This is a genomic window from Ciceribacter sp. L1K23 (assembly GCF_018122705.1).
In the GTDB taxonomy this organism is placed as follows: domain Bacteria; phylum Pseudomonadota; class Alphaproteobacteria; order Rhizobiales; family Rhizobiaceae; genus Allorhizobium.
This window is the reverse complement of sequence record NZ_JAGRRC010000001.1, coordinates 1,945,373-2,002,148: the sequence shown is the minus strand read 5'-3', so window position 1 is coordinate 2,002,148 and position 56,776 is coordinate 1,945,373. Positions and strand designations below refer to the sequence as shown.

48 protein-coding genes and 1 tRNA gene (1 of these 49 only partly in view) are annotated in these 56,776 nt (G+C 63.1%); 26 read left to right on the top strand and 23 right to left on the bottom strand.

All coding sequences use genetic code 11. The features are described from left to right. On the bottom strand, positions 1-204 hold the start of the coding sequence (locus J5J10_RS09395) for a YciI family protein (RefSeq protein ID WP_211929705.1). It extends 228 nt beyond the left edge of the window; only the first 204 of its 432 coding nucleotides appear in the window; the start codon lies at positions 202-204; its stop codon lies beyond the left edge, outside the window. 206 nt (positions 205-410) lie between these two features. On the opposite strand from J5J10_RS09395, the gene J5J10_RS09390 reads away from it, so the two are divergent. After that, positions 411-2,111 carry an aconitase family protein gene (locus tag J5J10_RS09390; RefSeq protein WP_211929704.1) on the top strand — a complete coding sequence of 567 codons (1,701 nt, stop codon included), beginning with the start codon at positions 411-413 and terminating at the stop codon, positions 2,109-2,111. A gap of 74 nt (positions 2,112-2,185) precedes the next feature. Continuing rightward, positions 2,186-2,497 (top strand): hypothetical protein, encoded by a 312-nt coding sequence (locus tag J5J10_RS09385; protein ID WP_211929703.1) that lies wholly within the window; start codon positions 2,186-2,188, stop codon positions 2,495-2,497. 1 nt (position 2,498) lies between these two features. Here J5J10_RS09385 and msrQ read toward each other — a convergent pair whose 3' ends face one another. From msrQ to J5J10_RS09370, 3 genes are all read right to left on the bottom strand, one after another. Continuing rightward, positions 2,499-3,134: a protein-methionine-sulfoxide reductase heme-binding subunit MsrQ gene (gene msrQ, locus J5J10_RS09380; RefSeq protein WP_211929702.1), complete on the bottom strand. Its 636-nt coding sequence runs from the start codon at positions 3,132-3,134 to the stop codon at positions 2,499-2,501. Between the two features lies 1 nt (position 3,135). Continuing rightward, positions 3,136-4,071 carry a protein-methionine-sulfoxide reductase catalytic subunit MsrP gene (gene msrP, locus J5J10_RS09375; protein WP_211929701.1) on the bottom strand — a complete coding sequence of 312 codons (936 nt, stop codon included), beginning with the start codon at positions 4,069-4,071 and terminating at the stop codon, positions 3,136-3,138. Between the two features lie 141 nt (positions 4,072-4,212). Beyond that, positions 4,213-4,752 (bottom strand): thermonuclease family protein, encoded by a 540-nt coding sequence (locus tag J5J10_RS09370; RefSeq protein ID WP_211929700.1) that lies wholly within the window; start codon positions 4,750-4,752, stop codon positions 4,213-4,215. A gap of 264 nt (positions 4,753-5,016) precedes the next feature. On the opposite strand from J5J10_RS09370, the gene ilvD reads away from it, so the two are divergent. The 5 genes from ilvD to J5J10_RS09345 all read left to right on the top strand — a co-directional run bounded on the left by ilvD (position 5,017) and on the right by J5J10_RS09345 (position 11,458). Further along, entirely contained in the window at positions 5,017-6,852 is a 1,836-nt protein-coding gene (ilvD, locus tag J5J10_RS09365) for a dihydroxy-acid dehydratase (protein WP_211929699.1), read from the top strand. 223 nt (positions 6,853-7,075) lie between these two features. Next, positions 7,076-8,116: a LacI family DNA-binding transcriptional regulator gene (locus J5J10_RS09360; protein ID WP_211929698.1), complete on the top strand. Its 1,041-nt coding sequence runs from the start codon at positions 7,076-7,078 to the stop codon at positions 8,114-8,116. A gap of 39 nt (positions 8,117-8,155) precedes the next feature. After that, positions 8,156-9,427, top strand: a complete 1,272-nt coding sequence (locus J5J10_RS09355) for an extracellular solute-binding protein (RefSeq protein WP_211929697.1) — start codon at positions 8,156-8,158, stop codon at positions 9,425-9,427. Between the two features lie 61 nt (positions 9,428-9,488). Then, positions 9,489-10,577 carry a sugar ABC transporter permease gene (locus tag J5J10_RS09350; protein WP_211929696.1) on the top strand — a complete coding sequence of 363 codons (1,089 nt, stop codon included), beginning with the start codon at positions 9,489-9,491 and terminating at the stop codon, positions 10,575-10,577. Further along, positions 10,577-11,458, top strand: a complete 882-nt coding sequence (locus tag J5J10_RS09345) for a carbohydrate ABC transporter permease (protein ID WP_211929695.1) — start codon at positions 10,577-10,579, stop codon at positions 11,456-11,458. Before J5J10_RS09350 ends, J5J10_RS09345 begins: the two co-directional genes overlap by 1 nt. A gap of 41 nt (positions 11,459-11,499) precedes the next feature. On the opposite strand, the gene J5J10_RS09340 is transcribed toward J5J10_RS09345, so the two are convergent. After that, a complete protein-coding gene (locus tag J5J10_RS09340; protein WP_249116874.1) occupies positions 11,500-11,814 on the bottom strand; it encodes a hypothetical protein in 315 nt (104 codons plus the stop codon). Between the two features lie 179 nt (positions 11,815-11,993). Between J5J10_RS09340 and J5J10_RS09335 the strand changes: the two genes are divergently transcribed. From J5J10_RS09335 to J5J10_RS09325, 3 genes are all read left to right on the top strand, one after another. Further along, entirely contained in the window at positions 11,994-13,016 is a 1,023-nt protein-coding gene (locus J5J10_RS09335) for a serine hydrolase (protein ID WP_211929693.1), read from the top strand. 119 nt (positions 13,017-13,135) lie between these two features. Next, the gene (locus tag J5J10_RS09330) at positions 13,136-14,533 is read left to right on the top strand and encodes a DegQ family serine endoprotease (protein ID WP_211929692.1); all 1,398 of its coding nucleotides are present in this window, start codon (positions 13,136-13,138) and stop codon (positions 14,531-14,533) included. Next, complete coding sequence (locus tag J5J10_RS09325) at positions 14,530-15,843, top strand: replication-associated recombination protein A (RefSeq protein ID WP_211929691.1); 1,314 nt, start codon at positions 14,530-14,532, stop codon at positions 15,841-15,843. Before J5J10_RS09330 ends, J5J10_RS09325 begins: the two co-directional genes overlap by 4 nt. Before the next feature lie 9 nt (positions 15,844-15,852). Here the strand turns inward: J5J10_RS09325 and J5J10_RS09320 are convergent, their stop codons facing one another. Then, on the bottom strand, positions 15,853-16,158 hold the full coding sequence (locus J5J10_RS09320) for a DUF1883 domain-containing protein (RefSeq protein WP_211929690.1): 306 nt from the start codon (positions 16,156-16,158) through the stop codon (positions 15,853-15,855). A gap of 189 nt (positions 16,159-16,347) precedes the next feature. Here J5J10_RS09320 and J5J10_RS09315 point away from each other — a divergent pair, with 189 nt between their 5' ends. From J5J10_RS09315 to J5J10_RS09295, 5 genes are all read left to right on the top strand, one after another. After that, a complete protein-coding gene (locus tag J5J10_RS09315; RefSeq protein WP_211929689.1) occupies positions 16,348-16,605 on the top strand; it encodes a hypothetical protein in 258 nt (85 codons plus the stop codon). A 156-nt stretch (positions 16,606-16,761) separates the two neighbouring features. Next, positions 16,762-18,243, top strand: a complete 1,482-nt coding sequence (locus J5J10_RS09310) for a diguanylate cyclase (protein ID WP_211929688.1) — start codon at positions 16,762-16,764, stop codon at positions 18,241-18,243. A gap of 1,453 nt (positions 18,244-19,696) precedes the next feature. Next, a complete protein-coding gene (locus tag J5J10_RS09305) occupies positions 19,697-20,128 on the top strand; it encodes an OsmC family protein (protein ID WP_208549514.1) in 432 nt (143 codons plus the stop codon). A 219-nt stretch (positions 20,129-20,347) separates the two neighbouring features. After that, positions 20,348-20,977 (top strand): outer membrane beta-barrel protein, encoded by a 630-nt coding sequence (locus J5J10_RS09300; RefSeq protein WP_208549518.1) that lies wholly within the window; start codon positions 20,348-20,350, stop codon positions 20,975-20,977. A 168-nt stretch (positions 20,978-21,145) separates the two neighbouring features. After that, entirely contained in the window at positions 21,146-21,619 is a 474-nt protein-coding gene (locus J5J10_RS09295; protein ID WP_208549520.1) for a hypothetical protein, read from the top strand. 10 nt (positions 21,620-21,629) lie between these two features. Here the strand turns inward: J5J10_RS09295 and J5J10_RS09290 are convergent, their stop codons facing one another. The 4 genes from J5J10_RS09290 to J5J10_RS09275 all read right to left on the bottom strand — a co-directional run bounded on the left by J5J10_RS09290 (position 21,630) and on the right by J5J10_RS09275 (position 27,810). Beyond that, positions 21,630-22,457 (bottom strand): hypothetical protein, encoded by an 828-nt coding sequence (locus tag J5J10_RS09290; RefSeq protein WP_208549522.1) that lies wholly within the window; start codon positions 22,455-22,457, stop codon positions 21,630-21,632. An 81-nt stretch (positions 22,458-22,538) separates the two neighbouring features. Beyond that, positions 22,539-22,826: a transcriptional regulator gene (locus tag J5J10_RS09285; RefSeq protein WP_208553441.1), complete on the bottom strand. Its 288-nt coding sequence runs from the start codon at positions 22,824-22,826 to the stop codon at positions 22,539-22,541. 112 nt (positions 22,827-22,938) lie between these two features. Then, positions 22,939-23,901: a DUF4062 domain-containing protein gene (locus tag J5J10_RS09280; RefSeq protein WP_348646480.1), complete on the bottom strand. Its 963-nt coding sequence runs from the start codon at positions 23,899-23,901 to the stop codon at positions 22,939-22,941. A 102-nt stretch (positions 23,902-24,003) separates the two neighbouring features. Then, on the bottom strand, positions 24,004-27,810 hold the full coding sequence (locus tag J5J10_RS09275) for a vitamin B12-dependent ribonucleotide reductase (protein WP_208549529.1): 3,807 nt from the start codon (positions 27,808-27,810) through the stop codon (positions 24,004-24,006). Between the two features lie 737 nt (positions 27,811-28,547). Between J5J10_RS09275 and J5J10_RS09270 the strand changes: the two genes are divergently transcribed. Next, positions 28,548-30,452, top strand: a complete 1,905-nt coding sequence (locus tag J5J10_RS09270) for a methyl-accepting chemotaxis protein (RefSeq protein WP_211929687.1) — start codon at positions 28,548-28,550, stop codon at positions 30,450-30,452. A gap of 146 nt (positions 30,453-30,598) precedes the next feature. Here J5J10_RS09270 and J5J10_RS22625 read toward each other — a convergent pair whose 3' ends face one another. Then, positions 30,599-32,041, bottom strand: a complete 1,443-nt coding sequence (locus J5J10_RS22625) for a M10 family metallopeptidase (RefSeq protein ID WP_211929686.1) — start codon at positions 32,039-32,041, stop codon at positions 30,599-30,601. Positions 32,042-32,585: 544 nt separating this feature from the next. Between J5J10_RS22625 and J5J10_RS09260 the strand changes: the two genes are divergently transcribed. Beyond that, positions 32,586-32,813 carry a hypothetical protein gene (locus J5J10_RS09260; RefSeq protein WP_211929685.1) on the top strand — a complete coding sequence of 76 codons (228 nt, stop codon included), beginning with the start codon at positions 32,586-32,588 and terminating at the stop codon, positions 32,811-32,813. A 54-nt stretch (positions 32,814-32,867) separates the two neighbouring features. Beyond that, entirely contained in the window at positions 32,868-35,063 is a 2,196-nt protein-coding gene (locus J5J10_RS09255) for a S8 family serine peptidase (protein ID WP_211929684.1), read from the top strand. A gap of 35 nt (positions 35,064-35,098) precedes the next feature. On the opposite strand, the gene J5J10_RS09250 is transcribed toward J5J10_RS09255, so the two are convergent. The 6 genes from J5J10_RS09250 to J5J10_RS09225 form a co-directional block, all read right to left on the bottom strand. Next, entirely contained in the window at positions 35,099-35,758 is a 660-nt protein-coding gene (locus J5J10_RS09250) for a PDC sensor domain-containing protein (protein WP_211929683.1), read from the bottom strand. Between the two features lie 169 nt (positions 35,759-35,927). After that, positions 35,928-36,425, bottom strand: coding sequence for a xanthine phosphoribosyltransferase (gpt, locus tag J5J10_RS09245; RefSeq protein WP_208549533.1), 498 nt, complete (start codon positions 36,423-36,425; stop codon positions 35,928-35,930). A 287-nt stretch (positions 36,426-36,712) separates the two neighbouring features. Beyond that, complete coding sequence (locus J5J10_RS09240) at positions 36,713-37,291, bottom strand: hypothetical protein (RefSeq protein ID WP_211929682.1); 579 nt, start codon at positions 37,289-37,291, stop codon at positions 36,713-36,715. An 87-nt stretch (positions 37,292-37,378) separates the two neighbouring features. Continuing rightward, positions 37,379-39,157: a methyl-accepting chemotaxis protein gene (locus tag J5J10_RS09235; RefSeq protein WP_211929681.1), complete on the bottom strand. Its 1,779-nt coding sequence runs from the start codon at positions 39,155-39,157 to the stop codon at positions 37,379-37,381. 278 nt (positions 39,158-39,435) lie between these two features. Next, positions 39,436-40,281 carry a universal stress protein gene (locus J5J10_RS09230; protein WP_211929680.1) on the bottom strand — a complete coding sequence of 282 codons (846 nt, stop codon included), beginning with the start codon at positions 40,279-40,281 and terminating at the stop codon, positions 39,436-39,438. 132 nt (positions 40,282-40,413) lie between these two features. After that, on the bottom strand, positions 40,414-41,181 hold the full coding sequence (locus J5J10_RS09225) for a competence/damage-inducible protein A (protein WP_211929679.1): 768 nt from the start codon (positions 41,179-41,181) through the stop codon (positions 40,414-40,416). A gap of 205 nt (positions 41,182-41,386) precedes the next feature. On the opposite strand from J5J10_RS09225, the gene wrbA reads away from it, so the two are divergent. The 3 genes from wrbA (at position 41,387) to J5J10_RS09210 (ending at position 42,565) form a co-directional block, all read left to right on the top strand. Continuing rightward, on the top strand, positions 41,387-41,986 hold the full coding sequence (wrbA, locus tag J5J10_RS09220) for an NAD(P)H:quinone oxidoreductase type IV (protein WP_211929678.1): 600 nt from the start codon (positions 41,387-41,389) through the stop codon (positions 41,984-41,986). A gap of 138 nt (positions 41,987-42,124) precedes the next feature. After that, entirely contained in the window at positions 42,125-42,394 is a 270-nt protein-coding gene (locus J5J10_RS09215) for a PilZ domain-containing protein (protein ID WP_211929677.1), read from the top strand. Positions 42,395-42,479: 85 nt separating this feature from the next. Beyond that, positions 42,480-42,565 (top strand) — tRNA-Leu (locus J5J10_RS09210). 36 nt (positions 42,566-42,601) lie between these two features. On the opposite strand, the gene J5J10_RS09205 is transcribed toward J5J10_RS09210, so the two are convergent. Beyond that, the gene (locus tag J5J10_RS09205) at positions 42,602-43,201 is read right to left on the bottom strand and encodes a hypothetical protein (protein ID WP_211929676.1); all 600 of its coding nucleotides are present in this window, start codon (positions 43,199-43,201) and stop codon (positions 42,602-42,604) included. 62 nt (positions 43,202-43,263) lie between these two features. Next, on the bottom strand, positions 43,264-44,718 hold the full coding sequence (locus tag J5J10_RS09200; protein WP_211929675.1) for a TrkH family potassium uptake protein: 1,455 nt from the start codon (positions 44,716-44,718) through the stop codon (positions 43,264-43,266). Positions 44,719-44,822: 104 nt separating this feature from the next. Between J5J10_RS09200 and ilvA the strand changes: the two genes are divergently transcribed. After that, a complete protein-coding gene (gene ilvA, locus J5J10_RS09195; RefSeq protein ID WP_211929674.1) occupies positions 44,823-46,070 on the top strand; it encodes a threonine ammonia-lyase in 1,248 nt (415 codons plus the stop codon). Here the strand turns inward: ilvA and J5J10_RS09190 are convergent. Further along, a complete protein-coding gene (locus J5J10_RS09190; protein WP_211931193.1) occupies positions 46,063-47,058 on the bottom strand; it encodes a glycerophosphodiester phosphodiesterase family protein in 996 nt (331 codons plus the stop codon). The two genes, ilvA and J5J10_RS09190, sit on opposite strands and share 8 nt — an antisense overlap. A gap of 106 nt (positions 47,059-47,164) precedes the next feature. Between J5J10_RS09190 and J5J10_RS09185 the strand changes: the two genes are divergently transcribed. The 3 genes from J5J10_RS09185 (at position 47,165) to J5J10_RS09175 (ending at position 52,203) form a co-directional block, all read left to right on the top strand. Further along, on the top strand, positions 47,165-47,488 hold the full coding sequence (locus J5J10_RS09185; RefSeq protein WP_208549551.1) for an HlyU family transcriptional regulator: 324 nt from the start codon (positions 47,165-47,167) through the stop codon (positions 47,486-47,488). Positions 47,489-47,725: 237 nt separating this feature from the next. Beyond that, positions 47,726-50,845, top strand: a complete 3,120-nt coding sequence (gene amt / locus J5J10_RS09180; protein WP_349252058.1) for an ammonium transporter — start codon at positions 47,726-47,728, stop codon at positions 50,843-50,845. A gap of 92 nt (positions 50,846-50,937) precedes the next feature. Further along, positions 50,938-52,203 carry a GGDEF domain-containing protein gene (locus tag J5J10_RS09175; protein WP_211929673.1) on the top strand — a complete coding sequence of 422 codons (1,266 nt, stop codon included), beginning with the start codon at positions 50,938-50,940 and terminating at the stop codon, positions 52,201-52,203. Positions 52,204-52,214: 11 nt separating this feature from the next. Here the strand turns inward: J5J10_RS09175 and J5J10_RS09170 are convergent, their stop codons facing one another. Then, entirely contained in the window at positions 52,215-52,829 is a 615-nt protein-coding gene (locus J5J10_RS09170) for an FMN-dependent NADH-azoreductase (protein WP_211929672.1), read from the bottom strand. Positions 52,830-52,962: 133 nt separating this feature from the next. On the opposite strand from J5J10_RS09170, the gene J5J10_RS09165 reads away from it, so the two are divergent. Next, complete coding sequence (locus tag J5J10_RS09165) at positions 52,963-53,946, top strand: LysR family transcriptional regulator (RefSeq protein ID WP_211929671.1); 984 nt, start codon at positions 52,963-52,965, stop codon at positions 53,944-53,946. Positions 53,947-53,953: 7 nt separating this feature from the next. Here the strand turns inward: J5J10_RS09165 and J5J10_RS09160 are convergent, their stop codons facing one another. Together J5J10_RS09160 and J5J10_RS09155 are read right to left on the bottom strand one after the other, a co-directional pair. Beyond that, a complete protein-coding gene (locus J5J10_RS09160) occupies positions 53,954-55,936 on the bottom strand; it encodes a bifunctional 2',3'-cyclic-nucleotide 2'-phosphodiesterase/3'-nucleotidase (protein WP_211929670.1) in 1,983 nt (660 codons plus the stop codon). A gap of 145 nt (positions 55,937-56,081) precedes the next feature. Then, positions 56,082-56,417 (bottom strand): PilZ domain-containing protein, encoded by a 336-nt coding sequence (locus J5J10_RS09155; RefSeq protein WP_208549565.1) that lies wholly within the window; start codon positions 56,415-56,417, stop codon positions 56,082-56,084. Positions 56,418-56,776: the final 359 nt, after the last annotated feature.

Sequence of the window (56,776 nt, the reverse complement as noted above, 5' to 3'; positions counted from 1 at the left end):
CGGTCCGTCGATCACCCGCCGGCTGGCGCCATCGAAGGCCACGCGCTTGCCAAGCTTCGACGGCTTCAGCCCGTCGCCCGAAAGCATGATGCCCGCCTTGGCCAATTCCTCGTTGAACTTGCCCATCGCCTCGAACATTTCCGTGGACGGCATAATGCCTTCCTCGCTGTCCGTCGTCGCCTTGACCATAACCATCACACGCATCGTCATTCTCCTGTTTTCGAAACCAGCGCATTCTCTGCGCATGATTTCACGACGAACGGGGCCGGACGGAATCGACACGGGTCACTGAAAAATTTTGCCTTGCCAATCTCGCCGTTGAATTCGACGGTAGGATGACACGCCAAGTCCCGCGTTTTCGCAAGCAGAAATCCGAACTTGGCCGCCTCTGTCCGGTCGCGGAAGGTCCCATGCAATCATCTGCCTCATCCTCGTCTTCCACGCTGAACGCCGAAATGCTGATCGACGGCAAGGCCGAAGGCCCAGTGCTCTTCGCTGATACCGCGCTCAGCTTCTGGGGCGGCGTCGACCCGGAAACGGGTATCGTCATCGATCAGGCCCATCCGCTGCACGGCCGCTCCATCGCCGGCGCGATCCTCGCCATTCCCGGCGGTCGCGGCTCCTGCACCGGAAGCGCCGTGCTGATGCAGCTGATCGCCAATGGCAAGGCGCCAGCCGGCCTCGTCTTCTGCCAGCGCGAGGAAATCCTCACCCTCGGCGTCATCGTCGCCGAGGAGATGTACGGTCTGTCGATCCCGGTCGCGATAGTCGAACCGGAGCGCTTCGCCGCTCTCGCACAGGTCGATCGCCTGAGCATAGAGCCTGACCCGGCACCGGCACGGCAAATAGAGCTCAACCTCACCGATCACGACCGCCACCTCCTGTCATCGGACGTCCCGAAGGCGACGCAGGCAGCGATGCGCATCGTCACCCGCATGGCCGGCCTGCTCAACGCCGAACGGCTGATCGACATCCGCCAGGTCCACGTCGACGGCTGCATCTATACCGGTCCCGCCAGCCTCGACTTCGCGGAAAGGCTCGCCGCCTGGGGCGGTCGCGTCACCGTGCCCACCTCGCTCAACGCCATCTCCGTCGACCAGCAGCGCTGGCGGGAGCAGGGCACCGACCCGACGCTCTCGAAGGCCGCCAGCGCGCTCGGCGACGCCTATGTCCGCATGGGCGCCACGCCCACCTTCACCTGCGCGCCGTATCAGCTGGAGAGCCGGCCGGCCGAGGGCGAGGACATCGCCTGGGCCGAATCGAACGCCGTCGTCTATGCCAACAGCGTGCTCGGCGCCCGCACGATGAAGTATCCGGACTTCTTCGACATCTGCATCGCGCTGACGGGGAGGGCGCCGCTCGCCGGCTGCCACCTCGACGAAAACCGCAAGGCAGGCCTCGTGATCGACGTGCGCTGCCCCGATGACATCGACGACAGCTTCTGGCCGCTGCTCGGCTACCGCATCGGCACGCTGGCGCCCAACATCGTTCCGGCCATCACGGGACTGGAGGCAACGACTCCCACGGCCGACGACCTCAAGGCTTTTGGCGCAGCCTTCGCCACCACCTCGGCTGCGCCGATGTTCCATATCGTCGGCGTCACGCCGGAAGCCCCGACCCTCGGTGACGCGGCGAGCCGCCCCGATCTGCCGCACCTGTCCGTCACGGCCTCCGATCTCTCTGTCGTCTGGAACGGCTTCAATCCGACCCTGGGCGACACAGTCGACCTCGTGGCCCTCGGCAATCCGCATTTCTCCTTCGAGGAGTGCCGGGCACTCGCCGCCCTCTGTCGCGACCGTGTCAAACACCCGGACGTGACACTTACACTTACGGTAAGCCGTACCACTTACGACAGGATCGTCGAGGCCGGCATCTATGCCGAGCTGGAAGCCTTCGGCGCCACCTTCGTCCGCGACGCCTGCTGGTGCACCGTCATGCAGCCGATCGTCCCGCCGGCTGCGCGCCTCATCCTCACCAACTCCGGAAAATACGCCCATTACGGCCCGGGCCTCAGCGGCAAGCAGGTCCGTTTTGCCGCGCTTTCCGCCTGCGTCGAGGCCGCCGTGAGTGGTCGATCTCCCGACGCCCCAGCACTTTGGCTCGCGCACTGATTTCAGGCGGAAATCCAAAGGGGGTCGGCGAATCTAGTCTGACGATGACAGCCCCGCTTGGCGGATCGACGTAGATGGACTGGCTGAAGAGACCGGTGGCGGCGCATCAACCCGTCACGTTGCCGGCGCTTGCCGATCGTCTCGATATACCGTTGACCCGGCTGCATGCGGCCTTTCTCGATATCGTCGATGTGGCTGCGCCTGACGCGCCCGGAGCGAACTTCTGCGTCCCACGCCGTCGTCCTGCAGCGTCTCCGACGTCGGCATCCGCTGGGGGTCTTCCATCTTGGACGCTTCCCTTCCCCGGCATGGACCGCCGCCATTATGGCGAAACGCCGGTTGAAACTCCGAGACGCCTCGGCCGCTCGCCGGCCTGCCGCCACTAGATCAGGTGCGGGCGGAAGCCAGCGGCTTTCGCTGCCGGCGCCAGTCCAAGATCCGGGTTCGCAGCGGACGGTAGGCGAGAAGCACCGTGACGATCATGATGTAGACCGCCGGCTCCAGCGTGATCGATTTGAGCGACAGCGCGTAGTGCAGAACGGCACCGGCGATCACCACATAGACCAGCTTGTGTAGCGTCGCCCACCGTGAGCCCAGCCTGCGGATCGACCACCTGTTCGATGTCGCGGCAAGCGGGATAAGCAGGATGAGGCAGACCATGCCGATGATGATATAGGGCCGCTTGGTCAGGTCCCCGATGATAGACGACAGGATAAGGCCGCGGTCGAGGAAGAGATAGACGGCGAAGTGCGCCAGCACATACCAGAACGCGATCAGTCCAAGCGCCCGCCGGTAGGGCAGCAGGTTGATCTTGAAAAGATCGCGCACTGGCGTCACCACCAGTGTCAGGCAGAGAAAACGCAATGCCCAGAGCCCGAGAATGTGCTCGAAGGTCCTGACGGGATCTGCCCCCAGTTGCGCCGTGACGCCGAGGTAGAAGGTCCATATCCCCGGCGCCAGTCCAACAGCATAGAGCGCCCAGATCGACCAGGAGCGCTGGGTCGGCGTCATCGCGAAAGCCATCTCAGTAGAACTTCGCCAGGTCCATGCCGGCATAGAGGCCCGCGACCTCTTCCGCGTAGCCGTTGAACGGCAGCGTGTTCATCCGCGCGCCGCCGAACAGACCATTCGCCTCTCCGATCCGCCGTTCCGTCGCCTGGCTCCAGCGGGGATGATCGACGTCGGGATTTACGTTGGCGTAGAAGCCGTACTCGTTCGGCGCCAGCAGGTTCCAGGAGGACGGCGGCTGCTCCTCGGTTAGCGTGATCTTCACGATCGACTTGATGCCCTTGAAGCCGTATTTCCACGGCACCACCAGCCGGATCGGCGCGCCGTTCTGATTGAGCAGCGTTTCGCCGTAGATGCCGGTAGCGAGAATCGCCAGCGGATGCCGGGCCTCGTCCAGGCGAAGGCCCTCGACATAGGGCCATGGCATCGACTGGAACAGCCCGCGCTGGCCCGGCATTTCCTCCGGGCGGACGACGGTTTCGAAGGCGACGTATTTGGCGCTGCCGAGCGGTTCGACCTTGTCGAGCAGCGCCGAAATCGGGAAGCCCACCCAGGGAATCACCATGGACCAGGCCTCGACGCAACGCATGCGGTAGATGCGCTCTTCCTGCGGAATGCTCGAGATAAGGTCGTCGATCCCGAAGACGGTCGGCTTGTTGACGAGACCGCCGACTTCCAGCCGCCAGGGGCGCGCCTTGAAGTCTCCGGAGTTGCGCGCCGGATCGTCCTTGCCGGTGCCGAATTCGTAGAAGTTGTTGTAGGTGGTGATGTCCTCGTAGGTCGTCGGCTTGTCGGAGACCTTGTAGTCGGTCTCCGGCGCCGCGAACACGCTGGGCGCGGATGCGATCGCCAGTCCCCCTGCCGCAGCCCCGATCAGCGACCGGCGCGTGAGATAAAGGTTCTTCGGCGTGATCTCCGAAGACGGAAGTCTGGGGGGGCGATAGGCGGTCATGGGCTTCCTCCGATGCGGATCATGGGGCTGGCCGGACGGGCGGCCTTGATCCTTCTACGTAGCGTACCAGACCAAAGTTTCACCGGCGATGAAAGAAACTTGTCGGCCAATTTTTCGTGTAGCGCTGTAGACCGCCCGTATTCAGGCGCACCATCCTCTGCGGGCGCCGTCCCAGCGTCGCGCCAGACCTTTTTCGATCAGGACGTCTCCGACCGAGTGTCCGTCGCGTATGACGGTCCTGAGTTTTCTCCCATAGCGGTCGGTGTCGCGCGCGCCGACCTTCGTCAGCTGGAAACCTCCGGCATTGAGCTGTGCCAGCAGTTCCCGTTTGGCGGCCTCGCCAAGCTGCCTTTCCGTTTCGCACCGGGGTGGCGAAAGCTCGGGCGTGTCGATGTCGGCGATCCGGATCTTCTCGCCGTTCAGCCAGAATGTGTCTCCGTCGACCACGCAGTTCACGCGCCGCGATCCGCCGCAGAGCGTGAACTGCGCCGAAGCTGTTATCGAAACGGTGTCGGTCTGTTGAACCGGCGCCGGCCGCTGGCTGAAGAAGGCACCGACGAGCAGCAATCCAAGAAAAACGAGAAGGGGCGCCGTGTTCGAGTGGAACGATCCGCTGGAGATGGAGGCGGATGAAGGCGTACCGGTCCCAGTCCATGTCCGGTTGTCTCGTCTGGCCGTCATCGCATCGCCTGTCCTGTTGTCGTCTTTGGCGCGACAGTAGGCGAGCGGTCTTAACGCAAGCTTGCCGGCTGCAAGTGGCGCGCGGACGTCAGTCGGGGCAGGCGTACCGGAGAGTACCGTTTTGGCCCCGAGTGGCCGTGACAGGCCCCCGATGTTGCTTTAAAACGGGGCAAATGCGGGTGGCCGGCGACGAGGTCGAGCGCCCTGGCGCTTATGTCGCCAGCCGGACCCGCCAATCAGAACACGAAGACCGAGGTGACACCGATGCCAGCCTATCGTTCCAGAACCACGACCCACGGCCGCAACATGGCCGGCGCGCGCGGCCTTTGGCGCGCCACCGGCATGAAGGACGGCGATTTCGGCAAGCCGATCATCGCGGTCGTCAACTCCTTCACCCAGTTCGTGCCCGGCCACGTCCACCTGAAGGACCTCGGCCAGCTGGTCGCCCGCGAGATCGAGGCCGCCGGCGGCGTCGCCAAGGAGTTCAATACCATCGCCGTCGACGACGGCATCGCCATGGGCCATGACGGCATGCTCTATTCGCTGCCGTCGCGCGAGATCATCTCCGACAGCGTCGAATACATGGTCAACGCTCACTGCGCCGATGCCATGGTCTGCATCTCCAACTGCGACAAGATCACCCCCGGGATGCTCTCGGCCGCTATGCGCCTCAACATCCCGGCCGTCTTCGTCTCCGGTGGCCCGATGGAAGCCGGCAAGGCGATCCTGCAGGGCCGCAAGGTCGCGCTCGACCTCGTCGATGCCATGGTTGCCGCAGCCGACGACAAGATCTCCGACGCCGATGTCGACGAAATCGAAAAGGCCGCCTGTCCGACCTGTGGCTCGTGCTCCGGCATGTTCACCGCCAACTCGATGAACTGCCTGACCGAAGCGCTTGGCCTGTCGCTGCCCGGCAATGGCTCCACGCTCGCAACCCATGCCGACCGTAAGCGCCTCTTCGTCGAAGCCGGCCACCTGATCGTCGACATCACCCGCCGCTATTATGAGCAGGACGACGAAAGCGTCCTGCCGCGCAATATCGCCTCCAAGGCCGCCTTCGAAAACGCCATGGCCCTCGATATCGCCATGGGCGGCTCGACCAACACCGTTTTGCACATCCTCGCTGCAGCCCATGAAGGCGGCATCGACTTCACCATGGACGATATCGACCGCCTTTCGCGCAAGGTCCCGTGTCTGTCGAAGGTCGCCCCAGCCAAGCAGGATGTGCACATGGAAGACGTCCACCGCGCCGGCGGCATCATGCGCATCCTTGGTGAACTCGATCGCGGCGGCCTGGTCAACCGCGACTGCCCGACAGTCCACGCGACGACGATCGGCGATGCCATCGACCGTTGGGATATCACCCGGACGAATTCGGAAACCGTGCGCGAGTTCTTCAAGGCCGCTCCAGGCGGTGTCCGCACCACCCAGGCCTTCTCCCAGGCCTCGCGCTGGGACGAGCTCGACACCGATGGGGAAAAGGGCGTCATCCGCTCCGTCGAGCACCCGTTCTCCAAGGATGGCGGCCTTGCCGTGCTGAAGGGCAACATCGCGCTCGACGGCTGCATCGTGAAGACCGCCGGCGTCGATGAATCGATCCTGAAGTTCACAGGTCCCGCCGTCGTCTTCGAAAGCCAGGACGCCGCCGTAAAGGGCATCCTGTCGAACGAGGTCAAGGAAGGCGACGTCGTCGTCATCCGCTACGAAGGCCCCAAAGGCGGCCCCGGCATGCAGGAAATGCTCTATCCGACGAGCTACCTGAAGTCGAAGGGCCTCGGAAAGGCCTGCGCGCTGATCACCGACGGCCGCTTCTCCGGCGGCACCTCGGGCCTCTCCATCGGCCATGCCTCGCCGGAAGCCGCCCAGGGCGGCGCCATCGGTCTTGTCCGCCAGGGCGATATGATCGAGATCGACATCCCGAACCGGACGATCAATCTCAAGGTCACCGACAGCGAGCTCGCCGCCCGCCGCGCCGAGCAGGACAAGCTCGGCTGGAAGCCGGCGGCACCCCGCAAGCGCAATGTGACGACGGCGCTCAAGGCCTACGCCCATTTCGCATCATCGGCCGACAAGGGCGCGGTGCGCATTCTGCCGGAGTAAGGGCAGGGGTCAGGTAAACGGCCATCCATCACCGAAAACCCGCCGGCTTCCGGCGGGTTTTTTGATTCTTGCCCGGTCTGTTGCTTCCCTATCGCGAAACACGACATCACCCACATCCGCGGGTTGATCCCTTATGACATCGATGTCATAGTTTCGTCTCGCAGCCTGAAACCGTCGAACGCCGCCAGCGGTCGACACCGATTTGGGAGGATCGAGGCCGGCGATGACGACGATCTACGATGTCGCGGATGCTGCCGGCGTATCGCCGAAGACGGTCTCGCGCGTTCTGAACGGCGACGGTCCGGTCAACGAGAAGACGCGGGCGCTCGTCACCGAAACCATCCGCCGCCTCAATTACGTCCCGTCCCAGGCGGCGCGTATGATGCGGCTGCAGAAGTCCGGTGTCGTCGGCGTCGTTACCGGTGCGATCAGCGGCGACGCGACCGACATCGCCGGCGGCCTTCCCGAACTCTACATCCTCCAGGGCGTCCAGCGGGTGCTCTCCGCCGCCGGTAAGATCGCCATGATCGCCGACATCGGCGACGACGAGGACCGTGTTCCCGCGCTGATGCGCAGCTTCTCCGAACGTCGGGTTGAGGGCCTGATCCTCATCTCCGGCCATCACCGCCAGGTGTCGCTGCCACCCGTCTCCGCCGGCGTGCCGGTCGTGCTGGCGAACTGCTTCTATGGCGGCGGCATCGCGGCCGTGGTCCCGGACGACGAGGCCGGCCAGCGGGAAGGCGTCACGGGCCTGATCGACCGCGGTCACCGCCGCATCGCCTTCCTCACTTTGCCGGAGGGCTCGCTTGCCGCGCGGATGCGCACGGAAGGCTACCGTTCAGCACTTGCTGCCGGCGGACTACCGTTCGATCCGCGCCTGGTGCTGGCCGCGCCCGATGTCGGCGCCGGCGACGACGCTTTGGGCGCGGCGCTCGACCGCCTGCTCTCCGGCGAGGCGCCGCCCACGGCGCTCTGCTGCGGCAACGATCATCTGGCCATGCGGGTCGGCGGGCTGCTCCAGAAACGGGGCAGGCGCATCCCGGAGGATCTCTCCATCCTCGGCTTCGACGATCACCGCCTCATCACCGAACATCTCCATCCACGGCTTGCGAGCGTGGAACTGCCCTATGCCGCGATCGGGAAGCGGGCCGCCGAACGGCTGCTCGAGAGGATCGCGGACGTTGGGATCGCCGGGTCCGCCGCCGCCGTCGAGCGGCTCGTCGGGCCCGTCCATTGGCGGGAGTCCGTCAGAACCTTGAAGTGAACGCCGCCCGGAAAGGGCGGACAACAGGGAGGTTACGATATGAAGAAACCAGCTATGTTCGCGGGATTGACCCTGGCGGCCGCGCTCGCCGCCGGCTCGGCCCTTGCCGCCACCGATCTCAGTCTCTGGTACCACGGTGCCGGAAACCAGGTGGAACGCGAAATACTCGTTGGCATCATCGAGGATTTCAACACCTCGCAGGATGAGTGGAACGTGGTGCTCGAGGAGTTCCCGCAGGCCGCGTACAACGATTCCGTCACCGCCGCCGCGCTCGCCGGCAATCTGCCCGATATCCTCGACATGGACGGCCCGGTCATGCCCAACTGGGCCTGGTCCGGCTATCTCCAGCCGCTGAACCTGCCGGAAGAGAGGATCGCCAACTTCCTGCCGGGCGCCATCGGCAAGTGGCAGGGCGAGCTCTATTCCGTCGGCCTCTGGGATGCCGCCGTCGCGGTCTTCGCCCGCAAGTCGGTGCTGGAGGAAAACAACATCCGCATCCCGACGCTTGACGAGCCGTGGACCGGCGAGGAATTCACCGAGGCCCTGAAGACGCTGAAGGCGACCGGCAAATACGACTATCCGCTCGATCTCGGAATGTCGGACAAGTCCGAATGGTACCCCTATGCCTTCAGTCCCTTCCTCCAGAGCTTCGGCGGCGATCTCATCAATCGCGACACCTATCTGACGGCCGAAGGTGCGCTGAACGGAGAGAAGGCTATCGCCTTCGGCGAATGGTGGCAGTCGCTCTTTGAGGATGAGCTTGCTCCCGGCACCTCGCAGTCGCCCTCCGATCATGAGACCGGCTTTCTCGACGGCAAATACGCCATGCAGTGGATGGGCAATTGGGTCGCGGTGAAGGCGCTCGAAAAATACGGCGACGATCTGCTCTTCCTGCCCGCCCCCGATTTCGGCAATGGTCCGAAGATCGGCGCCGGCTCCTGGCAGTTCGGCATTTCGGCAAAAAGCGAACATCCTGAGGGCGCCGCCGCCTTCATCGAGTTCGCCATCCAGGACAAGTACCTGGCCGAATTCTCCGACGCCATCGGCCTCGTCCCGGCGACCTCGACCGCGGCCCAGATGACCGAGAACTACAAGGAAGGCGGTCCGCTCGCCGTCTTCTTCGGTCTCTCGGACAAGCAGGGCACGCTGCGGCCGGAAACGCCCGCCTACGCGGTCATCTCGCCGACCTTCCAGAAGGCGCTGACCGATATCGCAGATGGAGCCGACGTTGCCGATACGCTCGATGCGGCGACCGACACGATCGACGACAATATCGAAAAGAATGGCGGCTACGGCTTCGAGCAGAACTGAGACCGGTGCGGCCCGGCTTGATCGGGCCGCACATCCCCGAGCGTCAGGAGAGGTTTGAGCGATGGCTGGCAGACACGCCACCCCCGAATTGCACCGGCATCATCTGGCCGGCTGGCTGATGGCGGCGCCGGCGATCGTGCTGATCCTCGCCTTCCTGGTGACGCCTTTCTTCCTGGGCATGGGCCTGTCTTTCACCAACCAGCGGCTCGTCTCGCCCAACCCGCCGTCCTACATCGGCACGAAGAATTTCACAGATCTTCTCGGCATGGGAATTCTGGTGCTGGAACCCGAGCACGATGATCAGGGAGGGATCGTCAGGGACGATGACGGCGAGCCGGAGTATCCGCGCATCCGCAGCTTCACGCGCAACAACCCGGATTATCCGCAGTATGATGGCATGCGGGAATACACGTCCTTTCCCTGGGGTGACGACCGCATCGTCATTCTTGCGAGCGACATCGTCTTCCTGAAGGCGATCGTCAACACGATCTGTTTCGTGGCCGTCGTCGCACCGCTGCAGGGCGGACTGGCGCTCGGTCTGGCGCTTCTGGTCAATCAGCGCCTGCCGGGGATCAACATCTTCCGTGCCATCTATTTCATGCCCGTGGTGCTGTCGATCGTCGTCGTCGCGCTGCTCTGGCGCTTCATCTATGCCGGCGACAACGGGCTATTGAACGCCTTGCTCGGCTTCCTGAGCTTCGGCCTGTTCCAGCCGATCGACTGGCTGGGGAGAACGGACACCGCGCTCTGGGCGATCCTTGTCATGTCCGTCTGGCAGGGCGTCGGCTTCCACATGGTCATCTGGCTCTCCGGCCTGCAGACCATCCCGGAATCGCTTTACGAGGCCGCCGATCTGGAAGGCGCGACCAGCCTCCAGAAGTTCCGCTACATCACCTGGCCGATGCTGCGCAACACGGCGATCCTGGTGCTGATCGTCATCACCATGAACGGCTTTGCGCTCTTCGCCCAGATCGACGTGATGACCAGCGGCGGACCGCTCGATTCCACCCAGTCTCTTGTCTATCAGGCGGTGCAACACGGCTATGTCAGACAGGATATCGGCAGCGGCTCGGCCATCTCGGTCATCCTCTTCTTGATCGTCTTCACGATCTCCATGACCCAACGCTATCTCACAAGGGAGCGACGCTGATGGCCCAGGCCGGCACGAAACGAAGCGCCTGGAGCCTTGTGTGGCGCTATGCCGTCCTGATCCTGATCGCGCTCGTCTTCATCTTCCCGCTGGTCTTCATGGTCATGTCGTCCCTGAAACCCGATGCGCAGCTCCTGCGCGATACGGCCTCGATCCGCGCCTTCCTGCCGGTCGGCGACATCTCGCTCGACAACTATTTCGCCGCCTTCCGCCGCGCGCCGATCGGGCTCTTCGTCTTCAATTCGGTGCTGGTGACGGGGCTGACGGTCGCAAGCGCTCTGCTCGTCGGCTCGCTTGCCGCCTTCGCCTTCACCTTCCTCAACTGGCACGGCCGCGACGTCATCTTCACGATGATCCTCGCTACGCTGATTTTGCCGTTCGAGACCATTGCCATCCCGCTGCTGCTGGAGGTCAACACCCTGCCGTGGATGACCTTCGATGGCCCCGTCACCGGCTGGCTCAACTCCTACCACGTGCAGATCATCCCCTGGATCGGCGACGGGCTGACGATCTTTCTCTTCGTCCAGTACTTCAAGGATCTTCCGAAGGAACTGATCGACGCCGCCCGGATCGACGGTGCCAGCTGGCTGCAGATCTACTGGAAGGTGATCATGCCGATCTCCGGCCCCGTCATCGCCACCGCCGCGATCCTGAAATTCCTCATCATGTACAGCCAGCAATATCTCTGGCCGCTGCTCGTCACGCAATCGGAGGACTATCGCCCGGTCATGGTCGGGCTTCAGTACTTCTTCCAGCTCAACACCGCCTGGGGAGAGGTGATGGCCTATCTGTCGATCATCACTGTGCCGGTGCTGGTCTTCTACCTCTTCCTGCAACGCGCCTTCATCTCCTCCATCGCCGCAACTGGGTTGAAGGGGTAGGTGTGGAGAGTTGCCGGAACGCATCGTCGCCGCGCGGCGGTTCAGATCGGACGCTGCAGGCTCTTGTAGACCTCGTTCAGCGCCTTCATGCGCTCGTCGGAGGCCGCGCGGATACAGGCCGCGTCGCTGCCGCAGGCCTGGCGTCTCGACAGCCATTCCACCTGATCGTCCTGCAGCGTGCTACGAGAACCCATGGCGAGAAGACCGCTCAGAAGATCGAAGGTCGTCACCATCCGGACGTCCGCGTCGTTGAGCCCGCGGTCCTCGCAGATCACCTTTTCGTCGGCGGCGAGATCGGTCTTTGCGCAGTCGAAACTGGCGGCTGGCGCGGCTCCGGCGGCGGCAAGGAAAAGCATGGTGGAGAGAAGCGGGAGCTTGGAAGGCGCTTTGGTCATGGGATCGTCCTGCTGAATCGGAACCGATCAGGCAACGTTTTGCCGTCTCCTTCGTTCCGGCCGCCACCGGAACATGTCACAATCGGGTGAAGCCGCCCGCCCGCCTTCTGCCTGCCACAGAGTGATTTGACGGTACCTGCATGAAAAGAAGAATCTTCGTTTCCCTTCTCGCCGGCACGCCGCTCCTGAGTCTGCCCCTTGCAACGCCCGCCTTCTCCCAGACCATTGCCGTCCGGAGCCGGATCGACAATCTGCTACAGAGAGCCGCTGACCTCGACACTCTGGAGGCGGTGATCGTGACGCGCGACGGGGAGGGGGTGGCCGAGCGCGCCTATCGCGGCAACAGCCTCGACGGCTCAACCAACATCAAGTCGGCCTCCAAATCCATCGTCTCCTGCCTCGTCGGCATCGCCATCGACAAGGGCCTGCTGAAAGGCGTCGATCAGCCGATCGAGACAGTGCTCCGTTCCGAGTTTCCCGAAAACCCCGATCCGCGTCTGTCGGAAATCACCATCGGCAATCTTCTTTCGATGCAGTCCGGCCTGGAGCGTATGTCCGGTCCCAATTACGGCCGCTGGGTCGCGAGCCGCAACTGGGTCCGTACGGCACTCGCCGCGGATTTCGTCGACGATCCGGGCGGCGGTATGCTCTATTCCACTGCATCGACACATCTGCTGTCGGTGATCCTGACGAAGGTTGGCAGGCAGCCGACATTGCAACTCGCCCGCGACTGGCTCGGGCCGCTCGACGGGTTCCGCATCGGGTCGTGGGACCGCGATCCGCAGGGCTATTATCTCGGCGGCAACCAGATGGCCATGACGCCGCGTTCGCTGCATGCGTTCGGCGAACTCTACCGGCGCCGCGGCGTGACTGGGGATGGAACCCGCCTCGTGTCGGAAGCCTGGATCGACGAAAGCTGGACGCCGCGCACCAAGTCCGTCTTCAACGGCGATGGCTACGGCTACGGCTGGTTCCTGAAGGAGATGGCCGGCGAGCAGGTCAGTTATGCCTGGGGTTATGGCGGCCAGATGCTTTATATCGTCCCGAGGCTCGCGCTCACCGTCACAATGACCTCGAACGAACTGGCGCCGTCGGCCCGAACCGGCTACCGCGACCGGCTGCATGGCCTCTTGGGTGACATCATCCTCGCCACCGCCATCTGACCGTGTTGAACCCCGATCTTGTTGAAGAATGGCGGTAATCCCACATTTGCCGCGTTTGGTCGGTTTTGCTTTTGCCGTTTAGCTTCTAGAACATTGACGTCTATGAAAGGTGCTTTCCCATGCGTCGTCTGAAGATTGTCGCTGCGGTTCTGGCCGCATGCTTCCTGATCCCGCCCGTTGCCGGCGCGCAGGAAAAGGCGGTGCCGCGTTCGCAGGCCGAAATTCAGCTCTCGTTTTCGCCGCTGGTCCAGCAGACCCACGGCTCGGTCGTCAATGTCTATGCCGAGCGCGTGGTCGAGCGCCGGGCCTCGCCATTCGCAGGCGATCCCTTCTTCGAGCAGTTCTTCGGCCAGCGCTTTCCGAACCGCACGGAGAAGCAGCGCTCGCTCGGCTCCGGCGTGATCGTCGAAGACAACGGCACGATCGTCACCAACAACCACGTGATCGATGGCGCCGACGAGATCAAGGTGGCGCTGTCGGATGGCCGCGAGTTTCCGGTGAGCGTGGTGCTGAAGGATGCGCGGCTCGATCTCGCCGTGCTGAAGATCGATGCCCGCGGCACCTTCCAGCCGATGAAGATCGGCAATTCCGACGTTGCCGCCGTCGGGGATCTCGTACTTGCGATCGGCAATCCCTTTGGTGTCGGCCAGACCGTGACCAGCGGCATCGTCTCGGGCCTCGCCCGCAACCAGGTGACGGAAGGCGATTTCGGCTTCTTCATCCAGACCGACGCCTCGATCAATCCCGGCAATTCCGGCGGCGCGCTGATGAACATGAATGGCGAACTGATCGGCATCAACACCGCGATCTTTTCGCGCGGCGGCGGCTCCAACGGTATCGGCTTTGCCATTCCCTCCAATCTCGTGAAGGTCTTCCTGGCCGCCGCCGATGCCGGCGCCAAGAGCTTCGAACGTCCCTATGTCGGCGCCTCGTTCGATCCTGTCACCTCCGATGTCGCCGAAGCTCTCGGTCTCGACCGGCCGCTCGGCGCGCTCGTCGTGCGAGTGGTGGAAGGCGGGCCGGCCGACAAGGCCGGCCTCAAGCCGGGGCAGGTGATCGTCAGCGTCAACGGCGTGCCGGTCGAGCATCCGGACGCGCTCGGCTATCGTCTGACCACTGCCGGCCTTGGCGCGACGGCCGAACTCGGCGTGCTGGAGAACGGCAAGCCGAAGACGATCGAGCTGGCACTGGAAAGCGCACCCGAGACTGTGCCGCGCGACGAACGCGTCCTGCTCGGCCGCAGCCCGTTCGCAGGTGCCCGTGTCGCCAATCTCTCGCCAAAGATGGCCTACGAGCTGCAGATGCCGACCGAGTCGGCTGGTGTCGTCATCACCGGTTTCGAAAACGGCTCGACCGCCGAACGGCTCGGCTTCGCAAGGGGCGATATCGTCGTCGCCGTCAATGGCGTCAGCGTCGATTCCACTCGCCAGCTATCGGACATTGCCGCCTCCGATGCCGGTTTCTGGCGCGTCGAACTCGAGCGCAACGGCCAGCGCATCCGGCAGATCTTCCGATGAGCGACCTGTTCTCCGCGCATGTTCCTGACGATGTCGCAGCCCGCCGCCCTCTGGCGGACCGGCTGCGGCCGAAGACGCTCGCGGAGGTGACCGGCCAGGATCATCTGACCGGCGAGGATGGCGTTCTGCGCCGGATGATCGAGGCGGGCTCGCTCGGCTCGATGATCTTCTGGGGACCGCCCGGCACCGGCAAGACCACGGTCGCCCGGCTCTTGTCGGGCGAGGCGGGTCTCGCCTTCGAGCAGATTTCGGCGATCTTTTCCGGCGTCGCCGATCTGAAGAAGGTGTTCGAGGCGGCGCGGGCAAGGCGCATGGGCGGCCGGCAGACGCTGCTCTTCGTCGACGAGATCCATCGCTTTAACCGCGCCCAACAGGACAGTTTCCTGCCGGTCATGGAAGACGGCACCGTCATCCTGGTCGGCGCCACGACCGAAAACCCGAGCTTCGAGCTCAACGCCGCTCTTCTGTCCCGCGCCAGGGTGCTCACCTTCAAGCCGCATGACGAGGAGAGCATCGAGACGCTTCTGAAGCGCGCCGAGGAGACCGAGGGTAAGCCGCTGCCGCTCGATGAGCAGGCGCGGGCAAGCCTGATCCGCATGGCCGACGGCGATGGCCGCGCCTCGCTGACTTTGGCGGAGGAGGTCTGGCGCGCTGCCCGGGACGGCGAGGTTTTCGACACCGAAGGCCTGACCCGCATCGTCCAGCGCCGGGCGCCGGTCTACGACAAGGGCCAGGACGGCCACTACAATCTGATCTCGGCCTTGCACAAGGCGGTGCGCGGGTCAGATCCGGACGCCGCGCTCTATTATCTCTGCCGCATGTTCGATGCCGGCGAGGATCCGCTCTATCTCGGCCGGCGGCTGGTGCGCATGGCGGTCGAGGATATCGGTCTGGCCGATCCACAGGCGCTCGTCATCTGCAACGCAGCCAAGGATGCCTACGATTATCTCGGCTCGCCGGAGGGCGAACTCGCGCTGGCGGAGGCCTGCGTCTATCTCGCCACCGCGCCTAAATCGAACGGCGTCTATGTCGCCTACAAGGCGGCGATGCGGGCGGCCAAGGAAAATGGCTCGCTTCTGCCGCCCAAGCATATCCTCAACGCTCCGACCAAGCTGATGAAGGGCGAGGGCTACGGTGAGGGCTATCGCTACGACCACGACGAGCCGGATGCCTTTTCCGGCCAGAACTATTTTCCGGAGAAAATGGGTCGACAGATCTTCTATGATCCGCCCGAACGCGGCTTCGAACGCGAGATCAGAAAGCGGCTCGACTGGTGGTCGAAGCTTCGCCGCGAGCGGGGCGAGCCGTAAGGTTTCCGGTCAGGACGCGCGCTTCTGCCCGGTCGGCGGAGCGACCATCTTCACGGCCGATTCGGCCAGCCCGTGATGGCCTTCCATGTCGACCACCAGATGCCAGTGCGCGAAATCGGGCACGACCATCTTAACCGGCGATTTCTTGGCGACGCCGCCGAGATACTTGAAGTCGAGCCCTTCGCGGAACCGCTGGAAATTCGTCGCATTCATCAGCCGGACATTGTTCACCGCCGACAGCGAGATCTCGAGGATCGTGCCGGGGCGCTGCTCCTTCAAATCATAGTGGGTGAAGCGAAAAGTCGGCTTGGGCATTCGCGGATGTGTTCCCGGTTCTGAAACCTTTGGGCGGAGAGATTAGAGGGCTGCCGGTTAAGGAATGGTTGGGAGCGTGGAAAAACCCGTGTCTCGCAATGGATCGAACGATGCGAAAAACGGGAACCTGCGCGGCCGGGCGGCGTTTGCACTGTCATGAAGGCAACCACCAGACAGGGAGGCATGCGAATGAAGACCGAAACCTATATGAGCCTCTTCGTCGGCATGATGATCAACGCCATGCTGTTCGGCGTCGGCGCCGTCGCCGTTCTGTCGATCCCGGCGCTCGAGCCGTACTGGAAATTCCTGATCCCGCTGGTCGTGGTGCTCGCCTACCTTCTGACCTATCCGATCGCAAGCCGCATCGCGCCGCAGCTGAGGCTCCGCAACCGGCCGGACGGCCGCACCGCCGACATCCCCGGCACCTATGATGCCGGCCATCGCTGAACCGATTTCCCTCCGACCTCCACACTGCCCTGTCCGTCTCCGCGGACAGGGCTTTTTTTACCGCTCGTCAATCATGTCGTGAGATCGCAGTGCGGGTTAAATCGTATTTAAGCGACCGCTGTCTATGCTCCGCCAAAAAAGACGCGGGGGTTGCCGATGAATGCCAGGATCATGACGCCGGATACGCCGAAGCAGCCGTCACAGGGACGTCTGCTGCGCCTCGTGATGATTTTCGCCGTATCGCTGGTCACCGTGTCGGCGCTCTCGCTGCTCTCGGTCGGCCTGATCGCCTCGAAGGAGGCCGACGATCAGGCCGCCGCCACCGAACTCAGGCTTTTCAACAATGCGCTGAAGGACCGTCAGGGCCTCATGGCCCGCGACCTGCTGCTGATGGCCCGCTGGGATGACTCGGTCAAGGGCATCGCCATCGACTTCGACGAGGATTTCATCCGCGACGACTTCATGTCGACGCTCTGGTGGGATTCCGGCCACGAGCGCACCTTCGTCGTCGCCCCTGGCGGCAAGGTGGTCGCGTCCTCGCGCGAGGACCGCATCGACTTCACGCCGCGCCAGCTCGCCGACACCGAGGATCTCGCGATCATCGCCAGGCGCGCCGTCGACACGCACATGCGCTACCGCATCCCGATCGACGGCGGCTATGGTCAGCGCGTCGTCAAGAGCACCGATATCGGCGAAATTTCCGTCTTCGGCTTCGCCTTCGTCGACGGCGGCCCGGCGATCGTCAGCGCCATGGCGATCGTGCCTGATGAGGAGGAGGTGGCGATGCCCGAGGGGCCGCCGCACATCCTGATCTCGGCCAAGGCGATAGACCGCGAACTGGTCCGCGACCTCAATACCCAGCTCGCCTTCCGCGATCTCGCCTTCAGCGACGATGTCGACGGCAAGGTCAAGGTGGTCTCCGCCTCCGGCCGCGCGATCGGCAGCTTCTCCTGGTCCGGCGCCCGTCCGGGCTCGCACATCTGGGACATCGTCGTTCCGATCGTTCTGGTGCTGTCGCTGCTCCTGGTGCTGGCCGGCGGTTTCGTCATGCGCCACATCAGCAGGCTGTCCTCGCTGCTCGCCGAAAGCGAAAGCCGCATCCGGCATCTGGCGCTGCATGACCCCTTGAGCGGCCTTGCCAATCGCCTGAACTTCGACCAGCAGCTCGCCCGCGCTGCCGCGGATGCCAAGCGCCGGCCATTCGCCGCGATCGCCTGCGACCTCGACCGCTTCAAGGCCGTCAACGACACCCACGGCCACGCCGCCGGCGACACCGTGATCCGCACGGTCGCCGATCGCCTCCGTCACACCGTCGGCGATCAGGGCCTCGTCGGCCGCATCGGCGGCGACGAGTTCGTCATCCTGGTCACCGCCTTTTCCGACCGGCACCGGCTGATGCTGCTCGCGACCCAGATTATGGCCGCGGTCGGCGAACCGATCGCGCTCGACGGCGGCGCCGTCGTCGACGTCGGCGTCAGCCTCGGCATTACCGTTTCGCCTGATTGCGGCACGCTTCCCACCGAGATCATGGCCGCCGCCGACCGCGCCCTCTACGCGTCGAAGGCCGGCGGCCGGGGCAGGGCGCTGTTCGCAACCGAAGTGACCGCCGCCAGCGACGCGGAGAGCGACGCGGCGTAGCGATCGCTTCGCCGCCTCCTGTCGACCGGATCCTCAACTGCTGCCGCCATTGACCCTCATCCGGCTGCCTCCCGTGTTCCTGCTGCCCCTCATCCGGCTGCCGCCACCTTCTCCCCGCTCGCGGGGAGAAGGGACACGTGGCACCGCCGGCGCTCCATCCTCCTTCTCCCCGCGAGCGGGGAGAAGGTGCCGGCAGGCGGATGAGGGGCAAGTCCCGGCATTTCCTTTCGCGCCACGTCATCCATCACCTCCAACTCTCTCCAAAACTCCACGCACCCCAAAACCCCGCAGAGGCTCTCCCCCTCCGGTTCGGCATCACCTGTACTGCTCTTCCCCGTAACTCCAGACAAAGGGGAAGCGGACGGGGTACCGGGGGCACCTCGTTAGTTTAGTATAGTGGTACCTTCCGGTACCCCGTTCGGCGGTTTTTATCCGCGACTTCGGCCTCTCTGCAGGAGCGTCGGGTCTCCGGTGGAGGAAAACCTCCACCCTGCATGCGCCGCCGGGACTTGTCAGGTCCGTTGGCCCGCGCCGCATGCATACCCCGCGCTCCCCTCCGTGCCCCACAGGCACACCCGGCGCCCGGTTAGGGCTGGATGACGGGCCTGGCTGCAAACCCGTCCTCCCCCATGTCGCCGGAGGGAGACCATTTTCCGCGGACCCCGGTGGCAGGCTCTTGCGTCCTTCCCCTGCCACCAGCGCCGGCCCCGCCTCGCCACAACGCCTTGTGGTGTATCCGCGACGGAACGGGAACAAGGATACGGGCGTGGAAAAGAAGGGGGAAAGCAGCGGTGAGATTTTTTTGAGGGAGGGTGTGTTTTTCTGATAAGGGTATGATTTTGTTGGGAGATAATTTTGTGCGGCGTTGGTGCGGGCTTTGGGAGTCCCAGTTGGCTGACCGCAAGAAGCCGGATTGGCGTGGTTTTTACTGCGATCCGTGATCGGAGAGCACGGCAGGCCGTGAATGGATCCTCGGGTCGAGCCCGAGGATGACGGAGTGTGTGGTGGGCGTTGGTGCCACAAGAGAGGTTCCCGCAGATTAGAGGCATCTTGTGGCACCGGTCGCCTCCTCATCCGGTCGTCATCCTCGGGCTTGACCCGAGGATACAAAACCAAGCCAACCAACGTCGCTCTGGGCCAAGCCTCAAATTTTGCAAGAGAGGGCACCACCAGCGGCCAGCCTCGTGCTTCGAGGCGCCGTCGGCGCACCTCGGCATGAGGCTGGAGGGAGGTGCGGCCATCGCAACGTCGCCGCCCCTCATCCGGCTGCCGCCACCTTCTCCCCGCTGCGGGGAGAAGGCAGGTGGAGCGCCGGCCTTGCCACATCCTCCTTCTCTCCGTTTGCAGGGAGACTATCCCGGCAGGGGGGGCAGCGGCCGACATCCCCCCGGAACTCTTCCCCACCCCCGGTGTTACCCTCCCGAACAATCCCCAACAGCAAAGGAGAACGACAATGGCGATCGAGAAATTCGGATCGGCGAAGTGGAGTGGCGGACTGAAGGACGGCAAGGGGGCGATTTCGACGGAGAGCGGGGCGCTGAAGGAGCATCCTTACGGCTTCAAGACCCGCTTCGAGGGCGTGGCCGGGTCCAATCCGGAGGAGCTGATCGGCGCGGCGCACGCGGCCTGCTTTACGATGGCGCTGTCGAAGGCGTTGGGCGATGCCGGATTTACGGCGGAAAGCCTGGAGACGAAGGCCAAGGTGACGCTGTCGCAGACCGATGGCGGCTTCGAGATCAGCGGCATCGCGCTGTCTTTGACCGGCTCGGTACCTGGCACCGACGAGGCGACGTTCAAGCGGATCGCCGAGGAGGCCAAGGTCGGCTGCCCGGTGTCCAAGGCGCTGAAGGCGGTGCCGATCACGCTGGAAACCACGTTCCGCTAAAGGCTCACCCCTTCGTGATGCGCGATTTCGTCGCGCATCACGCTCAAGGCCCTCCGGGTTAACGAAGTCTTTATTGAATCGTGAAAGTTAGAGGGAACCTGCAGGTGGTGCGGGCTCGCCGGAATGGCGAGGTGCTGGGAGACGACGGCCCGAACCGCTGCGTGGTGTCAAACGAGTCATGCCCGCTTCGGACAAGCGGGTACAGTATGGAGTAAGCTCATGACCCTGAAGCGCGTTTCCCTGGCGCTTGCCGCCGCAATGGCATCCACCTCCGCTTTTGCGGCAGATCTCACCTATTCCGATCCGGCGCCGGCCTATGAAGAGCCGGCCGCGGCATCCTCCGGCGGCTTCGCCGGCGCCTATGCCGGCGTGCATGCCGGCATGTCGGGCGAACAGATCAACCCGTTTTCCGGCGAGAAGGAATTCACCGGCGGTATCCATGGCGGCTACAATGCCGAAATGGGCGGCGCCATCGTCGGCGGCGAACTGGAATACACCCACCTGAGCGACACCGAAGTGGACGTTCCAGGCGGCGAGCTGAAGGAACGCCACCGCATGGCGCTGAAGGCCAAGGCCGGTATGCCCATGGGCGAAACCCTGATTTACGGCACCGCCGGCGCGACCATGACCAGCATTCGCGACACCACGACCGCCGAGGGTCCGGACGGCTGGAAGCCCGGCTACCTGCTCGGCGTCGGCGTCGAGCAGAACCTCAACGCCAACATCTCCGCCAAGGTCGAGTACAACTATGTGCGCACGCCTGATGTGCGCAGCTTCGACGGCGCCTCGACCTCGACCACCAATCTCAGCGACCACACGATCAAGGGCGGCCTGAACTACAAGTTCTGATCGCCCTACGATCGACACTACGGAACCGGCATCGGCGCGCGTCGATGCCGGTTTTTTGATTTTCTCCGGCGCGGTCGGTACCGGCCGGGCGGTCGCAGCCGTTGCATTCGCGGCCGCCGCACCTACATTCGGGCGATGATCACCGATTCCCACAGGAAGGCCGCCTGAATGGCCTGGGCCCTTGCCGCCGCTGTCCTCATCGTCCTGATCCTTGCGCTGCTCAGCCGCCGCGCCGCCGCGATCGTGATTGCCGTGGCGCTGGTCGTCGGCGGTGTGGTCTGGCTGGTGACCGACCGCCAGGACGAGGAGCGGGCGGCCGAGATGAGCGCGGTCACGGCCCGCGCCGACATCAATCCCGGCATCTGCGCCGACCCGGCCCGGCCGGTGCTTGTCGCCTTCACCAATGCCGCCGACCGGCCGGTCCTGAAGCTTTCCTTCGACCTGACGGCGAGGCTGCGGGGTCATTCGACGCTCGCCTACCGCGCCTTCCTGCGCTCCGACCGGATCATCGCACCGGGCGAAACCGTCACCACCTGCCAGGCGACGCTGACCCGCGGATTTACCGGCCCGACGCCCGAAAGCACCGATCTCGCGGACTACGAGTGGATGGCGGCGGTGACGCTGGTGGAGTTTGGCCGCTGAGGCTGCGGCCCTAATTCCACTTCGCCGCCCAGGCGCGGATTTCGGCTTTCGCCTTCTCCGGCCAGGTCTTGACCGGCGGGTTGACGCGGATCTTCTGACCCGACGGCTTCCAGGCCAGATAGACCGTGCGGGAGGGGATATCGGCGATCACGAGCGCCTCCTGGTCCATGCACATATGGCGCGAGCAGGCGGTTCCGACGAAATAATCGCCCTTGAACGCGCCCGATCCGACGCCCATCAGGATATCGTTGACGAGCCTCTGGTCGTCGCCGGCAAGCCGGGCGATCTCGCCCCCGATGTCCGCATAGTCGAACAGGTCGCCGGGATGCGTGGCGGTGCGGTCGCGAAGCTCGGCCCAGCCTTTCGCGGCATCCGGCTGAAAGGCGACGGCGTCGAGAGATTTGAGCCCGCCCTCGGCCGTCCAAGACCATCGCTCGCCGGGTTCGTTGGGCGTCGAGCGGGTCGAAAAGACCAGGCTGTCGCCGTCTTCCTCCATCGACACGCTGACGCAGCTGTCGATCGGGCCGTCGATGCGCGGCGCCGCACCGTCGGGGAAGGAGAGCACGAAGGGCGCGCCATCGCAGGCATTGCCGCCGGCGGATGCCGAGCCCAGCACCACCGGCACGCCGCCGACCAGGCGGACCTCATCGACGAAGAGATAGTAGTCCTTCAGCACCGACCGCCCGTCGATCTCCAGGCTCTCCTCGTCGCCCGCCTTCACGATCGCCACCGCGTGCCCGAACAGCGTCATCTGGAACTCGGTGGCGGCGGCAAGCGGGGCTGCGGCCACGATGGCGGCAAGGGCGAGGGCGGCGAGGGCGGGCAGGCGCGATGTCATCAGGTCAGGTCTCCTCCGGTGTGTCCGGTGCTTTTATGGCGGCGGCGCGGAGGGGTTGGCAAGGGTGGGGGTGGGCTTGCCTCAGGCAACGCCTTTCGACAACGCTCGTGCGGTGCCGGCGGGATCGACGGCGATGACCTTGAGATAGGCCCGCGCCGGGGCGTCGGGTTCGCTGCGGCCCTGTTCCCAGTCGCGCAGCGTGCCGAGCGGGATCCGGTAGCGGACGGAAAATTCCTCCTGCGTGAGGCGGAGCGCCCGGCGGATGACTTTCACCTGCGGCATTCTGCGAGCGGCGCGCAATTGCTCTTTCGTCATCGGCGGATTGTCCGGATCGGCGAGCGCGTTGGCCTCGGCTTCCTCGTCGGTCATGGCGCCGAGGTAGGCCCAGTCGGTTCCGGGGGACTTGGCGTTGTGCATTGTCATGCTCCGGGGTCCGTACGTGTCGCATTCACTCAGTCTTGATCGCAAAATGCTTTAACGGTCAGGCTTTTACAGCAATTCGGGATAAATATTCTTTCAATCCAACTTCCGTTAAAACATATCCAGATTTTCCATCGATATCTTTAAATTCAATTATTCCGAGTATCTCGAATTGAGCAATAATTTCTCTCACATATCGGTAGTCGAATCTGATATTTACGCAGGAAGATATCTCAAGTATGAGCGACTCTAAGTCGTTTTTGCTGTTTATCGGATGAAAAGATCGATATCTATGACCTAGTCTCTTGAGGATGTCCCCAAATTTCACCGAAATCGACATCGGTTTGTAGTCATATCCAGCGTAACGTTGCCCTGAAAAATCAATGGTGAAATCGTCCTCTAAGCCCGCAAGCCCCTCGGTTGGTATTTTGGGTGGGACCGAAGAAGACGTGATTTTCAATCTTTCATTTTCTTCCCGAAGTTTGTTTATCGTGAGGAGTATCTCTTCCGATGCTGCGTTGTCTCCTCGTATCCAGCCAGGTTGAGGGTATCTTTTTATTGCATGTGTAAGTGTGAGAATTACTTCCGATGCTAGCTGGTCACCATTTGTCCAGAATTTGGCGAGTCGTCCCGCGTTGAGCACTTTCTCGCGGAATTCCTGCAGCTTGGCCCTCAACGCAGGATCGTTGTCCAGCCTAGATACCGTTAGCTGAGATATATCCTTTATAACAAAGCTCAAGACTGGTTTTCCTGTCGATACAGCGTAATCGTATTCCTTTTCTGTATAGGAAATTCCATCCGGAGAAACGGACCCATACCGTCCCGCAAGAATTAATATGTAGTAGTCGGATTCATCAATTATAGTTTTTATAAAATCGAAAGTTTCTTCATCTGATGCTGGGAAAAACTCCATGCCGGAGGGAATGCAGTCCATTCCCAGCATTGCCATCATGACTCTTCGACGCTCATCTTCTAGATCAGAGAACGTGGAACTTAAGAATATCTGGTATCGCTTTTTTTGCACGATCTCGCCCAATGAAAAACTGCGGCGAATTCACTCGCCGCAGTTTATCTTAACTGATTTAGCGCGAGCGGAAACGCAAATTTCCACTTTACCCTGTAATGATCAGCTGCACCCGCTGGTCGCCCCGCAGGTATCGCACTTCTCGCAGGTGCCGTTGCGCACCATCGTGAAGTTCTGGCATTCCGAGCACATGTTGCCGGTATAGCCCTGAGCAATGGAGCGCATGCGGCGGTCGGCTTCGACCTTTTTGGCGTCCGACTTGGCGGCGGCGGCGTCGGCTGCGGCCTTGTCGGAGAACAGGTCCGGGCTTTCGGCGGCCTCGGCCAGTTCCTCGGCATATTCCTCGACGAGCGCGGCAGCGCGTTCCTCGTAGTCGCGCTTGAAGGAGACGACTTCGGAGGTGGCGACGGCCATGGCCGGTTCCATCTTTCGCGCGGTATTGCCGGCGATCGCGGTGACCGTGGCGCCGCCCGACGCCTTGGCGGGCGCGGCCGTTGCGGCACCCTTCGGTTCCGCGCCGGAGGCCGCCGTGTTATGGCCGGAGACCAGAACCGGCTTGTAGCCGCGGGTCAGGCCCTTGGACACGGCATCCGCCTTGCCTTCCTTCATGCCCTTGCCGAGCGCCGTATTGCCGAAGTCGGAGGTGTCGACATGGGCAAGGTCGTGGCGGCCGAGATAGGAGATCGCGAGTTCCCGGAAGACGTAATCGAGGATCGATGTCGCGTTCTTGATCGCGTCATTGCCCTGGACCATGCCGGCCGGCTCGAACTTGGTGAAGGTGAAGGCGTCGACATATTCCTCGAGCGGCACGCCATATTGCAGGCCGAGCGACACGGAGATGGCGAAGTTGTTGATCAGCGCGCGCAGCGCCGAGCCTTCCTTGTTCATGTCGAGGAAGATCTCGCCAAGCCGGCCGTCGTCGTATTCGCCGGTGCGCAGGAAGATGGTGTGGCCGCCGATCTTGGCCTTCTGGGTATAACCCTTGCGCCGGGTCGGCAGCTTTTCCTGTTCGCGCACCAGACGCTCGACGATCCGCTCGACGATCTTCTCGGTGACGATCACGGCCTGTGCCGCTGCCGGCGCCTGCAGCAATTCCTCCAGCGCATCGTCGTCCTCGTCGTCCTCGACCAGCGAGGCGTTGAGCGGCTGCGAGAGCTTGGAGCCGTCGCGGTAGAGCGCGTTGGCCTTCAGCGCCAGCTTCCACGAGAGCATGTAGGCCGCGCCGCAATCCTCGACGGTTGCCTCGTTCGGCATGTTGATCGTCTTGGAGATCGCACCCGAGATGAACGGCTGGGCGGCCGCCATCATGCGGATGTGGCTTTCGACCGAGAGGTACCGCTTGCCGATCTTGCCGCACGGATTGGCGCAGTCGAACACCGGCAGGTGCTCGGGCTTCAGGAAGGGTGCGCCTTCGAGTGTCATCGCGCCGCAGACGTGGATGTTGGCGGCCTCGATGTCCTTCTTCGAGAAGCCGAGGTGGTCGAGCAGGTTGAAGCTCATGTCTGACAGTTGCTCGTCGGAGACCTTGAGGGTGTCCTTCAGGAAGTCGGCGCCGAGCGTCCACTGGTTGAACACGAACTTGATGTCGAAGGCGGCCTTCAGCGCGCCGTTGACGGCGGCGATCTTCTCGTCGGTGAAGCCCTTGGCCTTCAGCGTGGTCGGGTTGATGCCGGGCGCCTGGTTGAGGTTGCCGTGGCCGACGGCATAGGCGTCGATCTCGGCGATCTGGGATTCCGAGTAGCCGAGGGTGCGCAGCGCTTCCGGAACGGCCGCGTTGATGATCTTGAAGTAGCCGCCGCCGGCAAGCTTCTTGAACTTGACGAGCGCGAAGTCGGGCTCGATGCCGGTCGTGTCGCAGTCCATGACGAGGCCGATCGTGCCTGTCGGCGCGATGACCGAGACCTGGGCGTTGCGGTAGCCGTGCTTCTCGCCGAGTTCGAGCGCCTTGTCCCAGGCCTTGACGGCGTGGTCGACGAGGGCCGGATCGCTGCATTCGGCATGGACGAGCGGCACCGGATTGACCGACAGGCCCTCATAACCGTCCGACAGGCCATGGGCGGCGCGGCGGTGATTGCGGATGACGCGCAGCATGTTGTCGCGGTTCGGCTTGTAGCCCGGGAAGGGGCCGAGCTCGGAGGCGATCTCCGCCGAGGTCGCATAGGAGACGCCGGTCATGATGGCGGTCAGCGCGCCGCAGATGGCGCGGCCCTCGGCCGAGTCGTACGGGATGCCCGAGGACATCAGGAGGCCGCCGATGTTGGCATAGCCGAGGCCGAGCGTGCGGTATTCGTAGGAGAGCTCTGCGATCTGGCGCGACGGGAACTGCGCCATCATGACCGAGATTTCGAGCACGACGGTCCACAGACGCACGGCATGTTCGTAGTCGGCGACGTTGATCTTCTTGGTCGCGGCGTCCTTGAACTGAAGGAGGTTGAGCGAGGCGAGGTTGCAGGCCGTGTCGTCGAGGAACATGTATTCCGAGCACGGATTCGACGCGCGGATCGGACCGGCGGCCGGCGAGGTGTGCCAGTCGTTCATCGTCGTGTTGAAGTGGATGCCGGGATCGGCCGACGCCCAGGCGGCGTAGGAAATCTTGTCCCAGAGATCGCGCGCCTTCAGCGTCTTCATCACGCGGCCGTCCTTGCGGGCGGTCAGGTTCCAGTCGCCATCGTTCTCGACGGCGCGCAGGAAGTCGTCCTTCAGCGAGACGGAGTTGTTGGAGTTCTGGCCCGAGACCGTGAGATAGGCTTCCGAATCCCAGTCGGTGTCGTAGGTCTTGAACTCGATATCCTTGTAGCCCTGCTGGGCGAACTGGATGACGCGCTTGACGTAGTTTTCCGGAACCTGGTCCTTCTTGGCGGCGCGGATCTCGCGCTTCAGGGCCGGGTTCTGGTTCGGGTCGAAGCAGGCGCCGTTGTCGGCCTCGCAGTTGACGCAGGCCTTCATGATCGCCTTCAGGTGCTTGGCGACGATCTTCGAGCCGGTGACGAGAGCCGCGACCTTCTGCTCTTCCTTGACCTTCCAGTTGATGTATTCCTCGATATCGGGATGGTCGATATCGACCACGACCATCTTGGCCGCACGGCGCGTGGTGCCGCCCGACTTGATGGCGCCGGCTGCACGGTCGCCGATCTTCAGGAAGGACATGAGGCCCGACGAACGCCCGCCGCCCGACAGCTTTTCGCCTTCGCCGCGCAGGTAGGAGAAGTTGGAGCCGGTGCCGGAGCCGTACTTGAAGAGACGCGCCTCACGCACCCACAGATCCATGATGCCGCCCTCGTTGACGAGGTCGTCCTCGACGGACTGGATGAAGCAGGCATGCGGCTGCGGATGCTCGTAGGCCGACTTGGACTTGACGAGCTTGCCGGTGAAGGGGTCGACATAGAAGTGGCCCTGGCCGGGACCGTCGATGCCATAGGCCCAGTGCAGGCCGGTGTTGAACCACTGCGGGCTGTTCGGAGCGACGCGCTGGGTGGCGAGCATGTAGGCAAGCTCGTCCTTGAAGGCGAGGGCGTCTTCTTCCGAGGAGAAGTACTTGCCCTTCCAGCCCCAGTAGGTCCAGGTGCCGGCCAGACGATCGAACACCTGACGCGCATCGGTTTCGGAGCCAAAGCGTTCGCCTTCGGGGAGAGCCGCGAGCGCCTTTTCATCGGGGACGGAGCGCCACAGGAAGGACGGAACGTCGTTTTCCTCGACCTTCTTCAGGACGGCGGGAACGCCGGCCTTGCGGAAATACTTCTGCGCCAGAACGTCGGTCGCGACCTGAGAGAACTGGGCGGGTACATCGATATCCGCCAGCCGGAAGACGATCGAGCCGTCCGGGTTCTTGATCTCGCTCACCGCCTTGCGGAATTCGATCTCCGCGTAGGGCGACTGGCCGGTCTTCGTAAAACGACGTTCTATGCGCATCTGGCTCTTGTCCCTTGTGCAAGTTCCGCGCCCGTCAAAGGCGCATTATATCCCCGTCCGGCCTCGTTTGTAAAACGCAAGCCGGGCTCCGAACGCTCTAAATCAGGTGATTCATCCGCGAATGCGTCAACCTGTATCTTGTGGTGATTATGGCTGCAAGCCTACTATATATAGTGTTAACAAATTCTTGCTGCCAGTCCCCGGTGTGTTTCTTTGGCTGAAAACCGCACGCGAAACCGTTCGGAAAAGCGCCACATCATGAGGCCTATCCGCTTGGGACTTCATCGATTTCCTTGAAAAGAACCGGCCTCGTTACTGTCCGATTCTGTCGCCGCCGCAACAGGGCCATTAACTTGAAATGCACTGATTCCGTCAAGGGGTGGACCGTGACGAATTTATGAATACCACATCTAGTGGTGTTTCATTGTGGAAAACGGGGATTGGCGAAAATAGCAGCCGCGCACCCCTTGTCGCCCTGCTGCGCCGGGGGAGTGGGGGTTTCAGGCGTGTCCACCACGACGCGAGACCGCCATTTTCGTGTCCTGATTTGACACACAGGTTTTTCTCATCGGTGAAAAATGCGATTTTTGCTGCACTGCCGTATTTCGCGCTTCTCTTATACCGAAAATAAACGAGCTTCCTGCAACGATGCACCCATCACTGTGCGGAATGATCTCCGTTTCGGGCCGTCAGGGCCGCTTTCCATCAGGGAAAGTCCAGCCGAGAGATATTCAGCCATGAGTTTCGCCAATTTCTCGATCCTCAAGAAGGTGAGCCTGCTCGTCGTGACGATGGGTATCGCTGCCGGTGCCATCGCCGCCGTTGGCGCGAGCGGCCTGACGTCGTTGGGCGGCGCCTTGAAGGATACGGGCGCCCGCGAGGAGGTCGCCCGCGAGGCGATGGACCTGCGCGTCGACATCATCGCCATTTCCCGCATGACCTACCAGCTGGCGCTGGCGCCTGAAAAGGCTGCCGATTTCGCCGCCGAGACCGACAGGCGCGCCAAGGAAATGCTCGACCGCCTGCCGAAGATCGCCGCGACTGCGGACGCCAACGAGGCCCGTATCCTCGACCAGGTGCGCACCACGCTCGACAGCTACTTCGCCTCGATCCGCTCGATGGTCGCCGTCGCCGGCTCCGAACAGGGCAAGGATCTCGCCGTCATGCGCGAGGAACTCGCCAAGGTGCTCGACGGCCAGAAGGCCGTGACCGCCATCGTCAAGGAATACAGCACCTATTCGAGCAACACGCTGGCCGAATCGCGCGCCTCGGCGCTTTCCGCCTCGACGACGACGATCGTGGTTCTCGGCGCAACCGCGCTGATCTGCATCATCGCCGGCGTCGCCTTGAGCCTCGTGATCGCCCGCAAGGGGATCGTCAATCCGATCCGTGGCCTGACGGCCATCATGTCCGAGATGGCCTCCGGCAAGTTCAAGGGCGAAATTCCCGATACCGAGCGCAAGGACGAGATCGGCGAGATGGCCCGCGCGCTGCAGGTCTTCCGCTCCAACGAACTGCACATGCGCGAGATGGAAGCCCAGGAAGCGGCACTCACCGCACAGAGCAAGGACCTGCAGGCCAATATCAGCGGCATCGTCGCCGCCGCCGCGGCGGGAGATTTCTCCAAGCGCATCACCAAGCAGTATGACGACGAGGACCTGAAGCGCTTCGCCGGCAGCGTCAACGAACTGGTGGAAGGCGTCGACCGCGGCGTCACCGAGGTCCGTCGCGTCATCGCCGCTCTGTCCGACGCCGACCTCAGCCAGGAAATGCGCGGCCAGTTCCAGGGCGCGTTTGCCGAACTGCAGGTCAACGTCAACAACACCATGGCGACGCTGCGCCAGACCATGTCGAACATCCTGGCCGGCTCGCACACGATCGCCGGCAACTCATCCGAGCTTAGCCAGGCGGCCAACCAGCTGGCGCGCCGCACCGAGCAGCAGGCGGCCTCTCTCGAAGAGACCGCAGCCGCGCTGGAGGAAATCACCACCACGGTCAAGACCTCGACCGAGCGCGCCCGCGAGGCAAGCTCGATGGTGCTGGAGACCAAGTCGAGCGCCGGCAAGTCGGGCGACATCGTCCGCAACGCCATCGACGCCATGGGCCGCATCGAGCAGTCATCGCAGAAGATCAGCCAGATCATCTCCGTCATCGACGAGATTGCCTTCCAGACCAACCTCCTGGCGCTGAACGCCGGCGTGGAAGCAGCCCGTGCCGGCGAAGCGGGCAGGGGATTTGCGGTCGTCGCCCAGGAAGTCCGCGAACTGGCCCAGCGCTCGGCCAACGCCGCGAAGGAAATAAAGACGCTGATCAATACCTCCGCCGACGAGGTGAAGGGCGGCGTGGCGCTGGTTCACTCGACCGGCGAGGCGCTGACCGAGATCGAAAGCCTGGTCAACCGCGTCAACGACCACGTCGCGAGCATCGCGCGTGCCGCGCAGGAACAGTCCGCCGCGCTCGCCGAGATCAACACCTCGGTCAATCACATGGACCAGATGACCCAGCAGAACGCCGCCATGGTGGAAGAAACCACGGCCGCCAGCCAGGTGCTCGCCAGCGAAAGCCAGCAGCTCCAAGGCCAGCTCGCCCGCTTCCGCCTGCAGTCGTCCGGCGGCCGCGTGGAGGCCCAGCGCGCCGCCTGAGGCACGGCAATCATCGGATGAAGGAGGCGTCGCTTCAGGGCGGCGCCTTTTTTGTTTGGGGTGAGTAGGGCGGATACTGTTCCACGAAAAATGCCGCCCCCTGGGGAGGCGGCATTGTCGGTGACGACAGCCTTGGCCTGTCGAGTTCAGACGATCAGGAAATCCTTGTAGGTAAGCTTGAGGCCATCATCGAGCTGGGCGAACTGGATGCGTCCGCCGGATGCGTTGCCGTTGGAATCGTAGAACAGCTTGCCCGTGTCCGTTTCGTAGATGATCCGGTCCTTGGAGTCGGTCGCAAAACCCGACTTGTTGGCAGTGAAAGCCGATGAAAAGAGCGTTCCGGTCTTCGTCAGTTTCGTGAAGACCGAATTCTCCAGCGCGATCGTGTCATCGGCGACCGAGAAGTCGTTGATACGGTCGACATTGGTGGACGAACTGAGCTTCGTATTGAAATAGAACGTATCGCGCCCGCTGCCGCCGGTCAGGCTGTCCTTGCCGGTTCCGCCGTAAAGCCTGTCGTTGCCGCTGCCGCCGCTGATGGAGTCGTTACCTCCGCTGCCGAACAGCTTGTCGTTGCCGCCATTGCCCCAGATCTGGTTTGAGGCGCTGTTGCCGTTGATCTGGTCGCTGCCCGAACCGCCCTTGGCTTTTTCGATCACCGTGCCGTAGGCGATGCCGAAATTGCCCACCAGCCCATCGACATCGGAGTATGTTCCGGCGTTGAGGTTGATCTTGGAGCCCGCCGTCAGCCACGAGAAGTCGAGCAGGTCGCTGCCGCCGGTGTCGACGATGGTCATCGCGACATCGCCGAGATTAAACGTCGACTCATAGTCGTAGGTCGTATTGCCACCATTGATGGACGTAGTGCCATAAAGGCGGCGGATCGCCAGCACATCGGCGATCATTGGCGTCAGCAACCAGGCGAAGTCGGCGTTGACGAAGGTGTTATCGTCCTGATCGAAGTACGACATGATCGTCGCCTGCCAGGAGTCGTTGGCATAGTGGTTGTCGTAGCCGTAGGTGGCGTTGCCGTTGTAATCGCCGGCATGGCCGAGGCCGAGCGCGTGGCCGATCTCGTGGATATAGGTCTGCAAGGAATAGGTGCCGCGTCCGGTGCCGTAGTATGTCACCCAGTCGCTAGAGATATTGACGATCGACGAAGAGATCGTCGTGCCGGAATATGTCGATGTTGACCAGGCTTCGTCAGAGCCGTTGTTCGTGAACGTAATCTTCGCCGAGGAACTGGTCGTGATCGAGAATTTGATGCCCGACGCCGCGGTCCACGCCTGAAGCGCCCAAGTCGCGATCTTTTTCTCAGCCGCATTGAGGTCGGTCATGTTGACGCTGAGTGTCTGCCCCGCGTCGATGTTGAAGGACCTGCGCTGGCCACCCTGGTCGTCCCAATAGCCATCGGTCAGATAGGCCGCGATCTGGCTATAGCTGTAGGTTGGCAAGGCGTTGCCGACTGAGACACGGGCCGAGGACCACGCTGTGGAAGCGGCATCCTGGTTCATCGCCTGCGCATGCAGCGCCCGCGCATTCAGGACGATTTCGTCCTTGTCATCGTTCAGCAGCGAATACGAACGCATTGTCCCCCCAAAAGTCCGGTGAATCGTTATTTCACCATGGCAACAAATTCTAAAGGAAGCAACAGTGAGAAGCTCCAGTATGGCGCCGCAATACTCGGAAGAGGATCAACGTCGACGACCACCTTGTTTTTTGCTGCAGCAACGAAACCGCTCGCAGGAGCAGTAATGGGGAGGATTCTCTGCATCCTATATATATCGCAATAAAACGAAACGTATTTCAGGAATTTAATGTGGAAATCCGGGTGGTTAATAGTGGACATGAGAAAATCCGTTCTAAATATGGTCATTCCAAGAAATTTATGTCGCGGTTTTCGAGTCAAGTGTCGCGCATTACACAGATCTAAGCCTCTTTTTGCTACGACGCCGTCGAATGAAAGTTGTTTACAGACGTCTGTGGCAAGGTTAGCGTTTCTTTAACAAGGTCTTGGGCGAGATGAAGGCGATGCGTGACGGTCCGTTTTCGGGGGCAGTGTGCCCCATACGACGGCGCGCCGGCGCCCTTTGTTCGACGGGCCTTGTGTTGGTGTTGGCAGGCGCGACAGCGATGGCACAAGAGGCGGATCAGGTTGAAACGGTGACGGGCGTGCGCGAAACCATGGGCAATGCCGTGGAATGCCCCAGGCTCCGCACGGACGACGGCCGCAGTGTCTTCATTTTTCGACTGCCGCCGGATGTGGCCATCGGCAGCCGGGTGAAGGTGACGGGCGTGTTCGTCCATCCGACGACATGCATCGGTCCGGCGCTCCGTGCAGATCGAATAGACGTTCTTTGAAATCAATCAGGCCGCTAAAAAGGTCACGATGGCGCCGTGCGCCGAGGGGGAAACATGGCAATACCGACAGATCCGCGTCTTTCGACGAGCCTTCCGGAATCCGATCAGCAATGGCATCTGAACCAGCGGGATGCGGGTCAGTACGACCTGCGCGTCATGGCGGCCTGGGCGGACTACACGGGCGCCGGGATCAACGTCTTCGTTATCGATGACGGTTTCGACTACACCAACAGCGACTTGGCGGGCAATTACGACCAAACGCTGGACTTCGATTTCGATACGAACACCGCCGACGCGTTCGGCACAACGAGCGATGCGCACGGTACAGCGGTGATGGGGATCATCGGCGCTGACGACAACGGCAGCGGCACCGTCGGGATCGCCTTCGATGCAAGGCTCGTCGGCTATCGCCTCTACGGCCTCATTTCCGACACCTGGCTCATCGACGTACGCGACAGCATCCGCAGCGCCGCCGACAGCGGCGCTCACGTCGTCAATCTCAGCCAGGGGATGGCAAACTGGCTGGCGACGATCTTCGGCGGGGAGCTCGACCAGAGCCTCGTCCGGTCGATCCGCACGTCGATAGACTACGCGGTCGACACGGGGCGCGACGACAGGGGGACCATCATCGTCAAGTCCGCCGGAAATTCGCGCGACACCCTCTATGACGTCAACGCCGACATGTGGACGAACGACACCCGTCAGGTCGTGGTGGCCGCGGTTGACCAGAGCGGTGCGGTCTCCTGGTATTCAAGCTACGGAGCAGCCAACCTGGTGTCCGGGTTCGGAACCCCCGGAGAGGTGGTAACCACCGACCGGACCGGCAGCGCCGGATACGACGCGACTGACATCACCAACCAGTTCAACGGCACTTCGTCGGCTGCGCCGATGGTCTCTGGCGTCGTGGCGCTGATGCTGGATGCCAACGATAATCTCGGCTGGCGCGACGTGCAGGAGATCCTCGCTGCATCCGCGCGGCATGTGGGCAGCGCCATGGGCAGCGCAGCGGCCGGCTACGAGCGGGAGGCCTGGAAGTGGAACGGAGCTACCACTTGGAACGGCGGTGGCATGCACTTCTCCATCGACTACGGCTACGGCCTCGTGGACGCAACCGCCGCCGTCCGGCTGGCGGAGACCTGGCTCTATGGCGGAACGGCGGCGCAGACCAGCGCCAACGAGCGCAGCACCTATCAGGATGGCCTAAACAGCAGCACCCAGATTCCGGATGGCGACAGCGCCGGAAAGACGTTCACGATCCGCGAGACCGATCGCATCGAGGTCGAGCGGGTGACGCTGACGGTCACATTTGCCACGACCTATGTCGGTGACGTGAGCATCTACCTGACCTCGCCCGACGGAACGCGCTCCACGCTTGTCAACAGGTCTGGCACGAACCAGGACTTTAACGGCACATGGACCTTCGAAAGCCAGGCCTTCCGCGGTGTCTCCAGCGCCGGTGACTGGAAGGTGAAGATCGTCGATTCCTCTTCGGGCGATATCCTGACGGTCAGCGACCTGAAGCTCCGCACCTATGGCAGCGCGTCGAGCACCAACGACCGCTATGTTTTCACCAACGAATACTCCGACTATGACGGCGTGGGGGGCCATTCCAGGACCATCACCGACACCAATGGCGGCACCGATACGATCAACGCGGCGGCGGTGACTTCGGCATCGCTGATCGACCTGAACTCGGGTTCGCAGTCCAAGATCGACGGCGTTACCGTCATTTTCCGCGGCATGGACCGGGGGATCGGCGGCGACGGCGGGGATCGTCTCTATGGCAACAGCGGCAGCAACAGCCTGTACGGCATGCGTGGCAACGACACGTTGAACGGCCGCGGCGGCAATGACTCGCTGAATGGTCATCGGGGGAATGACAACCTCTATGGCGGCAGCGGCAACGACAAGCTATCCGGGGGCTCGGGTAACGATAGCTTCTACTTCAACACCAAGCTGAACAGCTCCACAAACGTCGACACGATCAGCGACTTCTCGGTCGTGGATGACCGGATCGTGCTGGAAAACTCCATCTTCACCAAGCTGACGAAGACAGGAACGCTCTTTTCATCGGCTTTCGTCGCCAACACGTCGGGTTTTGCGACCGACTCGAAGGACCGGATCATCTACGAGACGGATACCGGCAAGCTCTACTATGACAGCAACGGCAACGCGTCCGGCGGCCGCGTTCTGTTCGCGAAACTCGATGACGGTTTGCACCTGACCCACAGCGACTTCCTGGTCGTGTGACGGGGAAAGGGGGGCGGCCTTGTGCCGCCCCATGTTTATCGCGCCAGACGGTCGAGCGCCTCGAGGTCGATGCCAAGGGTGATGACGCCGATCGGGCGGCCGGAGGGGTCTGTGATGGGCATGGATGCATGGACCTGGCGGCGTTGGGTCGACTCGTCGAGTTCCGGCTTTTCGACCAGCACGAAATCCTCGTCCTGACCGTAGGTTCGCGTGAACTTCGCCTCATCCCCCTGCCACAGATCGGTGGAGACCGTCGACTGGCCGACATTGAGGCCGTGCCGGTCCGTGACGATGATCTCGGTGATCAGGTGGGCGGATCCTTCCTGTCTGTTCTGCAGAATCCGAGACAGCGGCCGGGCGAGCATGGCCTCGATCGTGGGCGAGCCGCCAGCGGCGACATCGTTGCGCCAGGCACGGTCGAGCGCATCGATCTCGGCATCGGTAAGGTCGGCATTCTCGACGTTCTGCGCCGTGATCGCGGCGGCCAGAAGAGGGTCCGACAGCCATGGCCTGACGCTCTCGTGCATGAAGGTCTCGATCTGCACCAGTTGTTCGTGGGAGACGTCGACGCTGTCCTGGGTGCCGAATGAATGCGGCACCATCAGCGCGCCTGCCAGCAGGCACGGCAGGAGGACAGCGAGGCTGACGAGGATCAGCTTCGGTCGGCGCGGGGCTGAGGATAGGCGTCTCGGCATTGGCATCGATCGTACATGGTGAGGCTCCGTCCGCTCCGACCCGTCGCGAGACATTCGCAACAGGGCCGGAACCGCCGGAGCCCCAGTTTTTAACCCGGTTGTTTTAGTATTTGATAAACGGGAAAGATACGATCCGCCAGACTATGACGGGACCTTTTCGGACCTTCCGTCAGCCCTTGTGACCCTTGGCGATCGGTTCCTGGTAGGTAAAGCCCATGTCCCAGGGGAAGTAGATCCAGGTGTCCTGCGAGACTTCGGTGACGAAAGTGTCGATGGTGGGCACGCCCTTCGGCTTGGCGTAGACGCAGGCGAAGTGCGCGTTCGGCAGCATGTCGCGGACTTCCTTGGCGGTCTTGCCGGTATCGGTGAGGTCGTCGACCACAAGCACGCCTTTGCCGCCATTCTCCAACAGTTCCGGCGTGATGCCCTTGAGCAGGTTCATTTCGCCCTGATTGAGATAATCGTGGTAGGAGGCGATGCAGACGGTCTCGATCAGCCGGATGTTGAGTTCGCGCGAGATGATCGCGGCCGGCACCAGACCGCCGCGCGTGATGCACACAATGGCGCGGAACTCTTCCGTGAGGCCGGCGAGACGCCAGGCAAGCGCACGGGCGTCGCGGTGGAACTGGTCCCAGGAAACGGGAAAGGCTTTTTCGGGCAGTGACATCGGGTTGGCTCCGCGGGCAGCGTCTTCGGTTGACCTCTCCGGCATCCGGCCGGCCGGCGACGGCGGTTGCCCCGAAACCGGGACGGGCGGGTCGCTCAAAAAAATGCCGTGCCCTGAACTGCCGTCATAGGGCACGGCTATTAGCGGCAAAGCCGGCGCGCTGGCAAGAGCCGCCGCGCCGGCGTTGAAGGGAAGGGTGTCCGGGTCCGGTCCGGTCCGGAGTAGCCCGGATATGTCGCCCGCGTCAGTGCCCGCCATCTGTCGTGCGGGCACGTCGCGTTTGCAAATCAGAGCGCGTCCATGTTGATGCCGATGGTGATCGCGCCGATCGGCGCGCCGCTCTCGTCGCTGATCGTGACGGAGGCCTGCGACTGCAGCGCCTGGGTGGACTCGTCCTTCTCGACCGCGTCGACGAAGATCGCGTCCTTGCCCGCGCCGAAGCTCTTGTTGAACTTGTCCTCGTCGCCCTGCCAGTAATCGGAAGTGACGTCGCTCTGGCCGACGTTCAGCCCCTTGTTGTCCATGACGAAGAGCTCGGAGATCGTGCCCTCGGAGCCCATCTGCTTTTCCTGCAGCATCTTCGAGAGATCGTTGCCAAGAACCTCGCTGATCATCGGGCGGTCGGAGGTTTCGACCTCGGCTCGCCATTTCTTGTCGAGCGCGTCGATGTCGGCGGCGGAAAGGCCGGCATGCTTTTCGTTCTGGGCCTTGATCGCGGCGATGACGGCCGGATCGGAGAGCCAGGGGACGACGTTTTCCTGGACATAGGCGGTGACGGGGGCGACATGCGCCTCCTCGGCGCTGGCCAGGCCGCCGGTGGCGGCAAACGCACAGAGTGCGATCACGCTGGTGAGAACTTTCTTCATCAATGGGGTCTCCTCATGGGTTTGGTTGGGGCGCGGGACCATAAGATCCTCCGGATCCCGCATGGAGGTCATGTTGGCGAAAGGCCGTCAGGCAACGCGCCGGACAGGCTGGGTTTTTTCCATGTCGAGCTCGAAGCGACCGGCGGCTTCCTGCAGCAGGCGGCTCTGGTTCAGGAGGTCGTGGCAGGCGGCAGAGGTCTCCTCGACCATGGCCGCATTGCGCTGGGTCGCCTGATCCATCTCGTTGATGGCATGGTTGATCTCGCGAAGGCCGGACGACTGTTCGCGATAGGACGAGGCGATCGCGACGATGGTCTCGGCGATATTGCCGATGCGGCCTTCGATCTTGAGCAGGGCCTCGCCGGTTTCGTTGACGAGGCTGACGCCGCCTTCGACCTCGGCGCTGGAGGCGGCGACCAGGTGCTTGATCTCCTTCGCCGCGGTGGCCGAGCGCTGGGCGAGTTCCCGCACTTCCTGGGCAACGACGGCAAAACCCTTGCCTGCTTCTCCGGCGCGGGCTGCTTCCACGCCGGCATTCAGCGCCAGCAGGTTGGTCTGGAAGGCGATCTCGTCGATGACGCCGATAATCTGGCCGATCTGCGAGGAGGAATTCTGGATGCGGTCCATGGCGCCGATCGCGCGGCGGACCACCTCTGCGGATTCGCCGGCCTCCGATTTCGCCTCGTTGACCATACGGCCGGCGCGCTCGGCGTCCTGCGAGGATGTCTGGACGGTCTTGGTGACCTCGTCGAGCGCGGCGGCGGTTTCCTCAAGCGAGGCGGCCTGCTGCTCGGTGCGCTTGGCCAGTTGCTGTGCCTGGTCGGCGAGTTCGCCGACACCACTTTCGACGGCCACCGATGCGGCCTTGATCGAGGAGATGGCATCCGAGACGCTCCCGACCATGTTGTTGAAATCGACGCGCAGCTGTTCGAAGTCGGGGCCGAGTTCCTGGAGGCGGGTGGCGAGCTGTCCGCCGGACAGAAGCGACAGCGCTTCGCCGACGCGGTCGATGATGCGCCGCTGGGTCGCGGCCGCTTCCTCGCTCATGGCCGCGTTGCGGGCGCGTTCCTGGTCAAGCGTCGCCTGTTGCTGTTCGGCGCGGCTGCGTTGCTCGGCAGTCTCGATCGCGTCGAGCCGGAAGCGCTCCAGCGCCCTGGCGAGGAAACCGACCTCGTCTCCCTTCTGCTGGAACATCACGGGCGTCTGCATGTCGCCCTCCTGAAGCGCGACGATGCGACCGCTGAGGGTGCCGAGCGGGCGTCCGACGAGGGCGCGCATGGCAACGAGGAAAGCAACGACAGCCACCGCGATGACGGCCGCCTGGATGGCGAGCGCGATCAACGCATTGGTGCGGGCCGTCGCGAGAACACGGTCGGCCGACCATGTCGTGACCACATAGCCGGGTATCGCGCCGCTCTTGTCGACCGGAAGAGGTGTCACGAAAGTGACGATACCGGCCGCCATGGCGCTTTCGTCAAGAACCTGTTGCGCCGGCGCCGTCTTGGCAAGCGCGGCGATATCCTCGGCGGAGGGCAGGGCGTCCAGCCCCTCGCGCCGCCAGCTGTCGATGACCTTCTGTTCGGCGTTCACGGCGGTGAAGTGCACGAGGTCGAGGGACGGATCGTCACGATAGAGCTTGTAGGTATCGGCGACCGCATCGGCCTTGCCCCACTTCACGCCGCCGGCCGACAGGTCCGCGAACTGCGTGGAATCCTTGCCCCAACTCGCTTCGGCGAGGGTGAGCATCGTGCCTTTCTGGCTGATGAAGCTGTAAGCGGAAAGACCGATGACGCCCACGGTGTTGATCGCGACGATCAGCGCGGCGAGCTTGACTGTCAGGGACAGGGAATTCAGCAATCGGAACATATGTCGAGCGACCTCCAGGCGCTACGGGCAGGCGATGCGACGGCGCTCCAAAGCCACTCCTCGAGGCGTCGCGGTCTTCACCGCGCATCCGTCGTCCAGTGCGATTTTTAGTATTAGAACATTAAAAGATTCGTAAATAGGAATATTGCGATATCTTTGCTGCATCATTTTCGGCCGTGTCACCGTTTCCAGCCTGCCGCAGGCATCAAAAAGCCCGCGCCGGAGGGCGCGGGCGATAGAGACCGTAGGGGGCGGAGACGCCTTTGCGACCGCGCCTGCTAGCGCGAGAGCAGCGTCAGCGCCGTCATCGAATCGAGCACGGTGCGGGTGACGCCGCCGAACAGCATTTCCCACCAGCGCTTGTGGCCGTAAGCGCCCATCACGAGAAGATCGATCGAGCTGTCGGACAGACGGTTCTCGATCGCCGCGGCCGGCGGCAGGCTGTTGTCGGTTTCGGCCCTGACGACCGTGACGTTGACGCCATGGCGCGCCAGTGTCGCGGCGATCTCGGCGCCGGCCATCTCGGAGGATTGGGTGCTGGTCTCGGGCGGATCGACGCTGAAGATCTCCACCGTGTCGGCGGCCTTGAGGAAGGGGAGCGCGTCGAAGGTGGCGCGGGCCGCCTCGCGCGAGCCGTTCCAGGCGATCATCACCCGCTTGATCGGCTTCGGCTGCTTCAGGATATAGGGCACGAGCAGAACCGGCCGGCCGCTTTCGAACAGGAAGCTCTCGAGTTCCGCCCGGCTCTCGGTGAGCAGGCTGGATTCTCCCTGGGCGGCGATCACCAGGTCGGAGGTGCGGGCGCTGTCGATCAGCGCCGCCGAGCTATAGCCGGCCGACGACAGGAAGCTGCGCCATTCATGCGAGGCGCCGTTGCGGCCAGCGATGTCGCGGAAAAGCTTCTCCACATTCATCGTCTCCGTATGCGCCATATCCTGCAGGGCCTGAACGGTGGTCGGGTCGGGAATCTCCATGGGAGCGACGATCGGCACGGCAGCGATCGTCTCGGCATGCAGGCCGACGATGTGCGACTGGTATTGTTCAGCGAGCGCGATGGAAAACTCCACGACCTGCGCTGCGTTTTTCGGCGTGTCCAGTACGGCAAGAATTGTTTTATAGGCCATAATAAATCTCCCTTTGCGGCAAACGCGTCCCGCACGTGATTTTAAACAGGTTGGCGACGACCGGCGCCTTGACTTCGGTCAAATCGATATCCTGTCAGACCTATAATGCCCGGCCGGGCAGCCTGGTTCGGCTCAGACGGGTTCCCCGATCCCCGCCTTGGTCGCCGCGATCTCCGCGATCATCGCCAGGATGTCCTTTTCGGCGGCGTCGATACGTTCGGCCTGCCGGGCGCGGATCACGAGTTCCGTGGAGAAGCGGTCGCCGTCGAACTTGGGATAGGAGCCAATGCTGGTCTCCGGATTGTTCTTCTGGATTGCGCCGAGCGCCGTGCCGATATCGCCTTCGCCGAAGGGGCAGGTGACCGAGCGGGAGAGAACCTTGGCGCCACCCGCAAGCGTCGGCACGACATTCTGCACCATGGCCTGGAACACCTGCGGCACGCCGGCCATCACGTGGACATTGCCGATGATGAAGCCGGGCGCGGTCGACACCGGATTGGCGATATGGCGCGCGCCCTCGGGCATGCGGGCCATGCGCTGGCGGGCTTCGGTGAATTCCATGCCGCGTCGCTCGTACATGGCGGCGAGAAGTGCCATGGCGTCCGGATCGTGGACACAGGGCACGCCGAAAGCGCGCGATACGGCATCCGCCGTGATGTCGTCATGGGTGGGGCCGATGCCGCCGGAGGTGAAGACGTAGTGGTAGCGGTGCCGCAGCGCATCGAGCGCCTCGACGATGGCGTCCTCCTCGTCGGAGACGATTCGCACCTCCTTGAGGTCGATGCCGGCAAGCGTGAGCACATCCGCCAGATGGCCGATATTCTTGTCCTTGGTTCGGCCCGACAGAAGTTCGTCGCCGATCGCGAGCATCGCGGCCGTCTTGATGGTGGTTTCGCCCATGGTTGTGATCTCCGTATCGGCCCCTAAGTAGCGCATCCACGTGCGAAAGCAATCGCGTCGCCCGCAGCAGGAGCTCCCACCGCCTCTCGGGGAACCGGATAGTCTGCGTGCCGTTGACAGTGTGTCACCGTCACCGGGATTTCTGGAAGAGCCGGGTTTTGCTAGGTGACGTCATCGAATTTCCAATCCGCACGGGAGAACTGGCATGACGAAGGTACTGGTCCTTTACTACTCGGCCTATGGCCATATCGAAACCATGGCGAACGCCGTTGCCGAGGGCGCCAAGTCTGCAGGCGCCGACGTCGTGATCAAGCGCGTTCCGGAACTGGTGCCGGACGAGGTCGCCAAGGCGTCCTACTACAAGATGGACCAGGCTGCCCCGATCGCCGATCCGAACGAACTCGACCAGTACGACGCGATCATCGTCGGCGCCGGTACGCGTTACGGCACGGTCGCCTCGCAGATGCGCAATTTCTGGGATCAGACCGGCGGCCTCTGGGCGCAGGGCAAGCTGGTCGGCAAGATCGGCTCGATGTTCACCTCGACCGCGACCCAGCACGGCGGCCAGGAAACCACGATCATGGGCTTCATCCCCACCTTCCTGCACCACGGCATGGCCGTTGTCGGTCTTCCCTATGCCTTCCAGGGCCAGATGGGTGTCGAGCAGGTCAAGGGCGGCTCGCCCTATGGCGCCTCGACGATCACCGACGGCGACGGCTCGCGTCAGCCCTCCGAGATTGAACTGGAAGCAGCCCGCTACCAGGGCGCCCACGTCGCAAAGCTCGCTTCGAAGCTGTCCGCCTGACACGCCAGTCTCCAGGCGAACAGCAAGGCGCGGGGGAAACCTCGCGCCTTTTTTGGTATTGCTAAAATACTATATGTCAGAATGAGAGTGCGTTAGGTTTTGCTGGCTAGGTTCGCTTTCCATAAAGGAGGCAATCCCATGTACGATCACGACCGTCGTCGCCACGTCCGCATGCGCGCCCTGAAGGCAGCGAGCCTGATTCTCGACAACAAGCAGTCGACCTTCGACTGCGTCATCCGCAACCTCTCCGAGGCCGGGGCCAGGATCGCGCTGGAAACGACGATAAACCTGCCGGACCGCTTTTTCGTGCAGTTGAGCGACGGCACCCGCCGCCACTGTGAAGTCCGCTGGCGCCTGGCAAAGGAACTCGGGGTCTCGTTCGACGCTGCTGAAGGCCAGGCCGCCTGACGGCCGTTGCAACCGCCTCATACCGTACCGCCACCCTCCCAAGGCGGCTTGACCTCGCGCGGCATCTGGTTGAAACAGATGCCGCGCGGACGTGGCGAAACTGGTAGACGCAAGAGACTTAAAATCTCTCGGCCTTAGGCTATACGGGTTCGATCCCCGTCGTCCGCACCAGATGCGCGTTCCGCGATTCGCCTGCCACCCACACCCTCACTCCTTCGCGATTGAGAACTTCTGTTCGAAGCTCGTCGAGCGGTTGCCGACCGTGTCGTTGACGGTGTAGCGGACCTTGTAGTCGCCGGCGGGAGCGCCTGTGACGTCGAGGGTGAGGTGGGTGTAGATTTCCTGGTTGCGGACGCGGCCGGTGAAGGAGAAGCTGCCGAACTTCTTCTGGGCGGCGAGCGTGTCGCCCTTGTAGTCGATCAGTTCCAGATCGACGTTGAAGGCCGAGGTGTAGCGCTTGTCCGGCAGCGTTTCCCAGGTGAGGCCGATCAGTTCCAGATAGGTGATCAGCGGCTCGCCCGGCTTGAAGACAGTGCCGGGACGCGGCGTGTAGGAGCCGTAGGCGGCCGGCTTGTCGGTGGCGAATTCGGCAAGGCTGACGGTGAGCGGAAGTGTGGCGGCGAAGTCGCCGAAGGCTTCCTGCATTTTTGCATGCGCCGCTCGCGCGTTGCCGCCGGCTGCCAGCGCTTCGGCCTGCGTCGCCGCATCCACGAGCGGCCCGGCTGCCGCTGTCTGCACCCCGAGACAGAGGCCGAGCACAGCGGTGGGCAGCAGGCGGTGCAGGCGGTGGAAGCAGATGGCGAGCACGGGCGATTCTCCTCTTTGGCCGCAGTGTTCGGGCAACCGCGACAGCCGTCAAGGGAGAGCCGTCACGTCCGCCAGAAGGTCGGCAGCAAAAGTACCAGGACCGAGAGAACCTCGAGGCGTCCGAGCAGCATCATCAGCGACAGGATGTAGAGCGAGCCCTCGTTCATCGTCGCGAAATTGCCCGACGGGCCGATCAGGTCGCTGACGCCGGGGCCGACGTTGGACAGTGCGGTGAGTACCGCCGAGGTCGATGTCGCGAAATCGTGGCCGAAGGTCGACAGCGCCATAGAGCCGACGAACCAGATGAAGATGTAGGAGGTGAAGAACAGGAAGACCGTCCGCTGCACCTCGACGTCGACTGTCTGCGTGCCGTAACGCACCGAATAGATGGCGGAGGGATAGATCAGCCGCTTGAGCCCGTTGTGGATGATGCCGAACATGATCACGAAGCGGTAGGCCTTGATGCCGCCCGCCGTCGAGCCGGAACAGCCGCCGGCGAAGGTGGCGAAGAAGGCGGCTGTGACGGCGAACGGCCCCCAGCCGAGATAGTCGTCGCTGGAAAACCCTGTCGTCGAGAGGATCGAGGCGAAGTTGAAGACGCCGTGCGTCAGCGCCCTGTGGAACGGCACGTCATTGGCGAGATGGTTGTAGATCGAGGCCGAGACGGAAAAAAACAGGAGATAGCCGAGAAAGACGACGATCTGCGGATCGCGCAGCGCATCGAGGCGGCCGCGCACGATGAACACGATCAGAATCGAGAACGGCAGGCTGCAGACGGTCATGAAGAAGGACGAAACCCACAGGATCGCATCGCTGCGGAAATAGGCGAACGATGCGTCGTGGGTGGAGAAGCCGGCCGTCGCGATGGTCGTGAAGGCATGGTTGATGGCATCGAACCGGGTCATGCCGGCGAAATCATAGGCGATGGCGCAGGCAATCGTGATGCCGACATAGACGCCGATGAAGGCGCGGGTGAAGGTGGCGAGCCGCGCGAACGGCTTGTCGCCGGTGTCGGAGGATTCCATCTTGAAGAACGACATTCCGCCGACCCGGAGGAACGGAAGGACGAACAGGCCGAGCGCGACGATACCGATACCGCCAAGCCAGCAGAGCAGCGAGCGCCACATCAGCAGACCCGGCGGCATATGGTCGAGGCCGGAGAGCACGGTCGAACCCGTGGTGGTGATACCAGAGACCGATTCGAACAGTGCCTGCGCGAAACTGAGCTGCGGCCCGGAAAACATCATCGGGATGGCACCGACCACGGAGAAGGTGGCCCAGAGCACGTTGACGAGCAGGAAGCCCATGCGCTTGGTGAAAACCGGCGGCGGGCCGCGCGTCGCCATGGCCGCCGTCAGCGACAGCGCCCCGACCATGAAGGCGCAGGCCGCGAACACCTTCCAGTCGCTGTGGCCGTAATAGAGATCGACCATCGCCGGAATCAGCATGGCGGTCGACAGATAGAGGCCGCAGAGGGCGGCGATGTAGATGGCGGAGCGGAGCTGCGTGGCGTTCAAAGGAAGGGGCGTCCCGATCGAGGTTCCGCGGAAAAGCGCTTGGTCTCCGCCTCATGACTATGCCATAGCGGGAGCCACGATAAAATTCAACGGATTGACAGACCATGCGCGACAAGGTCGATGAGGCGGTCGGGGCCCTGCGCGGCCTGTTTCCCGAGACGCCCCTGCAACTCAACGAATATCTGAGCGGCCGCTACGGCGCCTCGATCTACCTGAAGCGCGAGGACCTGACGCCGGTCCGCTCCTACAAGCTGCGCGGCGCCTTCAATTTCTTCCGCAAGGTGATTGCCGCCGGCGGCTCCGACAAGACCTTCGTCTGTGCCTCGGCCGGCAACCACGCCCAGGGTTTTGCCTTCGTCTGCCGCCATTTCGGCGTGCCGGGCGTGGTGTTCATGCCCGTGACGACGCCGCAGCAGAAGATCGACAAGACCCGCACCTTCGGCGGCGAATTCATCACCATCCGCCTGTTCGGCGACATCTTCGACCAGTGCTATGCCGCTGCCCGCGAACATGTCGAGACGATCGGCGGCTACATGGTGCCGCCCTTCGACCACGAGGACATCGTCGAGGGACAGGCGACGGTCGCGGCTGAAATCGAGGCGCAATTGCCTGATGATGTCACGCCCGAACTTGTGGTGATGCCGGTCGGCGGCGGTGGGTTGTCGGCGGGGATGACGCGTTATTTCTCCGAATCGCTGCCGTCGGAAACCTTCGTCTTCGCAGAGCCGTCAGGCGCCCCCAGCCTGAAGCGCAGTCTGGAGGCGGGCGAGATCGTGACGCTGCCCAAGGTCGACAATTTCGTCGACGGTGCCGCGGTCGCCCGGATCGGCGATCTGAACTTCTCGCTTTTGAAGCGGTTTCCTGCCGATCAGGTCATGCTCCTGCCGGAAAACGCGATCTGCGTGACGATCACCGAGATGCTCAATGTCGAAGGCGTGGTGCTGGAACCGGCCGGCGCCCTGTCGATCGCGGCTTTGGAGGCGATGGGCCGCGAGAGGCTGGAGGGCAAGACGGTGGTCGCCGTCGTCTCGGGTGGCAATTTCGACTTCGAACGTCTCCCCGACGTCAAGGAACGGGCGATGCGCCACGCGGGGCTGAAGAAATACTTCATCCTGCGCCTGCCGCAGCGTCCCGGCGCGCTGCGCGACTTCCTCAACCTGCTCGGTCCCGACGACGATATCGCCCGCTTCGAATACCTGAAGAAGACCGCACGGAATTTCGGCTCGATCCTGATCGGCATCGAGACGCGCGAGCGGGGAAACTTCACCGATTTGCTCGGCCGCTTCGATGCCGCCGGCCTTGGCTACGAGGATATCACCGAGAACGAGATCCTCGCCAACCTGATCATCTGACGGCAGCGGGACCGAGACCGGCCTCGGCCATCCACTGGCGGGCGTTCTCGATCCTGTTGGTCCAGACATAGCCGGGGAAATGCTTGGGCACGTCTGCCCAGTCCTCCGGCGTGTCGATCCCGGCCGAGCCCGGATCGCCGGCGCCGTAGGGGCCAAGCAGGATGACCTCAGACCCTGCGGCCGCCATGCGGGCCTGGAAGCGCTCTGGCCAACCCCAGAGGATCGGTGCGAAGTTGATCGGCACCGGCACCAGCCGGCCGCGACAGGCATCCGGCACGTGACCGCTCCAGCCGAGCGCCAGATAGCCGAGCAGGCAGTCCTTGGCCGAAGTCCTTGTATAGCCGGGAATGCCCGGCATGGCCGATGTCACCGCGTCGGTCGGCTCGTCGCCGCCGTAGACTCCGAACACGGTCTGTCGTGCAGCGGTATCGGCGTCCAGCATGGCGACCAGCGCCGTTCCTTCCTCTGTCCGGCGGCTCTTGAAATTGATCAGGAATTTTTTGTCCGGAAAAGCCGCGAACACCTGCCCGAGGTCCGGCATCATCCCGACACCCTTGCCGCGGAGCGGGAAGGTCTTGCCGCCGTCGGCGGTATAGCCATGGCCGATGTCGGCGCGCGCGAGTTCGGAGAACGGCGTCTCCTCCGTGACGCCCGAAAGGTCGGTGCGGCAGTCGAGCGTCCAGTCGTGGAAGACCGCGAACTTTTCGTCGGGCGTCAGATGCACGTCGAGTTCGACCACGTCGGCTCCGGCCTCGAAGGCCGCTGCCATGGAGGGCAGGGTGTTTTCCAGATAGGCGTGCGTCGGCGGATAGATGCGTTCGGCGGTGCAGGTGTCGTTGTCGAGGTCGGAGCGATCGAAGATCTGGTGCACGCCACGATGCGCAATCAGCCGGGGTTGGTAATAGTCGGGGAAGCTGCTGAACAGGCTTGTATTGCCGATCCAGAGCGCCAGGATGCCGATGGCCGCCACAAGCATGATACGTCGAATCATCAACTCTCCCTCGGTGTTGGCTTACGCTCGTCGGCGAATCCGGCCTTTCCGTGTCCAGACGAAACGGGCTTTAGCCGCGTCGCGTCCTGTGGTAGTCGGGGATATGGCTTCGTTTCTCTCGCGCATCTTTTCCGCCTTCGGCGGCTCCAAGTCCGAAACACCCTCCGCCGGTCCCTCGGCGGAGCCGCAGGTCTATGAAGGCTTCACCATCGTCGCCACCCCGATGAAGGAAGGTGGCCAGTACCGGCTCGCCGGCCGCATCGAGAAGACGGTGGACGGCGAGGTTCTGCAGCGGACGTTCATCCGCGCCGACGTGTTCTCGAATACCGATGATGCGTTCGACTGCACCTTCCGCAAGGCGCGGCAAATCATCGATCAGAACGGTGCGTCGCTGTTCGCGGACGGCGAGAAAAGCCGCCCGGTCTGAAGACGCCTGCTGCACTGCCGCATCGGTGCGCACTCCGCACCGCCCGACCGAAGACGCGCCGCGGAACCAAGGGAACGCGAGGCGAAAGCTAAGTTCTCGCGATCACTCAATTTTAAATGATTTCCGCTTAGCTGGCCGGAATTGCTTTTCCGGGATGTTGCAGTGCGATTTCATTCAAGGCCTTTTTTCAGGGTAACCGCCCTGGCCGGCTGCCTTTGTTTCTCTGTCCTGGCGGGGGTGCCTGCCCACGCCGCCGGGGATGTCGCCGCCTCCGCCCGCAATCTCGACCTCGCATGGCTGATGACCGCCGCCGGCCTCGTGATGCTCATGCAGGTGGGTTTTCTGTTGCTCGAGGCGGGCATGGTTCGCTCGAAGAACTCCATCAACGTGGCGCAGAAGAACCTCCTGGATTTTGTGTTCGGCGTGGTCGCCTTCGCCGCCATAGGCTTCATGCTGGCCTTCGGCACCTCGGGCTGGCTACCGGTCGGGATCGACCGGGATTTCTTCTTCCTTCGCGCACTCGACACCTGGGAAGCCGGCTTTTTTGTCTTCCAGGTGATGTTCTGCGGCACGGCGGCAACCATCGTGTCGGGCGCGGTCGCCGAACGGATGAAACTGTCGACCTATGTCCTCGGATCGCTGGTCCTTTCCGGCTTTATCTATCCGGTCTTCGTGCACTGGGTCTGGGGCGCGGCGCTGGGAGCCAATGACGGTGCCTTCCTCGGCAATCTCGGCTTTGTCGATTTCGCCGGCTCGACGGTTGTCCATGCGACCGGCGGCTGGATCTCGCTGGCCGCCTGCATGGTGATCGGTGCACGCCACGGTCGCTTCGGCGAGGACGGACGGCCGCGCCGCATGGCCGGTCACAGCCCCGTGCTGTCGACCACCGGCGGGCTGCTGCTGTTCATCGGCTGGATCGGCTTCAATGGCGGGTCGACAACGGTTGCCTCGCCAGCAATCGCGCCGATCATCCTCAATACGGTGCTGGCCGGCGGTATCGGCACCTGCGTCGGCTATGTCATGGGCTACTACCAGGATCGTCTCGTGCTGCCGGAAAAGTCGCTCAGCGGCATGCTGGGCGGCCTTGTGGCGGTGACGGCGGGCTGCCACATCCTGACGCCCGGCGGCGCCTTGCTGATCGGCGCGCTGGGTGGCGCGGTCGCCATCTGGGGCATCAGTTTCATCGAACGTGTGATGGGCATCGACGATGCGGTCGGCGCGATCGGCGTCCACGCCTTTGCCGGCGTCGTCGGCACGCTCGGTCTCGCCCTGCTTGCCCCTGTCGATCTCTTGCCGGCCGGCGGTCGTCTGTCGCAACTCTACATCCAGGCCTTCGGCGCCGGGTTGAATTTCTACTGGGCCTTCGGCCTCGGCTATGCCTTCTTCTGGCTTCTCAACCGGTTCTCCACGGTTCGCGTGTCCGAGGCCGCCGAGGATGTCGGCCTCAACGTCGCCGAACATGGCACGCGGCTTGGTGTCGGCCATGTTGAGGACGCGCTGTCCGGCCTCGTCGACGGCACCGCCGACCTCAACCATCGCCTGCCTGTGGAGGCCGGTGACGAGGCGGAGAAGCTGACCGCGCTCTTCAACCGGTTGATGGACAATATCCAGGAAACAGAGCGCAGCCGCGAAGAGGTCAAGAGCCTGCGCCGCGATCACGAGGAGGCCGAGCGCGTCGCGACGCTCGCCAACGCGACCTTCGAGGCGATCGTCATGCACGAGAACGGCATCATCGTCGACGGCAACCAGAAGCTTGCCGAACTGCTCGGTAGGCCGCTCGACGACCTGGTCGGCACGTCGATCCTCGACTTCCTTCCGGGGCAGGACCGCCAGATGGTGGAGCGGGCGTTGTCGACCGAAAGCGAAACCAATCACGAGATCACGGTGGTCACCGCCACGGGAGAGCGTGTTCCGGTGGAGGCGAGGGGTCGCAACATCACCTTTCGGGGACGCAAGATGCGGATCGGCGCGCTGGTCGACTTGCGTGAACGGAAAGAGGCCGAGCGTCGCATCCGGCATCTCGCCCAGCACGATCCACTGACGGGGCTCGCCAACCGGGCGCTGTTTACCGAGAAGCTACAGGAAAGCGTCGCCCGCGCCACGAGCGGCTGGGGCTGCGCCGTCGTCCTGATCGATCTCGACCGCTTCAAGGATATCAACGACATCTATGGCCATCCGGCCGGTGATGCGGTGATCCGCGAATGTGCCGTCCGGCTCTGTGCCGCCCTCGGCAGTCACGATCTCGCGGCGCGGCTTGGCGGCGACGAGTTCGCGGTGATCCTCGCCAACGCCTCCTTCGAGGCGCAGCTCGACGATTTCGGGCGCCGCCTGATCACGGCCTTTCGCGAGCCGATCGACATCGGTAACGGCAACATGATCCGCTGTGGCGCCAGCATCGGGGCGGCGCTCTGCCCGGAGCATGCCGGAAACGTCGAGGACATGATCGGCCGGGCCGACATGGCGCTTTACCATGCCAAGAATTCCGGCCGGAACACCTGGCGGATCTTCCGCCCCGGCATGACCGAACTGGTGGAAAAGCGCCGGGCGCTTGAGGGCGACCTCGACCGGGCGCTGGAGGAGGGCGAGTTTTCGCTGCATCTTCAGCCGCGCGTCGATGCCCGTTGCGGCGAGATCGACGGATACGAGGCCTTGCTGCGCTGGTGCCGCCCAGACGGCGGTTGGGTCAGTCCCGTGGATTTCATTCCGGTCGCCGAGGCCTCCGGCAAGATTATTGCCATCGGCGAATGGGTGATCGCGGAAGCCTGCCGCCTGGTGCTTACCTTGCCGCCTGAGACGCGGCTGTCGCTGAATGTTAGCCCGATCCAGTTCCGCCATGCCGAGTTTCTGCATAACCTAACGGAAACGGTTGAACGTTACGGCATCCAGCCGAGCCGCTTCGAACTGGAGATCACCGAAAGCGTGCTCATCGATGACGACCGCCGCGCCCTGCAGATCCTGAAGGACCTGAAGCGCGCCGGGTTCAACATCGCGCTGGACGATTTCGGTACAGGCTATTCCTCGCTCAGCTATCTGAACCGCTATCCTTTCGATGCGATCAAGATCGACCGCAGCTTCGTCGCCAATCTCGGTATCGAGGCGAGCGCCGAAGCGATCGTTCGCACGATCATCGATCTCGGCGGTGGTCTCGGTATGAAGGTCGTGGCGGAGGGCGTCGAGACGATGGAGCAGGCGCTCTTCCTCGCCCGCCACGGCTGCGACGAGTTGCAGGGCTTCCTGCTCGGCCGGCCCGTGCCATCGGCAGAAGCGCCCCAGGCGATCGAGCGGGCGGTGGCCACGGCGCTGCGATCGGCATCCGTCACCACCGCGCGGACCGCTGCTGCAATGGCCGACAGCTAGTCTGTCTCTTTTATTATACGCATGTATAAGGTGCATGCTCTCGAATGCGCTCTATCGATTCGCGGGGCGTGAACAGGCAGGACGAATGCGAGATGAGTGAGTTGACCAATCTGGGACTGCTGCTGGTGGAGGCAGTCGTTTATTTCTCGCTGATGACCGTGCTTCTGCATTTCCGCCACCGGATCGGCCTCGGCGTGTTCCTGACGGCGCTCGGTGTCATGCATTTCGTCGAGACCTATCTGGCCGCCGTCTTCTACGTCTCGCTGCCGTTCGGCGTTGTGTCGCCGGGATCCTCAGTCTTCTTCGCCGGCAAGGTCATGCTGATCCTGATGCTCTACATCAAGGAGGACGCTGCCGCCGTTCGCCAGCCGATCTACGGCCTGTTTCTCGGCAATCTCGTGACCCTGCTCGTGGCACAGATCGTGCTGCTGCACGATCCGGTCATCCTCTCGCCCGATCAGACCGTCGACATGCCGTTTCTCCGCAACATGGGCCTGCTGATGCTCTGGGGAACGGCGCTGCTCTATATCGATTCCATCGGCATCATCCTGCTTTACGAGCGGCTGGGCCGCTGGGCACCCCGCTGGATGGTGTTGCGCTTCGCCGTCGCCGGCATCGCCATCCTCACCTTCGACCAGATCGGATTCTATGCGCTGCTGCATTATCTTTACGACGCGCCTGCCGAAGTCTTTTGGGGCGGCTGGAAGGCGAAAATGATGGCGGGCGGCTTCTATGCGCTGCTGTTCGGCCTCTACCAGACGGCCTTTCGCGACCACGGCGTGGTCTTCTCGCGCCGTCCGATCGGCGATGTCTTCAACGATCTGACCTTTCGCGAGCGCTACGAGGATCTCCTGGCCCGCACCGGTCGCGACACGCTGACCGGCGTCTACGACCGCGGGCGGATGGAGATTGAGGTGCCGCGGCTCATCCGCGATGGTCTGCGCGAAGGGACCCAGGCGAGTGTTGCGATTGTCGACGTCGATCACTTCAAGTCCGTCAACGATCGCTTCGGCCACCAGAGCGGCGACGCGGTTCTAAAGGATATCGCCGCCCGGCTGGCGGCGTCGCTCAGGCCGAACGACCATCTGTTCCGCTATGGCGGCGAGGAATTCGTGATCCTGATGACCCGCACGGATCATGCCGAGGCGTTGGCCGTTGTGGAGCGGCTCAGGCAGGAAATGGCCACCGGTGTCGCCAACGAGGCGGGCGAACCGATGACCATCAGCATAGGCCTCGCGACGGCACCGGACGACGGCCACAGCTTCAATGCGCTGCTGAGCACCGCCGACCAGCGGCTCTACGAGGCCAAGAGCGCGGGACGCAACCGGGCGGTGGGGCGGTCGTCCCGCGACATCTGACGAAGCCTGCCTCAGGCAGCGCGGGCAAGATCCCGGGCGCGGGCGAGCGCGCCATTGACCGCATTTTCGGCCGCGTCGGGGCCGAAGGCGACGCCCTCGATCCGGATGGTCTCCACATCGGTGATGCCGATGAAGTGCAGCACCGAACGCAGATAGGGCTCGGCGAAGTCGAGCGAGGCCGCCGGGCCGGACGAATAGACGCCGCCGGATGCCAGCACGATATAGGCCTTCTTGCCCTTCACCAGGCCTTCAGGACCGTTTTCCGTATAGCGGAAGGTACGCCCGGCGCGGGCCGCATGGTCGATCCACGACTTGAGGATCGACGAAATGCCGAAGTTCACGAAACCGCTGGAGAGGATCAGCGTATCTGCGGCGAGCAGTTCGTCGACGACGGCGTCGGAGATCGCGATCGCCTCGCTCTGCTCGGCGGAGCGCTGCTCGGCCGGAAGCCGGATGGCGGAGGAGAAATCCGCGCCGATATGCGGCAGCGGGTTCTGCGCGAGGTCGCGCTCGACAATGGCGGCGCCGGTCGCGGCCTTGAGATTTTCGGCAAGTTCCACCGCGATCTTGCTGGAGATGGAATCGTCACCGCGGGTGCTGCCGCGAACGAGAAGAATGGAGGACATGGGACACCTATCGATGAATTGCATGGAGCGGATCGTCTGGGAGGACGTCTCGGCTCCAGAAATAGGACTGGCATTTCATCGATGAAACTGGGATAATATCGATCAGATCAATCCATAAAATAGATGGAATGCCATGCTTCCCAATCCCACGCTCGATCAGTTGCAGGTGTTCGTCGCCGTCGCCGAGGCCGGAAGCTTCTCTGCCGCCGCCCGGCGCCTGAACCGCGCCCAGTCGGTCGTCTCTTACACGATCGCAAACCTCGAGGCGCAACTGCAGCTCGCCCTTTTCGACCGCAGCGCCCGCAATCCGGTGCTGACGGCGGCCGGCCGCGGCATTCTTGAGGATGCGCGGCGGATGATGGCAGACCTCGACACCCTGCGCGCCCGTGCCTCCTCTCTGACCCAGGGGCTGGAGGCGGAGGTGCATCTTGGCGTCAGCGTGCTGGTGCCCGAGCATGTGACCGTCGACGTTCTGCGCCGGTTTCAGGAGACCTTCCCCAATGTCGCATTGCGGCTGACGACGGGGTCGCCGTTCAGGGTCATCGACATGGTGCACAAGGGCCAACTGAGCCTCGGCATCGGCGGCCAGAGCCCGCGCGATCTGGAGGATGTCGCAAGCGAGCGGATCGGCCTGTCCTTCATGGCCGCGATGGCCGCCCCGGACCATGCCCTGGCGAAAGCCGGCCGCCGCCTGCTTCTGGCGGATGTGCGCGAGGAAACGCAGATCGTCGTCGCCGACGACACCGGCGTCACCGGGAATAACGATTTCAACGTGTTTTCGCGTCGCGCCTGGCGGGTGAGCGACATGGGCACCAAGCGGCAGCTCTTGATCGCCGGTCTCGGCTGGGGCGGCATGCCGCTGTCGGTCGTCGCACATGACATCACCGAAGGCCGGCTGGTCCAGCTCGACGTCGAGCCCTACGAGCCGATCGACATGCCGGTCGAGGCGCAATGGCCGAGGGCATTGCCGCCCGGACCGGCGGGACGCTGGCTGCTGGAGCAGTACCGGCAGTCGCTGTCGCACTGCCCGACATCGCTCGGCACCGCGTTGCAGAAAATGGCTCCGGCCGACACCGCGCCGCAAGACGCGGCAGCGGTGTTGCTGGCCAGCGAGTAGGCGGCCTTCAGAGGATCAGGCGGAACTTCGCGAAGCCGTCCGCGCCGTTGCCGGCGTCCTCGATCTTGACGCTCTTCACCTCGCCCGCATATTGCCGCGCCTTCGGGCCGGTTTCGAACACGACCGTCGTGCCGGGCATCGGCGCGAACGACCAGTTGCCGTCGGCGGTCGGGTTGATCGTGTCCTGCGCGATGATGTAGCGCACGATCACGTCGCGGTTGGTGTCGGGCGCCACGAAGATCACCTTGTCGGACGCGATCTCCGGAAACTTGCCGCCGCCACCCGCACGGTAGTTGTTGGTCGCCACGACGAATTGCTGTTCCGGATTGATCGGCTGACCGGCGAAGGTCAGGTTGACGATCCGATGGGACTCCGCGTTGACCACGCGGCCATCCTTGTCGAACCGGGCCGGCTTCGACAGGTCGATCTGGTAGGTGACGCCGTCGATCACGTCGAAATTGTAGGACGGGAAGTCCGGATTGAGGAGCGGCGCATCCTTGGCGCCCGGTTCGATCTGGTTGAACATTCCGGCCGACATTTCGAGCCAGTTCCGCACCTGCTCGCCGGTGATCAGCACGGCCTGGACCGTGTTCGGGTAGAGGTAAAGGTCGGCGACGTTCTTGATCGCCACGTCTCCGGCGGCGACATCGGTATAGTAGTCAGGACCGCCGCGTCCGCCGGCCTTGAACGGGGCCGCCGCCGACAGGACCGGGAAATCCTTGTACTCTCCGTCCTTCAGCATGTCGCGGATGTACCAGGTCTGGGCGTTCGACACGATCTGTACCGACGGATCGTCCGCAACCAGCGCGAAATAGGAATAGAGCGGTGCCGCCGTCTTTCCGACCGGGGTGCGCACATAGTCGAGTGTCGCCCGGTGCTCGTCCGCGACGGCGGCGACCACGTCCTCCTTGTCGCCGACATCGGCGACCACCTTGCGGTTCTCGTCGCGATGATAGATCGCACGGGCCTCGCAGGTGAAGTCGATGATCTTCCAGCTGTCGCCGTTCTTCTCGACGAGCAGGTCGATCAGTCCGAGATGCGAGCCCCAGAAGCCCGCCATGACGGCGGGCTTGCCGAGCAGCGTTCCCTTGACGGTGTCGACGCCCTCGATGTCGGCGAAGTCCTTGGTGCCGGGGAAGACGAGATGCTGGTGACCGGTGAAGACGGCATCGATGCCTTCGACGCCGGCGAGGTAGAGCGAAGCGTTTTCCATCCGGTCGGACTGACCCTTGCCTTCTATGCCGGAGTGGGAGAGGGCGATGATGATGTCGGCGCCGTCCTGCTTCATGACCGGAACCCAGGCCTTGGCCGTCTCGACGATGTCGCGGGTCTGCGCCTTGCCCTCAAGCTTCTCCGCGTCCCAGACCATGATCTGCGGCGGAACGAAGCCGATGACGCCGACCTTGATGTCATGCATCTGGTCAGCGCCGTCGCGGATCGTCTTGTTGACGATCACATAGGGCGGGAAATGCAGTTCGTCCTTGGTCGGATCGCCGTTCAGTTCGCCCTTCGTCAGGTTAGCGCAAACGATCGGGAAATTGGCCCCCCGCAGCGTGTTGAACATGAAGTCGAGCCCGTAGTTGAACTCGTGATTGCCGACGGTGCCGCAGTCGTAGCCGAGCACGTTCATCGCCTTCATGATCGGGTGGAGGTCGCCTTCCTTCATGCCCTTCTGATAGGCCATGTAGTCGCCCATCGGATTGCCTTGGAGAAGGTCGCCGTTGTCGACGAGCATCGTATTGGTGGCCTCGGCGCGGATCGCCGCGATGATCGAGGCCGTCCGGGCAAGGCCCATCGTGTCGCTCGGCTTGTCAGCGTAATAGTCGTAGGGCATCACGTTCACGTGGATGTCCGTCGTCTCCATGAGCCTGAGATGCGCCTGGTTGGCCGCCGCACGGACGGAAAACGGATGCAGGACGATGAGCGCCGAAGTCGCCGCAAGCCCGCCGATGAAGCTCCTGCGGGAGATCGGGGTGATGAGAGGGGTCATGAGCGCGCTCCTTCGTTGGCGAGTCCGCCGCGGACTTTAGAGTCCATTTCGCAGGAGTGCATTTGGAAAATGACGGCTGTATGAACACGGCGACGTAAAATCCTGCATTGCTGCGCGGATTTTTGCTGTCATCGCCAGCAAGCGGTCATTTTACCACGTGCAGGACCACCGGCTTGTGGAAATGCTTGAAATACGAGGCGATCTGCGCCGCCGTATTGCTGCTCTCCTCCACCTGCAGGCCCATCTTGCCAGCTCGGTACCACCGGACGGTGGCTTCGATCAGGCCGAGTTCGTGGGTCCTGATCTTGACGACGGCGCCTGATCGGGCGTCGAGCCAGCCGAACACCTCGATCGCCATGCCGAGCCTCGAGATGTCGATGACCCGGACGTCGGCCGTTTGATGCAGGAAGGTGAGGGTGCCGCGAAAGCTGCAACGGATGCGGTCAGCACGGCGGCCATCCATGTATTTTTTAGCATGCATTTGATTTCGCCTTTTTAATACAAACTTAAATGTACGCCATGGTTGCGCCCGGAAAATTGACGGAAGATGGCGATAATCAGTAAAATTGCATGCAACTGACTAAAAAGGGGTTTTCATGCGCTATTTTTAGAAGAAAAAAGTGCGGAAGAGCCTGAGAAATAAGGGGTGTGGGCTAATTGGTGTTATGCACAACAAAGTTGTGTCGCATGCGTCGGGTTGTATTTGAGGTGGGGCTAAAACAGAAAAAGGGCGGCCAAGGCCGCCCTCAGACCGCTGACAAACCCGCCGATTTTTGCTTGGCGGGTTTTCTTGTTTTGAGGTGCGCGGTCAGGTGGTGTTTTGGTCTTAGATTTTCGTGA

Coding starts and splice junctions, on each gene's coding strand:
- J5J10_RS09240 (WP_211929682.1), bottom strand. CDS start 37,291: ATGAAGAAAGTTCTCACCAGCGTGATCGCACTCTGTGCGTTTGCCGCC.
- J5J10_RS09260 (WP_211929685.1), top strand. CDS start 32,586: ATGGCACAAGAGGCGGATCAGGTTGAAACGGTGACGGGCGTGCGCGAA.
- ilvA (WP_211929674.1), top strand. CDS start 44,823: ATGCGCGACAAGGTCGATGAGGCGGTCGGGGCCCTGCGCGGCCTGTTT.
- J5J10_RS09335 (WP_211929693.1), top strand. CDS start 11,994: ATGAAAAGAAGAATCTTCGTTTCCCTTCTCGCCGGCACGCCGCTCCTG.
- J5J10_RS09390 (WP_211929704.1), top strand. CDS start 411: ATGCAATCATCTGCCTCATCCTCGTCTTCCACGCTGAACGCCGAAATG.
- J5J10_RS09270 (WP_211929687.1), top strand. CDS start 28,548: ATGAGTTTCGCCAATTTCTCGATCCTCAAGAAGGTGAGCCTGCTCGTC.
- J5J10_RS09340 (WP_249116874.1), bottom strand. CDS start 11,814: ATGCTTTTCCTTGCCGCCGCCGGAGCCGCGCCAGCCGCCAGTTTCGAC.
- J5J10_RS22625 (WP_211929686.1), bottom strand. CDS start 32,041: ATGCGTTCGTATTCGCTGCTGAACGATGACAAGGACGAAATCGTCCTG.
- J5J10_RS09345 (WP_211929695.1), top strand. CDS start 10,577: ATGGCCCAGGCCGGCACGAAACGAAGCGCCTGGAGCCTTGTGTGGCGC.
- J5J10_RS09300 (WP_208549518.1), top strand. CDS start 20,348: ATGACCCTGAAGCGCGTTTCCCTGGCGCTTGCCGCCGCAATGGCATCC.
- wrbA (WP_211929678.1), top strand. CDS start 41,387: ATGACGAAGGTACTGGTCCTTTACTACTCGGCCTATGGCCATATCGAA.
- J5J10_RS09230 (WP_211929680.1), bottom strand. CDS start 40,281: ATGGCCTATAAAACAATTCTTGCCGTACTGGACACGCCGAAAAACGCA.
- J5J10_RS09370 (WP_211929700.1), bottom strand. CDS start 4,752: ATGACGGCCAGACGAGACAACCGGACATGGACTGGGACCGGTACGCCT.
- J5J10_RS09290 (WP_208549522.1), bottom strand. CDS start 22,457: ATGACATCGCGCCTGCCCGCCCTCGCCGCCCTCGCCCTTGCCGCCATC.
- J5J10_RS09185 (WP_208549551.1), top strand. CDS start 47,165: ATGGCTTCGTTTCTCTCGCGCATCTTTTCCGCCTTCGGCGGCTCCAAG.
- J5J10_RS09175 (WP_211929673.1), top strand. CDS start 50,938: ATGAGTGAGTTGACCAATCTGGGACTGCTGCTGGTGGAGGCAGTCGTT.
- J5J10_RS09350 (WP_211929696.1), top strand. CDS start 9,489: ATGGCTGGCAGACACGCCACCCCCGAATTGCACCGGCATCATCTGGCC.
- J5J10_RS09170 (WP_211929672.1), bottom strand. CDS start 52,829: ATGTCCTCCATTCTTCTCGTTCGCGGCAGCACCCGCGGTGACGATTCC.
- J5J10_RS09320 (WP_211929690.1), bottom strand. CDS start 16,158: ATGCCCAAGCCGACTTTTCGCTTCACCCACTATGATTTGAAGGAGCAG.
- msrP (WP_211929701.1), bottom strand. CDS start 4,071: ATGACCGCCTATCGCCCCCCCAGACTTCCGTCTTCGGAGATCACGCCG.
- J5J10_RS09285 (WP_208553441.1), bottom strand. CDS start 22,826: ATGACCGACGAGGAAGCCGAGGCCAACGCGCTCGCCGATCCGGACAAT.
- J5J10_RS09275 (WP_208549529.1), bottom strand. CDS start 27,810: ATGCGCATAGAACGTCGTTTTACGAAGACCGGCCAGTCGCCCTACGCG.
- msrQ (WP_211929702.1), bottom strand. CDS start 3,134: ATGGCTTTCGCGATGACGCCGACCCAGCGCTCCTGGTCGATCTGGGCG.
- J5J10_RS09215 (WP_211929677.1), top strand. CDS start 42,125: ATGTACGATCACGACCGTCGTCGCCACGTCCGCATGCGCGCCCTGAAG.
- J5J10_RS09355 (WP_211929697.1), top strand. CDS start 8,156: ATGAAGAAACCAGCTATGTTCGCGGGATTGACCCTGGCGGCCGCGCTC.
- J5J10_RS09360 (WP_211929698.1), top strand. CDS start 7,076: ATGACGACGATCTACGATGTCGCGGATGCTGCCGGCGTATCGCCGAAG.
- J5J10_RS09225 (WP_211929679.1), bottom strand. CDS start 41,181: ATGGGCGAAACCACCATCAAGACGGCCGCGATGCTCGCGATCGGCGAC.
- J5J10_RS09255 (WP_211929684.1), top strand. CDS start 32,868: ATGGCAATACCGACAGATCCGCGTCTTTCGACGAGCCTTCCGGAATCC.
- J5J10_RS09250 (WP_211929683.1), bottom strand. CDS start 35,758: ATGCCGAGACGCCTATCCTCAGCCCCGCGCCGACCGAAGCTGATCCTC.
- J5J10_RS09310 (WP_211929688.1), top strand. CDS start 16,762: ATGAATGCCAGGATCATGACGCCGGATACGCCGAAGCAGCCGTCACAG.
- J5J10_RS09155 (WP_208549565.1), bottom strand. CDS start 56,417: ATGCATGCTAAAAAATACATGGATGGCCGCCGTGCTGACCGCATCCGT.
- ilvD (WP_211929699.1), top strand. CDS start 5,017: ATGCCAGCCTATCGTTCCAGAACCACGACCCACGGCCGCAACATGGCC.
- J5J10_RS09315 (WP_211929689.1), top strand. CDS start 16,348: ATGAAGACCGAAACCTATATGAGCCTCTTCGTCGGCATGATGATCAAC.
- J5J10_RS09160 (WP_211929670.1), bottom strand. CDS start 55,936: ATGACCCCTCTCATCACCCCGATCTCCCGCAGGAGCTTCATCGGCGGG.
- J5J10_RS09295 (WP_208549520.1), top strand. CDS start 21,146: ATGGCCTGGGCCCTTGCCGCCGCTGTCCTCATCGTCCTGATCCTTGCG.
- J5J10_RS09330 (WP_211929692.1), top strand. CDS start 13,136: ATGCGTCGTCTGAAGATTGTCGCTGCGGTTCTGGCCGCATGCTTCCTG.
- J5J10_RS09385 (WP_211929703.1), top strand. CDS start 2,186: ATGGACTGGCTGAAGAGACCGGTGGCGGCGCATCAACCCGTCACGTTG.
- J5J10_RS09325 (WP_211929691.1), top strand. CDS start 14,530: ATGAGCGACCTGTTCTCCGCGCATGTTCCTGACGATGTCGCAGCCCGC.
- J5J10_RS09235 (WP_211929681.1), bottom strand. CDS start 39,157: ATGTTCCGATTGCTGAATTCCCTGTCCCTGACAGTCAAGCTCGCCGCG.
- J5J10_RS09165 (WP_211929671.1), top strand. CDS start 52,963: ATGCTTCCCAATCCCACGCTCGATCAGTTGCAGGTGTTCGTCGCCGTC.
- gpt (WP_208549533.1), bottom strand. CDS start 36,425: ATGTCACTGCCCGAAAAAGCCTTTCCCGTTTCCTGGGACCAGTTCCAC.
- J5J10_RS09305 (WP_208549514.1), top strand. CDS start 19,697: ATGGCGATCGAGAAATTCGGATCGGCGAAGTGGAGTGGCGGACTGAAG.